Raw genomic sequence first — 57671 nt, 5'->3', positions numbered from 1 at the left:
CAACTTAAAGCCTTAGCCGCGATTGTAGTATGCGGTAGCAAAGCGGTGGTGCAAAAAGATAGCCCGCTTGCCCAATATGGACGGCTGCTCACCGATTACCTTGAGGTCAGCGAAGATTTGAACCAACTCACACAACTGAGTGTAATGATTGTGCTTGACCAGATCGACGAGGCACAAAAACAGCATTATGCCGAACGTTCAGGTGCGATTTTGACCTATATCGACAGTCTCGATCTGGCTCTCTCACTGTTCCCATTGGTACACGAAAAAGCTATCAGTATCAATACCGCAGCCGCCGGCGGTAACGCCAGCTTAATGAGTGAAATGGATTAATCCTAAAAAACAAGCGGTGCGATTTGCCCCATTTTTTGCAAATCGCACCGCTTTTTTTAAGCTCTGATTGATCGTGTCAAATTAGAATAACTTTCTCGACACTTCAAACAATTCCTCTTTGAATGGACGGCGCATTGTATTGATCGCTTCAATAATATCGTGATGCACCAATTTTTCGTTTTGAATACCCACACAGCGACCGGCGTGCCCGGCTAATAATAGTTCTACCGCATAAACCCCCATACGAGAGGCTAAAATACGGTCGAATGCACAAGGCGCACCGCCACGTTGCGTATGCCCTAGTACGCACGCACGGGTTTCGTGTCCGAAGGCTTCCTCAATTTCTTTCGCTAGTGCGTAAACGTCCGTCATCATCTCGGTAATCGCAATAATGGCGTGGCGCTTGCCTTTTTTGAAGCCCTCTCCAATGTTACGCATCAAGGATGCCTTATCAAAGCCTTTTTCCGGCACAATGATATATTCGCACCCGCCTGCTAATGCCGCATTGATGGTCAAATCACCGCAATGACGCCCCATAATTTCAACAATAGAGATCCGTTTATGTGAAGTAGAGGTATCACGCAAGCGGTCAATTGCCTCAAGCGCCGTTTCTAATGCCGTTTGGTAGCCGATCGTATAATCCGTGCCTGCCACATCATTATCAATCGTTCCTGGCAGTCCGATACAGGCAATACCGTGTTCTTCGGTTAATAATTTTGCGCCCATAAACGAGCCGTCCCCGCCAATCACCACTAACGCGTCAATCTCATATTTCTTCAACGTTTCTACGCACTGTTTACGCACTTCCGGATCTTTAAACTCTGGGAAACGTGCCGAACCTAAAAAAGTACCACCACGGTTAATCACTTCAGAGACAGAACGGCGTTCAAGTTTTACGATTTTATCGTGGTACAAACCGTAGTACCCGTCTAAAATCCCATACACTTCCAAGCCTTCCGTCAGCCCCGCACGCACAACCCCGCGGATTGCCGCATTCATACCCGGTGCATCACCACCACTTGTTAAAACAGCGATTTTTTTGATCATAAAAACACCTATCTTGAAATAATTAAAATTTTAAAATAAATCGAAAAACTCTGCGAAGATTACCCTATAACGTAGCCGTGTTCTAGTGGAAAATGGAGAAATTTACGATTTTTTGATCTAATTCTGAAAAGTGGTTAAGGGGATAATATATTCGGCTTAATAGCTTCAAGGCTATTACAGCGCTCTTCAATGGGTAACTGAAGTAACAAGAAAAATAGGGCGAAATCGCCCTATCCGTTTTATACTTAAATTTTGCTGAGATCAACCAGCGCTTCTCGAGTGATGTCGCTGATTTTTTGATTACTGGTGAGAGTCATCGCTACCCGCATTTCTTTTTTGAAAAGCTCGAGCATATTTTCTACACCGGTTTGACCCGCAGCCCCAAGGGCATAGACAAAAGATCGACCGAGCATACACGCATCAGCGCCTAAGGCGATCATTCTGACAATATCCAAACCGTTGCGGATACCGGAATCGGCGAGAATTTTAATATCCCCTTTCACCGCATCAGCAATTGCCGGTAAGGCTTTAGCACTGGACAATACCCCGTCTAATTGGCGACCGCCGTGGTTGGACACCACAATACCGTCCGCCCCAAATTTCACCGCATCTTTGGCATCTTCAGGATCTAAAATGCCTTTAATGACCATCGGGCCGTCCCAAAACTCACGAATCCATTCCAAATCTTTCCACGAAATAGAAGGGTCAAAATTCTCTGTCAGCCAGCCGATATAATCGTCCAACCCAATCTGCTTGCCCATATAGTGAGACACATTACCAAGGGTGTGTGGCTTGCCCTTGATGCCGACATCCCACGCCCAAAACGGGTGAAGTGCCCCTTGGATTACACGGCGGATCTCTTTATAAGGTCCGCTCATACCGGAATGCATATCACGGTAGCGAGCCCCCGGTGTCGGCATATCGACGGTAAAGACCAGGGTTGAGCAACCGGCTACCTTAGCGCGTTCAAGCGCATTTTTCATAAAACCGCGATCTTTTAAAACGTAAAGTTGAAACCACATCGGGCGTTTAATGGCAGGCGCAACTTCTTCAATCGGGCAAATAGACACGGTCGAAAGGGTGAAAGGAATGCCTTTGTTATCCGCCGCTTTCGCCGCTTGCACTTCACCGCGGCGAGCGTACATTCCGCACGCTCCAACGGGGGCAAGAATAGCCGGCATCGACAACGTTTCACCGAACAGTTCAATATCGGTACTCAACTGCGACATATCTTTTAACACACGTTGGCGTAACGCAATATTTTCCAAATCGCTGACATTACGTCTTAATGTTTGCTCCGAGTACGAACCGCCGTCCGCATAATGAAACATAAAAGGGGGCACACGACGGCGTGCCGCTTTCTGATAATCGTTGGCAGATGAAATAATCATTAAAAAACACCTCGTTAAATCTGCTTTTTATAAAATGAGCAGGTGGAATGAAAGGTTTTAAATTTAATGCAAACTATTTCCATTTGCAAATTTAATTGGTTTGAATAAGAAGATTTTGTTGAAAATGTGAGAAGGATCACATTATAAAAAGGTATATTTGCATTGTAAGCGGTGAGTTGCTTAGGTTTTTTTCCAAAAAAGATAGGGACACGGTTTCCCCTGTCCCTGTTCTTTGCAGCTCGATTTTGTGAAAAATTAATCCACCACTTTAGTGCCGTAGAAATAGGAATAGCCGAACGGGCTTTGCTTGTAATCTTGCACCCGTTTGCTCATTGGAGCAAAGCTGATTGAGTGAGCCACATTGATCCAAGGGGCTTGCTCTTTTAGTAACACTTGGGCTTGTTCGTACAATTTGCTACGTTCGGTTTTATCCGATAAAGCAACCGCCTTACTGAGTAATCCGTCTAATTCGGCATTCTTGAAGCGGGCATAGTTACTGTTACCGACATTTTCGCTCCCAAATAACGGAGAGAGGAAATTATCCGGATCGCCGTTGTCGCCCGACCAACCGTATGTGCCGGCGGTCAATTCACCCGCTTTGGTGCGTTTGATATAATCGCCCCACTCATAGCTCACCAATTTTGATTTAACGCCGACTTTTTCCCAGTCGCTTTGGATTAACTCTGCCATACGGCGTGGGTTGGGATTAGAGGCTCTCACCACCGGCTGAACCCAAATTTCCGTTTCAAAACCGTTTTCAAAGCCGGCTTCTTTCAAAAGTGCTTTCGCTTTTTCCGGATTATATTCATAGCCCTCTATAGCATTGTTATAGCCCCAAATGGTAGGCGGCAGCGGGTTTTTAGCTGCCACGCCCGCCCCACGATAGACAGCATCAATAATCGCATTTTTATCCACCGCATAATTGAGTGCTTGACGGACTTTTAGATTATCAAACGGTGCTTTTTCGGTGTTAAATGCAATATAGGCAATATTTAAACCGGCTTGGGATAACAACTGAATTTTCGGATCGGTTTTCATTTTTTCCAAATCGGCAGGATTTGGGAAATCCATCATATCGCAAGCCCCCGCTTGCAATTTGGCATAACGCGCGGTGGCATCCGGCACAATATCGAAGATCAAGCGGTCAATATCCGCTTTGCCTTTCCAATAGTCTTTGTTTGCTAAAAAGCGAATGCGTTGATCAAGCTGATAACCGGCAAATACAAACGGCCCTGTGCCGATTGGCGTAGTATCTAGCACTTCCGGCGTGCCGGCTTTCATTAAAGCGTCCGCATATTCAGCGGAATAAATGGAGATAAAATCCATTCCCAAGCTGGCAAGGAAAGTGGCATCTTGGTGATTTAAGGTGATTTTCACCGTGTGATCGTCCACTTTCTCGACCGATTTCAGCAATTTCGGGAATTTCATTGCATTGAAATACGGATAGGTCGCTTTAGACACATTGTGATACGGGTGTGCTTTGTCTAGCTGACGTTGGAATGAGAAGATCACATCATCGGCATTAAAATCACGACTTGGGGTAAATTGTTTGTTGGAGTGGAATTTCACCCCTTTGCGTAGTTGAAAGGTATAGGTTAGCCCGTCATCACTGACCGTCCAACTTTCCGCCAATGCCGGTTCAATATCCGTTGAACCGCGTACAAACTCAACCAAACGGTTATAGACCTGTTGGGAGCTGGCATTATAGGAAATCCCGTCCATCACTAAAGCAGGGCTGAAACCGGTCGGTGAACGGCTGACACAGTTCACAAAGGTTTTATCCGCCGCCTGTGCGACACTTGAAACAAACAGTGTGGCTGCGATTAACGAAAGTTTGGTAGTCAATTTCATAGAGAACCTCCGATTAGGATTCGGGCTAAAAAGAAAAATATCGGCGAAAGATACCGATTATTCCACTTAAGGTAAAGAACAAAAGGTAGGCTATTATGCTAAAAAGCTATAAGACCGCCAACGCAAGCGGTCTGTTTTGCCTCACTTTTTGCTATTAGCGAAAGGCAGCCATTAACTCGCCGGCTTTTTGCACCATTGCACTTGATCCGACGAAAAACGGCACACGCTGGTGTAGCTCGGTCGGCTTTATATCCAAAATCGGATTAAAGCCATCCGTTGCCATTCCGCCCGCCTGTTCGGCTAAAAACGCCATTGGATTGCCCTCGTAAAGCAGACGGAGCTTGCCTTTCGGGTAGCTGGTGGAAGTCGGGTAAATATAAATGCCGCCTTTGAGTAAATTACGGTGAAAATCCGACACTAATGAGCCGATATAGCGTGAAGAATAAGGGCGTTTCGTGGCTTTATCTTCCTCTTGGCAGAACTTGATGAACCGTTTCACGCCTTCAGGGAAGGTAACATATTGCCCCTCGTTAATGGAATAATATTTGCCTTCAAACGGCATTTTCATATTCGGGTGGGAGAGAATAAACAAACCTAACGACGGATCATAGGTAAAACCGTTTACCCCATTTCCGGTGGTATAGACCAGCATTGTTGATGAGCCGTAGGTAACATAACCCGCAGCCACCTGTTTACGCCCCTCTTGCAAGAAATCCTCAAGGGTAACGGGTGTGCCGATCGGCGAGACCCGTTTATAAATGGAAAAAATCGTACCGACCGACACATTCACATCAATATTAGACGAACCGTCAAGCGGATCGGTCATTAAAATATATTTGGCATTGCGTCCCCGTTCCGTATCAAAGGCAACAAACGTATCGTCCTCCTCCGAGGCAAAACCAGCAACATCGCCACGGGCGATCAACGCTTTTTTCATCGTTTCATTGGCAAAGACGTCCAATTTCATTTGCGCTTCGCCTTGAATATTTTCATCGCCGGATACGCCCAAAATATCCTGCGTCAGCCCCGCCCGATTGATATCACGGTGAATAATTTTGGCGGATAAGCGGATTGAGGACAAAATACCGCTTAATTCACCCGTTGCACCGGGGTACTCTGCTTGTCGGTCTATAATAAACTCGCCCAATGTTTTCATTTTTTTGCTCCTTATTAGCTATTCGGCAGGCTTTGTTTTATTATACCCGCCAATTTGAAAACACTTTGTCGGCAAAGTGTTATTTTGTGAAAGAGATCACATTTTTCATTGAGGTCATAATGAAACAGCAACATATTCATATTCTCGGCATTTGCGGCACATTTATGGGCGGGGTGGCAATCATTGCCCGAGAGCTTGGCTATAAAGTTACCGGCTCGGACACCAACGTGTACCCGCCGATGAGTACGTTTTTGGAAAAAAGCGGGATTGAGATTATCCCGAACTACGATATTGAGCAGCTCCAACCTGCGCCGGATATGGTCATCATCGGCAATGCAATGCGGCGGGGTAATCCCTGTGTCGAGTACGTCCTTGATAACCAACTGAATTTTTCCTCCGGCCCGCAATGGCTACACGATCATCTCCTCAAAGATCGCTGGGTCCTCGCCGTGTCCGGCACACACGGCAAAACCACCACAACGGGAATGTTAGCGTGGATTTTTGAACAAAGCGGGATCGATGCCGGCTTTTTAATCGGTGGCGTGGCGGGGAATTTCGGCATTTCTGCCCGTGCCGGTTCTGCACCGTTTTTTGTGATTGAGGCAGATGAATACGACAGTGCCTTTTTCGACAAACGCTCTAAATTCATTCATTACTCCCCAAAAACCTTGATTATCAATAACATTGATTTTGACCACGCCGATATTTTTGACGATTTGAAAGCCATTCAACGTCAATTCCATCACCTTGTCCGCACAATGCCGCAAACGGGGCTAATCCTGTCCGCCAGTGCCGATCAAAATGTACAAGATACACTTGCAATGGGCAGTTACAGCCAACAACAGTTGATCGGCAAACAAAATGAATGGTATGCCGAACCGCTGAAAGCCGATTGCTCTGCATTCACGGTTTATCATCAACAACAAAAAGCGGGGGAAGTCGATTGGCAATTAGTGGGTGAACACAATATGCACAACGGCTTAATGGCGATTGCCGCCGCCCATCACGCCGGCATAGACATCGCAAAAGCGTGCCAAGGGCTGAATAGTTTTATCAACGCAAATCGGCGTTTGGAAGTCAAAGGCGAAGTCGGCGGCATCACCGTATATGATGATTTTGCTCACCACCCGACCGCAATTCGTGCCACACTTGCCGCCCTACGGGGTAAAGTCGGCAAACAGCGGATTCTTGCCGTGTTAGAACCTCGCTCCAATACAATGAAAATGGGCGTTCACAAAGCAGAAATTGCCCCCTCTCTCACGGAAGCCGATATGGTCTTTGTCTTCCAACCGGACACTATTCCGTGGCAGGTGAGCGATATTACCGAAGCATTACCCCAGCCTTCGTACAGCAGCGACAATCTCGAACAATTTATTGAACTGATTGTGCAACACGCACAGCCAACAGATCACATTTTAATAATGAGTAACGGCGCTTTCGGCGGCATTCACGCCAAATTGTTACAAAAGTTGGCAAAATAGGAACTGCAAGCGGTGAGATGTTGGCAGAAATAGACAAATTTTGCCAACATTACAAAAAAGAATTATTCTCAATAACAAAAGTGCGTTATAATTTGGTATCTTTTGTTTTGAATAGGAAAACAGTGATGTCTAAATTATGTCAATCTCTTTTCGCTGTCTCTGCACTGATATTCAGCGGTTTTGCCTCCGCCGTAACGGTTAAAGATCAAAAGGGCGAATTCAGCTTAGCGCAAGTGCCACAGCGCGTAGTGGCATTGGAGTATTCTTATGTCGATGCGTTAGCACAAATCGGCGTTAGCCCTGTCGGTGTGGCAGACGACAACGACAAAACCCGTATCTTGCAGCAGGTACGGGATAAAATTCAGCCGTGGCAATCGGTCGGTACACGTTCCCAACCAAGCCTCGAGGCGATTTCAGCACTCAAGCCGGATTTAATCATTGCCGATGAAAACCGCCATAGTGGGGTGTATGAAGAACTGAAGAAGATCGCCCCGACAGTTGTATTTAATTCCCGCAATGAAAATTACCGTGAAAACCTTGAAACCGCCCAAAAAATTGGTGATTTACTCGGTAAATCCGAGCAAATGCAAGCACGCATTGCGCAGCATCAACAGCGGATAAGCGATATCGCTAAGCAATTATCAAAAGGATACAAAACAATCATCGGCATTTCTCGTGAAACGGAATTTCGTTTATACAATAATGAATCCTATGCCGGCGGTTTAGTCGAAGCCTTAGGGCTTACAATGCCGAAAGCCCCTGCCGATAACAAGCCAAGTGCGTTGGTCGGTTTAGAGCAAGTCGTGGCGGAAAAACCAGAGCTAATGATTATTACCCACTACCGTGATGAAAGTATTGCGAAAAAATGGCAAAACGAAGCGCTGTGGAAATTGATTCCGGCGGTAAAACAGCAACGGATTTTAACCGTGGATAGCAACCTTTGGGCAAGAGCAAGGGGGATTGAAGCAGCGGAACTAATGGCACAGCAGCTCCAAACTTTTTTGACAGACACAAAATAGATGACGTTTTTGCTACGTTGGGCTTTCCCGATTATCGTCTTACTGTTGCTGATATGGGGAAGCCTGTTTCTCTATTATCCCACCCCGATTTCAGCTTTGGAAAGCCTCAGTATTTTTGGACAGGAAGCGGATGAAATCGTCCAAATCACCGTCTTTGATCTCCGTTTACCCCGTGCATTAACAGCGGCAGTAATGGGGGCAAATTTAGCCGTTGCCGGCGCACTGTTGCAAACTATCACCCGCAACCCGCTTGCATCTCCCTCGCTATTAAGCGTCAATGCCGGCGCCAGTTTGGCAATGGTTATTGCTACCGCTGTGTTGCCGGCAAGTTTTCGCCATTACAGTATTGCCTTGATCGCCAGCCTTGGCGGCGGTCTGAGCTGGTTACTGGTAATGATGATTAGCGGTGGCTGGCGGTTGAATGCAAATCGTCAGCGGGTTATTCTAGCGGGCATTGCGGTATCACTATTCTGTACTGCATTAACCAAATTAGTCATCATCATTGCCGAAGATCACGCCGCCAATATTATGAATTGGCTGGCAGGCGGTTTAGCACACGTTCGTTGGGGTGAATGGCAAGTGGCATTCCCTTTCTTTTTACTCACGGCACTCTTTAGCCTGCTATTTGCGAGCCGATTAAACTTACTCCATTTAAGCGATGAATCGGCACAAACACTTGGGGTAAATTTATCCCTAATCCGTTGGTTGAGTAATATCGTCGCATTGCTGATTGTCGGGTCAAGCGTTAGCATTGCCGGCCCGATTGCTTTTATCGGCTTATTGATTCCCCATCTTGCACGTTATTGGATAGGTTATGATCTACGCAAAGCATTACCGATCACAATGTTGTTCGGCGCAAGTTTGATGCTGTTTGCCGATATTGTGGCACGCGCGGTCAATTTTCCGAGTGAGATCCCCGCCGGCGCCATTTTAGCTCTGCTCGGAGCGCCGATTTTTATCCTATTTGCACGAGGAAAACAGATATAATGGCAAACACGCGGTCAGTTCGGCGTACTTTTTTGCAAAAAAGCCTCTACCTTATCTGCCTGCCGATATTATTCGGGCTGATAATCGCAAGCCTTCAATTCGGCACGGTGAGCCTATCTTGGCGAACCCTTTTTGACATTGTACAAAACCCCGATCACCCTTACGCTTTCACCTTAATGGAATACCGTCTTCCCCGCACGTTACTGGCCGTTGTGATTGGTGGTGCATTAGCAGTTTCAGGGGTTCTCATTCAAAGTATCGTCAGAAATCCGCTCGCCTCACCGGATATTTTAGGCATTAACAGTGCTGCAGGGCTAGTTGCCGTGGCGTGCTTACTGTTCTTCCCTTCACTTGATTTCTACTGGCTACCAATATTCGCCTTTATCGGCGGCTTAAGTGCTTTTTTATTACTTTGGTGGCTATGCGGACGCCATTTTCGTTCCATAAAAATGGCGATTGTCGGCGTGGCACTGGCGAGTTTATGGGTCGCCCTCAGCCACTATCTGATGCTCTCGTACCCAATGGATATTAACGCCGCAATGTTATGGCTGACCGGCAGTTTGTGGGGGCGAAGTTGGAACTATGTCTCGGTTGCCGTACCGCTCCTCTGCCTATTATTGCCACTGAGTGTAGTATTTTGTCGAGATTTGGATACCTTATCCTTAGGCGAACAGAAAGCCGCCAGCCTCGGCGTATCATTGCAGACAACGCAAATAGCCGTTTTGCTCTTGGCGGTTGCCCTCGCAACTACGGCGGTTGCTGTCTGTGGTCCAATCAGCTTTCTCGGTTTAGCCGCTCCGCATTTGGCACGTTATCTTGTGGGCGGACGACATAGCCGCTTACTTCCGACCGCCTTTTTATTGGGGGCGATATTACTACTGTTGGCGGACATTTTAGCCCGTGTCATTGCTCCGCCTATTGAGCTTCCCGCCGGTATTCTTACCGCTATTTTGGGTGCGCCCTACTTTTTCTATTTACTGATGAGAATAAAATAATGCTTGCCGTTACCGATCTTCAACTTGCCTATCAAGAGACCACTATCGTCCCTAACTTGAGCATTACCTTTCCGAAAAATCAAATTATTGCGCTACTAGGGCCGAACGGCTGTGGAAAATCCACACTATTAAAAGCCCTCGCACGTTTACTCAAGCCAAAATCAGGGCATATTCGCTATCAAGCGGTCGATATTTGGCAAAAATCTGCAAAAGCCTATGCGAAAACCCTTGCCTTTCTACCACAACGGCACATCGTACCGGAAGGGATAAGCGTCAAAGAGCTGGTTTCTTTCGGACGTTCGCCCTATCTTAATATGTGGGGACGGCTCAGCCTGCAAGATGAGGAGTTAGTTGAACAGGCTTTGGCTGCGACCCAAATGGCGCAATTTGCCGATTATCCGGTGATAAGCCTTTCCGGCGGTCAGCAGCAACGAGCCTTTTTGGCAATGGTGCTGGCACAAAATACCGAGATTATTTTGCTGGACGAGCCGACCACCTATTTGGATCTCAGCCATCAAGCCGAGCTAATGGCAATGATGCGTACCTTACAGCAACAGGGCAAAACGGTCATTACCGTGCTGCACGACCTCAATCAAGCCTGCCGTTATTGCGATCATTTGGTTGTGCTGAAACAGGGGGAATTGATTAAGCAAGGCATGCCGCAGCAAGTGATGAGCGAACAGCTACTGAAACAGGTATTCGATCTGGATGTCGAAATTCACGCCGATCCCGTCAGCCACACACCGATGTTTGTGTTTAAATCATAGGCTTGTCGGCATTACTTAATTAAAATAATGAGAATTGTTATCAATAACATTGAGTTTTATATTTATTCCTCTATAATCCACGCAATATTCTTCATATTTAGGATCACCGATGAAATTATCTAAAATTTACAGTGCCGTGTTTATTGCGCTTTCCCCACTAGCCTTGGCAGAAACCGCTCAACAAGCGGTTCAATTGGATGAAGTTCACGTCATTGCAGGGCGAGATCCGAGCCAATGGGCAGAGTATGCCAATCCCAGTGAAAGCATCAGTAAAAATGCCTTACTTGCCCGCCAGCCGACCAGCGTTGCCGATGCGTTGAAATATTTGAATAACCTTGACATTCAGGGCGGTGCAAGACCTCTCGCCCAAAAGCCGACCATTCGCGGTATCGGCGGTAATCGGGTTGTACAGGTGATCGACGGCGTACGCCAAAATTTTGACTTGGAACATCGGGGATCTTATTTCCTACCACTCTCACTGGTGCAAGAGCTTGAGGTAATCAAAGGGCCGGCAAGCAGCCTATGGGGATCCGGTGCGCTGGGCGGCGTGGTGGCAATGCGTACGCCGACTGCCTTGGATCTGCTCAAAGCCAACCAAACCGTTGGGGCAAATCTGCGTCAGGGCTATCAATCCGCCAACCGCCTCAGCGAAACGGAAGGTTCGGTATTTATGGCAAATGATCGCTTTGATGCCTTACTCGCCGGCTTTTATCACGATGCGGACAATCTGCGCCTCGGTAAAGGAGAGAAACAACCAAATTCCGCCTACCGCCAAACGGGCGGATTAGCCAAACTCGGTTGGCAAATTGACGATAGCAATCGGCTGGAATTATCCCACCGTTTGAGCAAAGCAAACCAAGTTGCCCCAAGTAACAACGAATTAGCTTCGGAATTTACCTTTGAAGCGCTCACGCAGATTATCCGAAACTGCCATACCAACCCCGCAGCCAGTTGTGATATGACGAAAATTTACGGCGAACTCGGCAGTATCTCCTATTTGACCCGTCAGCAAATCACGGATCAAAGCAGCGTGCTGAATTACTATTTTAATCCGAAAGATAATCCGTATTTCAACACCCAATTCACTTTATACCGTAACAGTACCCTTGAAAAAGAGGCTCGTCTTAACAGCGATATTCGAGACCAAACCAAACTCACAACCAAAGGCTTTAACCTGCGTAATACGTCCGACTTAAACGGCGCTATCTTCACTTACGGGGTGGATTACTATCAAGATCACGCCAGAACCGAGCGTGGCAAAAATGCAACAGATGCGTACCGAGCAGATCCTTACAATGTCAAATCCACCGTTACCGATGCTTATTTGCTTGCCCATTTTCCGTTGTTTGAGCAACGCCTTATCCTCTCGCCAAGCGTACGCTACGACCGCTACAAAACGACTAATCGGCAAGGCGAATACGCCAATACACAGGACGACCGCTGGTCTCCGGCAGTGGCATTAACGTGGAAAACAACGCCTTGGTTAGATCTCAGTGCGCGTTATACGGAGGCGTTCCGTGCACCGTCCATTCAAGAACGCTACTCAAGCGGGGCGCATTTCGGCACGGCAATGCGTAATCGCAGTGCAATCAATCACTTCCTTGAAAACCCGAATTTACAGCCGGAAACGGCTAAAAATAAAGAGCTTAATGCCAACTTGCATTTTGAGAATGTCTTCCGTGAGCAGGATAAATTGAGCTTAGAGGCAACCTATTTCCAAAACGATGTAAAAAATCTCATCAATCTGGAGGTATATAGTAGTAACCCCCGCTCACCGTTCCCGAACATTTCCCAATACCAAAATGTGGCGAATGTCCGTCTGCAAGGGGTCGAATTAGCCGCAAACTATGCAACCGAGCGTGTTAGCCTACTTGCTCACTATGCCCAAACCCACGGCAAAAACCGCTCCAACCACGAAGCACTTGCCAATGTACCGGCAGCCAAATTCGGTGTTGCTGTGAATTATGCCGTCCTTACGGATAAGCTCGATCTCGGCGCTCGCATTACCCGCTACCAAGCCCAAAAACGCGTACCGAGCCAGTATGCCACCCATTACCGTGGCTATACGCTTACCGATCTACAAGTCGGCTATACGCCAATGGGGAAAAACGGGGCATTACGTTTTGATGTTGCGGTGGAAAACCTGTTTGATAAACAATATCAACCCGCGTTCAGCCTAATGGAAGGCACAGGGCGGAATATCAAAGCCAGCGTCAATTACAGCTTCTAATATCACTCATAAGGCACGCAATGCGTGCCTTATTCAACTGTTTTGCAAGGTATCAAAAATCACCTCTGCCAAGGCGTTAGAAATGCCCGGGACGGATTGAATTTCCGCCAATGTTGCCGCCTTAACCCCCTGCATTCCGCCAAGGTATTTCAGCAGCGCTTGGCGACGTTTTGCGCCCACGCCGGCGATCGACTCCAACCCGCTTTCCGTAAAGGCCTTCTGCCGTTTTTTACGGTGTCCGCTGATGGCGTGATTGTGGGATTCGTCCCGAATATGCTGAATTAAATGTAACGCAAGGCTGTCGGGCGGTAGGTGGATTTCTTTGTCCCATTTGCTGATGAGCAAGGTTTCCAAGCCGGCTTTACGTTCCACGCCTTTCGCCACACCAATCAAGAGCGGCTTGGTTTTATCCCACGCCACATTTAAGTTGGCAAAGGTCTCCAATGCTCGATTGAGCTGCCCTTTGCCACCGTCAATAAAAATAATATCGGGAATTTTTTCCGGCGGTAACGGCTTGTTGTAACGTTTGAGCAGTGCCTGTTCCATTGCGGCATAGTCATCGCCTCCCGTAATGCCTTCAATATTGAAGCGGCGATAATCGGATTTTAACGGGCCGTTTTCATCAAATACCACGCAAGAAGCGACCGTTTGCGCACCCATTGTATGGCTAATATCAAAGCACTCCATTCTGGTAATTTTGGGCAGACAAAGCACCGCTTGTAAGTCTTGATAGCGAGCCTGAATCCGACTGTCTTGCTTGAGCTGCAAGGTTAATGCCGCCATTGCATTGGTTTTGGCAAGCGCAAGGTAACGGCTTTTTTCGCCCCGCACTTTGACTAAAATACTCACTTTATGACCCGCTTGATCGCTCAATACCTGCTCAAGTGCCACCGCTTCGCTGACAGGGTGATCGATCACAATTTGATGCGGAATGGTGCGGTGTTGGTTCATCTGCAAATAGAATTGCCCGATAAAAGTATCGCTCAACTCGGCAAGCTCCGTATGGCTCGGTACTTTGGGGAAATAACTGCGATTACCCAGCACTTTACCCTGACGAACAAACAAAATATGCACGCACGCAATGCCGTGTTGATAAGCGATCGAGATAATATCCAGATCGTCTAGCCGCTCGTTAGAGACAAACTGCTTCTCCGTTACTGCTCGTACTTGCTGAATTTGATCACGGAAACATGCCGCCGCTTCAAAATCCAGATCCGCCGCTGCCTGTTCCATTTTGGCGATCAAATGTTCGATCACCTGCTGATCTTTCCCCTGTAAAAACAGCCGCACAAATTGCACCTGCTGCGCATATTCCGCCTCGTTCACATATCCCTCAACGCAGGGAGCAAGACAACGCCCGATTTGGTATTGCAGACAGGGGCGAGAACGGTTTTTATAGTAGCTGTCTTCGCATTGGCGTATCGGGAAGAGTTTTTGCAGTAAATTGAGGGTTTCCCGCACAGCAGAGGCATTCGGATAAGGCCCGAAATACTCGCCCGCCACCTTTTTACTGCCTCGAAAACTGCTCAAACGAGGGTGGGTATGACGTGTCAGCAAAATATAGGGGTAGGATTTATCGTCTCGCAGCAACACATTGTAGCGGGGCTGATTTTCCTTGATGTAGTTATGTTCCAGCAGTAAGGCTTCCGTTTCGGAATGGGTCAGCGTGGTGTCAATATGGGCAATATGCGCCACTAACGCTTCTGTTTTACGGCTGGCTAAATTCGCCCGAAAATAGCTTGCCAGCCGTTTTTTCAGATCTTTTGCTTTGCCGACATAAATGATCGTGCCTTTGTCATCATACATTCGGTACACGCCCGGGCTGTGCGGTACATCGGCAAGGAATTGTTTGGCATTAAACTTGGACATTGTTTATGTTTGAACGGAAAAGACCGCTTGCAAGCGGTCTGAAAATAGGGATTTTTGGCAAAATTTAGGATTTCAATAAACTGCCTTTGGACGCTTTAAGGTATTGCAACATTGACCAAATGGTCAGAAACACCGCCACATAAAGCAGGATAAAAGCTAAAATTTCCATTAGATGACTTTGCCGCCACAGTAAACCGCCGAGCGCCAGCATTTGCGCCATTGTTTTGACTTTCCCCCAAATGGAAACGGCAACATTTGCCCGCTCGCCCAGCTCCGCCATCCACTCCCGCAAAGCAGAAATAATTATTTCACGGGCAATCATAATGCCGGCTGGAATGGTGATCCACCAAGTATGGTAAAACTCCACCACCGACACCAACGCAATAGCAACCAACACTTTATCCGCCACCGGATCTAAAAATGCCCCCAAGCGGGTGGCTTGGTTCCATTTTCTCGCTAAATAACCGTCAAACCAATCGGTAATAGAGGCAATAAAGAAAATCAGCGTGGTGATTTCCGGTGCGTAGGACAACGGCAGATAAAACGCCACAATAAACAGCGGAATTAACGCTACCCGAAAGAGAGTGAGATAAGTCGGAATATTCAGTTTCATTAGCGCAGTCGGCTCGGCGGTCGAAAAATCGTGCCGCCATTCTATTAAATGCGGCGAAAATAAGAAAGAGCAAGCGGGGAGATTTTGCAGATTTTTTGCAAATCTCCCCGCTTGTCGATCGGCGTATTAACGTGCTTTTTTCGATTTTTGTTTTTGCTGGTCGGCTTCCACCTGTTCTACGCAAAGGTGCAACACCTGATCCGCGCCCTCTTGGATATATTTATCGTTGCGTACCTGATTTTTTTGGATATCCACTAACGCATCATAAATCCCTTGCGTTAAGCTAGGCGACTGCACAAAGCCCCAACAGGTCGGGCTTAAATAGTTAAATTTCGCCTGAAAATCCGCTGCGTGCAACACGCCACTGTAATAGGCATAAACATTGTGATCGAGCATACGGTTCAGCAGACTTGCCCGAATTTGTTCAATCGGCAAGCTCACTTTTTGGTTAAACCAATCGTCCACGCCCCGTACAAAAGCGTCAATATCATAGCTGCCGTTTACCCGATCGGCATAAGTTTGTGCCGTTGCACCGTAAGCTATCGCATAGGATTTCTGATCGACTTCCGTTTCCGCCAGTCGCTTCCAGCCCGCCGAATTTGAGCCGCTACACGCCGCAAGGGCGAAAAGTGTCGAAATAACAAACAAAGATTTTAACGATTTCATATGCTATACTCCTTCCATTTTAATTGGACAGCTAGCCCATTCTACCGAATAACTAGCGAAATTTCTTGATTTTTTTGAGCATTTAAAATGAAGCAGTATTTAGCACTTTGCCAACGCATTGTCGAACGGGGCAAATGGGTCGAAAATGAACGTACCGGCAAGCGGTGTTTAACCGTGATTAACGCCGATTTAACCTATGATGTCGCCAGTGGCGAATTTCCGTTAGTTACCACTCGCAAGAGCTTTTGGAAAGCCGCTATCGCCGAATTACTCGGCTATATCCGTGGTTACGATAACGCCGCCGATTTTCGCCGGCTCGGTACAAAATCGTGGGATGCCAATGCGAATGAAAATGCTGCGTGGCGAGCCAATCCTTACCGCAAAGGTGAAGATGATATGGGGCTGGTATATGGCGCAGTCGGACGCAGTTTCCCAAAAGCTGACGGCACGGGTACTATTGATTTACTGCGTCAAATTGTCGATGATCTCAAACGTGGTGTGGACAATCGAGGCGAAATTTACACCTTTTACCACCCCGGTGCATTTCATATGGGTTGCCTCCGTCCGTGCCTGCACAGCCACCATTTTTCGCTGCTTGACGGCGTGCTTTACCTGAACAGCACCCAGCGTTCTGCGGACGTTCCGCTTGGGCTAAATTGGAATATGATCCAGTGCTACACTTTCTTGGCATTGATGTCGCAAATTACCGGACATCAAGCGGGACAGGCTTTCCATAAAATCGTCAATGCGCATATTTACGAGGATCAGCTCGCACTAATGCGTGATGTACAACTGAAGCGAACCCCGTTCCACGCCCCGAAACTGATCATCAATCCGGAGATTAAGTCCCTTGACGATCTCGAAACGTGGGTCAGCCTAGATGATTTTCAGGTGGAAAATTACCAATACCACCCAAGTATCCAATACCCGTTTTCCGTCTAATCACAACAAGCGGTCGGTTTTGACCGCTTTTTTGCAATGGGGAACTTTCGCCGAGAAATTTGAAGCGATGCTTTCATAGCACGGCGGATATTTTATACAAGATACTCGTCTCCACTATTCACACAACTTATTTCAAGCCACCATAGTGCAAAAAACAAGTCGAAACCGCCAGCTTGTATTATCAACTTAGATTTTTTCCAATTTCGCCACTTTGGCGATTAACCACTTGATCCCTTGTTGAACGAAAGCAATTTGCAAGCGGGTCTGTTCGCCGCCGCCTTCGACATTGATGATCGTGCCTTGCCCAAATTTTTCGTGGCGAACTTTCTGCCCCATTTGCCATTTGGCTTTATTTTCTACGATGCCGTCAGCATTCTGTCTTACTCGAGAGTTGGCAAAATTCGCCGGTCGGTTGATATTCCCCCGCAGGCGTACTTCTCGGATATGTGCCTCCGGCAGCTCGGCGATAAAGCGTGAAGGCAGATGACGCTCTTCTTTGCCGTACAGACGACGGTTTTCGGCATAGCTGATCGTTAATTTTCGTTTGGCGCGGGTAATGCCGACATAAGCAAGACGGCGTTCTTCCTGTAAACGTCCTTCATCGTGGCTCATTCCGCTTGGGAAAATGCCTTCTTCCACGCCAACCATAAATACACGAGGGAACTCCAAGCCTTTAGCAGAGTGGAGCGTCATCATTTCCACATAGTCTTGGTTTGGCGCGGCTTGGGTTTCGCCCGCTTCCAACGACGCGTGGGTAAGGAACGCAGTCAGATCGCTCATTTCATCGGCTTCGTCCGGTTTGACAAATTGACGGGTGGCGGTTACCAGTTCTGCCAAGTTTTCAATCCGCACTTCGCCTTTGTCCCCTTTTTCCTGCTGATACATTTCATATAAGCCCGATTTTTTGATCACAAAATCCGTCTGCTCAAACAGGGGCATTTGCTCGGTTTCTTGATCAAGGGCGTTAATCAGCTCCACAAACCGTAACAATGCCGCAGCAGCCCTGCCGGATAAATGCTCCTCTTGGATTGCCACTTGAATTGCTTGCCACAGAGTGATCTGGCGACTGCGAGTGAGCTGACGCAACGCATCGAGGGTACGATCGCCGATACTACGTGGCGGCGTATTCACAATGCGTTCAAAGGCGGCATCGTCTTGACGGTTGGCAATCAGGCGTAAATAGGCAAGTGCATCTTTGATCTCCTGGCGCTCAAAGAAACGCATTCCGCCGTAAATTCGGTAAGGAATATTCGCTTGAATAAAGGCTTCCTCAATCACACGGGATTGGCTGTTGCTACGGTATAGAACGGCACATTCATTTAGCTCACCTTCGTCTTCTGTCCAGCGTTTAATTTGCGAGGCAACAAAACGGGCTTCATCTAACTCATTGAATGCACAGTAAATTTCCACAGGTTCGCCATCACCGCTGTCTGTCCACAAATTTTTACCGAGACGGCTGTTATTATTGGCAATTAAGGCGTTTGCCGAGTTGAGAATATGACCGGTCGAGCGATAGTTCTGCTCAAGGCGGATCGTCTGTACTTGAGCATAATCGTCCAAGAAGCGTTGGATATTCTCAACTTGTGCCCCCCGCCAGCCGTAAATCGACTGATCATCATCGCCGACAATCATCACCTTACCGCTTTCACCGGCAAGCAGATGAATTAACTTATATTGAATATGGTTGGTATCCTGAAACTCATCAATCAAAATATGCTGAAAACGTTGCTGATAACGCTTTAAAATCAATGGGTTAAATTTGAAAAGCTCGTAAGCTCTAATCAGCAACTCGGCAAAATCCAGCAAGCCGGCGCGGTCGCACGCCTCTTGGTAAATTTGGTAGATTTGCACCAACACTTTACCGTGCTCATCATCTTGAGCCAAAATATCCTTCGCCCGTAAGCCCTGATCTTTTTGTGCATTGATAAACCACGCCACTTGCTTCGGCGGATAGTGTTTTTCATCAATATTGTGTAGCTTCAACAAACGTTTTATCAAGCGTTGCTGATCTTCCGTATCCATAATCTGAAAATCTTGGGGCAACTGCACATCAAGATAGTGGGCTCGCAACAAGCGGTTCGCTACACTATGAAATGTGCCGACCCACATTCCAAACAGGCGGTGATCGCTGGATTGGGAAAGGGTATATTCAATCCGATGACGCATCTCTGCGGCGGCTTTATTGGTAAAAGTTACCGCCAAAATATTGGATTCCGGCACGTTTTCCACCCCAATCAGCCACGCAATGCGGTGGGTCAGCACACGGGTTTTACCGCTGCCCGCACCTGCAAGGACTAAATAATTGCCGATCGGAGCGGCAACCGCCTCTCGCTGTTTATCGTTCAGCCCGTCCAATAATAAAGAGAAATCCGTCATATCGCCTCTTAATGTGCTTTTATACAGTAAATTTAGGCTATTATAGCCCAGTCGCTCATCATTTGGAAAAGGCTTTTGCACAAAACTCTCGGGTAAATCGCTTATTTCTTGTTTTTCTATGCAGAAAAATTTAGTATAGTGATGCTTTTTTGAGTTTTGCAAAAACTTATTACATATCTTTCCCTATGTCATTCATTCTAAGGAATTTAAAATGATTAAAAATGCAATGAAATTAACGGCTGTGTCTGCCGCAACATTACTTTTAGCGGGTTGTTTTAGTGCATCGAGCATTAACCGTGATGCGCCTGCACCGGTTCAACCTACTCCGGCTCCCGTACAACAACCGGCACCTGCACCGGCAAAAGAGTACGTATTAAGCGGCGATTTCCTCTTTGATTTCGACAAATCAAACCTCAGTGCAAAAGGTAAATCAACCTTAAACAACATTGCTAAAGATCTGAAAGCAGCCGGTATGACCAAAGTTACTATCACCGGTTATACCGATCGTTTAGGTTCAGCGGCTTATAACCTGAAATTGTCCCAAGCTCGTGCGAATACGGCCAAAGCTTACTTACAAGCACAAGGCGTGAAAGCAAACATCAAAGCAATCGGTCGTGGTAAAGCAAATCAAGTGAAAGCGTGTAAACACGAAAGCGGTCAAGCGTTAAAAGGTTGCTTAAAACCAAACCGTCGTGTTGTGATCCGTGCACAATAATTCTCGGTTTAACTAAAAAATGGGCATTATGCCCATTTTTTTATGGCAAAGATCATCAACAAGCGGTGAGATCCCCCCTATTTTGACAAAAATACCTTAAAACCGACCGCTTGTATCGTTTAAACAGCAAAAATTATGTTAGATATTGTGTTATATGAACCAGAAATTCCGCAAAATAGCGGGAATATTATCCGATTATGTGCGAACTGCGGTTTTCGGCTCCATCTTATTGAACCCCTCGGCTTTGCGTGGGACGACAAAAAACTACGCCGTTCCGGTTTGGATTATCACGAGTTTGTCGATATTCAAAAATACCGCAATTTTAACGATTTCTTAGCGAAAGCCAAACCTAAACGCCTGTTTGCCTTAACCACCAAAGGTGAACCAAACCACAGCGATGCCCGTTATGAATTGGGCGATTTTTTGATGTTTGGCCCCGAAAGCCGTGGTATTCCCCAAGCGATTTTAGATAGCTTGCCAATGGCACAGAAAATTCGGATTCCAATGTGTAAAGACAGCCGCAGTATGAATTTATCCAATGCGGTAGCCGTGGTTGTATATGAAGCGTGGAGACAATTCGGCTATCCAAACGCTGTGCCCAAACAGCCGATTTAATCGAAAACGCCCCTGATATCAGAGGCATTATATTATTGAACGGAGAATTTAATCGGCACGGTAAATGAACGAGGGAAATTTGGCGGTGGCGGGCTACTCATTCGGGTTGTTTGTGTCGCTCTTACCGCTGCATTGTCTAAATTACTGTTGCCGGAGGAATTAACCACGCTCACTTGGCTAATTTCACCTGCCGATGAAAAGTGGAAGCTCACCGTAACAATCCCGCCTTTACGCATCATTCTTTCACGCTGCGGATACATATTATTCGCCCGCTGTTGCAATGTCCGTTTTAATAATGCTTTATAAGCGTTAATCTCATCACTGCCTGCGACACTCTTTTGCACACCGGCGGCAGCTTGTCCCGTTGTAGTGGCATTGGCAACACCAGCCTGTGTCTTCGTACTCGGCGTTGCATTCGGCACGGCTTTTGCCACAATGCCCTGCTTGCTCTCTTTGCCCCTTTCAAGTGCTTTAACCGGCTTCTCGGTTTTCTCCTGTTTAGGTTTCTTTTCTTGAACCTGTACTTTTTTCGGTGAGTCCGGTTTTGGCTTCACCTTTGGTTTTTCGGGCGGTTTAGGCTTAGGTTTTTCAATAGGTTTTGGCTTAATCAGTTGCGGTTCGGGTACGATTGGTTCAGGTTCTGGGTGATGTGGAGGCTCGGGTTGTTCAACTTCTTCAGGCTCAGATTCCGGCTCAACCTCTGCGGCAACCGCAACTTGTGGCTGCTCAAGGCGGGCAGCCAACATTTCCATTGAAATACTAGACACTTCGTCCCGTGCAATTTTAGGCTCGGAGTGTGCGGCAATCGCCCATATACCACCGAAAGCGATGGTATGGATAAGTACAGAGAGGGTAAGACCGATTCGAGAATGTGTTTTCATAGCACTACTTTGCGTCTTTTTTGGTAACGATCGCGACATTCTTAATGCCATTTGCCGCCAATAAATCGGTGAGTTCGACAAATTTTTCAAATGCGACCGCCGCATCAACTTTAAGGGTAACTTTTTGATTTTTATCCCACCCTGCAATTTCAAGGCTTAAAACCTCTTTGCTGATTGGTCGATCATTGTAGAAATAGTCGTTATTTTCCGTGATCGTCAATAACTTCGCCAATTCATCTGCCTTCATCGCTTGGGTTGTGCTGGCTTTCGGGATATTCACTTGGATTTTACCTTGCGAGATAAACGAAGCGGTAACCAGCACAATCGCCAACAGCACCAACATAATGTCGATAAAGGGAATAATATTAATTTCGTCAAATTTTTTCACTCTGCACCCCGTGATATTGCAAATTTTTATCGAAAACCGACCGCTTGTTACTGCACACGAGAGGCATTTGCCTGCCATTTGAGTTTGTTTTCTTCCACTTTGCGTCCAAAGCCGTTGTAGAACATCATTGCCGGAATGGCGACCAAAATCCCGACCGCCGTTGCTTTGAGCGCTAAGGATAAATGCACCATAATCGAGGCGGCATCAATTTCACCGCCGGAATGCCCCAATTCGTAGAATGTTAATAAAATCCCAATGACCGTACCAAGTAAGCCGATATAAGGGGCATTAGAACCGATGGTGGAAATCGTGGTTAAATTGTGGGTGAGATCGATTTCCAATTCTTCCAGTGTCTGATAATGTTCAATCTTGATCTTCTTATAGAACAAAATCCGTTCGATCACCTTCGCAAATAAGACAATGCTCATCAGCGCCAATAATCCCAAAATAATGTAATCAATGTAGGCTTGTAAGAATTGAAAAAGTTGATCCATAAACTGCTTGTCCTTGAAAGAATAAAGCGTACCGATTGTACGCATTTGATAATAGTTCGTATTATATCCTCTTGGGGCAAAAATTCAATCTGTCTAATAGGTTTACAATTTTTTGTTTAATGCTATATTCGCCGATTTAACATTGAAATAGGCAATGCTATGCAAGACACTTTTACGGAGATCACCCCACAGCAAGCGTGGGAGATGATGCAAAACGAAAATGCCGTGCTGGTGGATATTCGTGATGCGGTACGGTTTAGTTATAGCCGCCCGCAAGGCGCATTCCACCTTACCAACCAAAGCTACGGCACGTTCTTAGATGAATATGATTATGACGAGCCGATTATCGTCAGCTGCTACCACGGAGTGAGCAGCCGCAATACCGCCCAATTTCTAGTCGAGCAAGGCTTTGAGCGGGTGTATAGTGTTAAAGGCGGTTTTGAAGGTTGGGTCAGAGCCGCATTACCGGTTGAACAAGGCTATTAAAGGAGAGAAAAATGTGGCAAGACATATTGCTGAGTTATGGGATCTTTTTACTGGAATTACTGACGGTATTCGGTGTCATCGCCTTTATCGTAATGATGATATTGGAGGCAAGAAAGCAGCCGGATAACGGCACAATTCAGATGACCGACTTAACCGAAAAGTACGAAGAACAGCAAAAAGCATTAAACGGTTTCTTTTTAAGCGAGCAAGAGCTCAAACAGCAAGCGAAACAGGAAAAGAAAATACAGAAAGAAAAAGCGAAAGCCGAAAAGAAACGCTTAAAAGAAAATGGCGAACAGACGGAACAGGATAAAGCCCGCCTGTTTGTGTTGGATTTTCAAGGCGATATTCACGCCAGCGGTGTAAACGGATTACGCAAAGAGATTGATTCGGTGCTTGCGCTTGCCAATCCCGAAAAAGATGAAATCTTACTGAAATTGGAAAGTCCCGGCGGTGTGGTACACGGCTACGGTTTAGCGGCGTCTCAACTACAAAGGTTAAAAAATGCCAAGTTACGTCTCCATATTGCCGTTGATAAAGTCGCCGCCAGTGGTGGTTATATGATGGCGTGCGTAGCGGATAAAATCACGGCAGCCCCTTTCGCTGTGATCGGATCAGTGGGCGTGGTTGCGCAAGTACCGAATATTCACCGCCTACTGAAAAAGCACGATATTGATGTCGATGTAATGACCGCCGGCGAATACAAACGCACCGTTACCTTAGTCGGTGAAAATACCGAGAAAGGCAAACAAAAATTTCAGCAAGAATTGGACGAAACGCACCGCTTGTTCAAACAATTTGTGGCAACACACCGCCCACAGTTAGAGATGGATAAAATTGCCACCGGTGAACATTGGTTCGGGCAACAAGCGCTTGGACTGCAATTGATTGATGATATTGCTACCAGTGATGATTTAATTCTCGCCGCCGTAAAAGATAAACAGGTTATCGAGCTAAAATATCAGCAAAAGAAAAAATTATCACAACGCGTTGGCGAGCAAATGGAAAGCAGCCTAGAAAACTTGGTGGCAAAACTGCTAAACAAAACCCGTAGCACAATCCTGTAATATGATGAAAGTATAAAAAAGTTGAAAAATTTTGTCTTTATATCAAGATTGTCTAATAAATAGACTTCCCAAACGCATAAAAAATGCGTATTATATACACCCTTAAATCAGAAAATTTTCATCGAAATTTTTTGGCAAGGGAAAGAAAAGTACGGTTTTTTTACCGTACTTTCTTATTTGGAAATCATTTTGATCGGCGTTAGCTTTCACCAATGGATAAAACGATGCGGATAGGACAATATGAAATCAAAAATCGTATTTTCCTCGCACCGATGGCAGGGATAACCGACCAACCGTTTAGACGGCTGTGTAGTCAATTAGGTGCAGGTTTAACCTTCTCGGAAATGATGTCCACTAACCCTGATGTATGGCATACCGAAAAATCGAAACTGCGTCTTGCGCATCATCGAGAAATCGGCATCAATGCTGTACAAATAGCGGGATCGGATCCCACCGAAATGGCAAAAGCGGCGCAAATTAATGTTGAGTACGGTGCTCAAATGATTGATATCAATATGGGCTGCCCGGCAAAAAAGGTAAACAAAAAAATGGCTGGATCAGCTCTTTTACGTGAACCCGATTTAGTCGCTCAAATATTAGAGGCGGTTGTCAATGCCGTAGATGTCCCAGTGACACTAAAAATAAGAACCGGTTGGGATACCGAAAACCGAAACTGCCTTGAGATCGCACAGATTGCTGAACAAGCTGGTATTAGCGCCCTCACCATTCACGGACGCACACGAAGTTGTCTCTTTGAAGGCGAAGCGGAATATGACAGCATCAAAGCGGTAAAGCAGACAGTTTCGATTCCCATTATTGCAAATGGCGATATCACCTCCGCCGAAAAAGCAAAACAAGTGCTTGATTACACACAAGCCGATGCGGTAATGATCGGCAGGGGCAGTTTAGGTCGTCCTTGGCTATTTTCGGAAATAGGACGTTTTTTAGAGAAAGGAGATCTCGGTTCGGCATTATCATTGGATAATAAATGCCAACTGATGTTAAAGCATATCCAAGACCTTCACCAATTCTACGGTGAACAAAAAGGTTATCGGATAGCTCGAAAACACGTTGGTTGGTATCTCGAACAGCTAAAACCCAATGCAAATTTTAGACGTACTTTTAATGCATTAGATTCAACCAAAGAACAGATCATTGCATTAGAAGATTTTGTGAAATCGATTCATCAAGAATCTTAACGAAAGTTGGATAGAGAACAATGTTAGAACAACCATCTACACAAAACCCATTAACAGTATCAATGCTTAACGCTCAAGCACAACAAGTTAATAAACCATTGCGTGAAAACGTAAAACAAGCGGTAAGAAATTATTTGGCGCAATTAAATGGCGAAGATCCAACAGAATTATACGAATTAGTATTATCTGAAATCGAATACCCAATGCTTGATATGGTAATGCAATACACCCGTGGCAACCAAACCCGTGCTGCGACAATGTTAGGCATCAATCGCGGCACACTCCGCAAAAAATTAAAAAAATACGGTATGGGCTAATTGATAATAAAATAGCACGGCTACACTAAAAAAGCGCTTTCCGAAAAGAAGCGCTTTTTTATTTATTTGAGTTGCGTTACACCTTCTTCTTCATCACACCGCTGGGTTTGCGCCAGACTGTACCGTGTTTGGCGATGAGTTTATCGGCTTCGCTAGGCCCCCAGCTGCCGGCTTCGTATTCGTAAACGCGTCCACGAGCCTCTTTGTAGTCGATAATCGGCTGCACAAATTTCCAGCAGGCGTGTACTGCATCGGTGCGGGCAAATAGGGTGGCATCGCCTTTCATTGCGTCTAGCAATAAGCGTTCGTAGGCGGTCAGTAAACTTGGCGAGGCGAGATCGGCATAGCGGAAGTCCATCGAGACTTCTTTCGCCTCAAAACCGGCACCCGGTTTTTTCAAGCCGAACCGCATTGAAATGCCTTCGTCCGGTTGAATGCGGATAATCAATTTATTATCCGGCGCATTTTGGCTGAAGACAGGGTGTGGGGTGGTTTTAAAGTGAATGACCACTTCAGTTACCCTTGTGGCTAACCGCTTGCCGGTACGCACATAAAACGGCACGCCCGCCCAACGCCAGTTGTCGATTTGGCAACGCAACGCCATATAGGTTTCGGTGTTGGAATCTTCCGGCACGCCTTTTTCTTGGGTGTAAGCCGGCACGTCTTTTCCGTTGATTTCACCGGCACAGTATTGCCCTAATACGAGGTTATGCTGAATATCATCTTGGCTGAGCGGATGCAAGCAATGTAGCACTTTTGCCACTTCGTCCCGCATTGAATCGGCATTGATAATCGCCGGAGGCTCCATTGCCACCATTGCTAAAACTTGCAATAAATGGTTTTGGAACATATCCCGCATTGCACCCGAGCCGTCATAATAGCCGCCCCGCTCCTCAACGCCGAGAGACTCTGCACCGGTAATTTCCACATAGTCGATAAAATTACGATTCCAAAGCGGTTCAAATAAGCCGTTGGAAAAGCGCAACACGAGCAGGTTTTGCACCGTTTCTTTGCCTAAATAGTGGTCGATACGGTAAATTTGTTTCTCTTCAAAAAAGCGGTGAATATGCACGTCTAACGCTTTGGCGGTCTCAATATCGTAACCGAACGGCTTTTCAATGATGATCCGCTTCCAGCCAAACTCTTCGGTGGTTAAGCCGTGTGCAGCTAAACATTCCGGAATGATGCCGTATAAACTCGGCGGGGTTGAAAGGTAGTAAAGGGTATTGCCGCCCGTGCCGTATTTATCGTGCAGTTCATCTAAGCGGGGCAGGAGTTTGGCGTAATCGACCGCATTACTGGTATTCACGGCTTGGTAGTAGAGATGTTCGCAAAATTTATCGAGGATCTCACCGCTTGCGCCTTCTAATTCTACCAAGGCTTGACGCATTTTTTGGCGGAAACTGTCATCGCTTAACTCGGTGCGGGCAACGCCTAACACGGAAAAATGGTCGGCAAGGCGACCGATTTTGTAGAGATGATACAGGGCGGGAATCAATTTGCGGTAGGTCAGATCGCCGGACGCACCGAAGATGACGATGCAGCTATTATCGACTTTCATTGGGGTGTTATTTCCTAAAATGTAATGTTAAAAATGTGTATGGCTTGGGGTATTTTAATGAAATTCATCAGCAATTACCAATCAATTAAACCGGATAATCCGCTGCCAATCCCACTGCACATTTGCCACCATCATAAAATGCGGGTTCACAAAGCTCTCCCGTTGATTGTAGGATAGCGGCTGAAAATACAGATCGAAAATCGCACCACCGCACTCCCGCAAAATGACCTCCGCCGCCCCCGTATCCCATTCGCCCGTATCGCCTAAGCGGATATAGCAATCGGCTTTGCCTTCCGCCACTAAACCGGCTTTCAAACTACTCGAACCGTACTTGAAAAAATCGGCTTGGTAGGGCGGTTGTACGGCTTGGAGGACTTTTTCACTGTTTGCTGATCCCATTGTGATCAGCAAGCGGTCGGTTGGGTGAGATTTTTTGCAAAGGGGCAGTGCAACGACCTGACGGCTTTCCCGCAGAAAAGCACCGTTGCCCACGCAGGCATAATAGGTCTTGTTGAGCAGCGGGGCGTGAATGACCCCCAGTACCGGACGATTTTGTTGCACAAGGCAGATGACTACCGCAAATTGATCCGTGCGATCAATAAATTGTTGCGTGCCGTCTAGTGGGTCGATCAGCCAATATTGTTGCCAGTCGGCACGTTCGCAGAGCGGGATTTTGCACTGTTCTTCCGACAACACCGGAATATGCGGGGTGAGCGCAGTCAGTTGCTCGCTGACGAAACGGCTGAGAAATAAATCCGCTTCGGTTACAGGGGTATGATCAGGCTTGATCTCAACTCGAACGGATTGGGCGTAAAAGCGGCGTAAATGCTCGCCTGCCTGTGTCGCAATGGCAAGCACCTGATCAAGTAACTGCGGGGTCAAGGGTTGCATAATCTCTCCAAGCCGTGTGAATGTCATCATCTATTTTTGCAAAAAATTACCAAGAAATCACCGCCTGTTATGGTATCCTTGTCGCCATTTTTTAGCAACGAGAGAAACACTTTGAGCAAACGCCGTTTAACCCAAAATCAGCAACGCCGTATTCAATCCAACCACCACAAAAAAATCAGCCGCCCTACGATTGAGTGGCAAGATGAAATGCTGGGCGATCTTCAGCACGGGCTGGTGGTAACCCGCCACGCCAAGCACGCCGATGTCGAAACGGCAAGCGGTGAGATCTTCCGCTGTAATCTCCGCCGTACCTTAAAAAATGTGGTGGTGGGCGATCGTGTATCGTGGCGGTTGGGTAGCGAGCGGTTACAGGGGATTAGTGGCGTGATTGAGGCGGTTCACCCCCGCCAAAATGAACTGACCCGCCCCGATTATTACGACGGCATCAAGGTAATGGCAGCCAATATCGACCAAATTATCATTGTGTCGTCGGTTTTGCCGACCTTGTCTCTCAATATTATCGATCGCTACCTAGTGATCTGCGAAGCGGCACAGATTCCGGCGTTGATTGTGCTGAATAAAGTGGATTTGTTGAGCGAGGACGAACGCCAAGCGGTGCAGCAGCAACTTGCCATTTATAAACAGATCGGCTACCAAACCCTCTGTCTTTCCGCAGAAACCGGCGAGAATATGGCGACCTTAGATCGCTATTTGGCGCAAGGCACGTCTATTTTTGTCGGGCAATCGGGCGTGGGTAAATCCAGTTTGCTCAACCGATTATTGCCACAAGTCAATGCCCAAACGGGGGCGGTAAGCGAAATATCGGGCTTGGGTCAGCACACCACTACCGCCTCCCGCCTTTACCATTTGTCTCAAGGGGGCAATCTGATTGACTCACCGGGTATTCGAGAGTTTGGGTTATGGCATTTGGATGCCGAGCAAATTACCGCCGGTTACAGAGAGTTTCAAGGCTTGTTAGGCGGGTGTAAATTTCGGGATTGCAAGCATAAGCAAGACCCCGGTTGCCGGCTGCTAGAGGCGGTAGAGCAGGGGAAAATCAGTGCCGTTCGGTTTGAAAATTACCACCGCTTGATCGAAAGTCGGGAAGAAACGAAAAGCCAACGCCATTTTCGCCTTGAATCATAATTTACAATTTTAGCAATCATTATCATTTGAGTTAGGCAGATAAGTTATATAGAATGGCGAGTGCGAAAGACCATTCATTTTTTAAGGAGAACTAATATGAAAAAAATAGTCGCGCTCATCAGCTTACTCTTTGTATTGGTGCAACCTGCGGTTGCGAAGACGTTTAAGGTGGTAACCACCTTTACCGTTATCCAAGATATTGCCCAGAATGTTGCCGGTGATGCGGCGGTGGTGGAATCGATCACCAAACCGGGTGCCGAAATTCACGATTATCAGCCTACCCCGCAAGATATTGTGAAAGCACAATCCGCCGACTTGGTATTATGGAACGGAATGAACCTCGAACGTTGGTTTGAACGCTTCTTTACACAACTGAAAGATGTGCCAGCAGCCGTCGTTACCGAGGGAGTTGATCCGATCTCAATCTACGAAGGTCCTTACAAAGACAAACCGAACCCACACGCTTGGATGTCCACCCGTAATGCTTTAATCTACATCGAAAATATCCGCAAAGCCTTGGTAAAATACGATCCAAGCAATGCTGAAAAATATAATGCCAATGCCAAAGCCTACGGCGAAAAAATTCTTGCCCTTGACGAGCCTTTGCGTCAGCGCCTTGCCAACGTGCCGGAAGCACAACGTTGGTTAGTCACCAGTGAAGGGGCATTCAGCTACCTTGCCCGTGATTACGGCTTTAAAGAGCTTTACCTATGGGCGATTAACCAAGACGAACAAGGCACGCCGAAGCAGATCCGCAAAGTGATTGATGCGGTGCGTAAACACCAAATTCCGGTCGTATTCAGTGAAAGTACCATTTCCGATAAACCGGCAAAACAAGTGGCGAAAGAAACCAACGCTCACTACGGCGGTGTGTTATATGTCGATTCCCTTTCCACCCAAGACGGTCCGGTACCAACCTACATTGATCTACTCAAAGTTACCGTTGGTACAATTGTGGAAGGATTTAGACAATAATGACACACTATTCAAACGCTTTAGCGGTAAAAGATGTTACCGTTCGCTACAATAACGGGCATACCGCCATTTATGATGTTTCCTTTGAACTGGGCAGCGGCACGATCTGTGCGTTGCTTGGAGTAAATGGAAGCGGCAAATCCACACTGTTCAAATCAATTATGGGGCTGGTTCAGCCCCAACAAGGCAGCATTCAACTCTGTAACCTCCCCGTTAATCAAGCGCTCAAACAAAATTTGGTAGCCTATGTGCCGCAAAGTGAAGAGGTGGACTGGCAATTCCCCGTTTCCGTATATGATGTGGTAATGATGGGACGTTACGGCTATATGAACCTGCTGCGTATGCCGAAAGCGGTGGACAAACAAAAAGTGCAAGAGGCAATGGAAAGAGTAAACATCAGCCACTTGCAACACCGCCAAATCGGTGAGTTATCCGGCGGTCAGAAAAAACGGGTTTTCTTAGCCCGTTCTCTCGCCCAAGAAAGCCGCATTATCCTGCTGGACGAACCGTTCACCGGCGTGGACGTAACCACCGAAAATGCGATCATTGATCTGCTCAAACAACTAAGAGCAGAAGGTCATCTGATCCTCGTATCTACCCACAATCTCGGTACAGTCCCCAGCTTCTGCGATCAAGCGGTGATGATTAACCGCACCGTCTTGTCTGCCGGCTCTATCGAACAAACGTTCACCGAAGACAATCTGGAGCGGGTATTCGGCGGGGTGCTACGTTATAAACAATTTCTCGGCTCTGAGTCCGCTCAGTAGGGGGAAATATGTTAGACGTCTTACTTGAGCCTTTCGCCTATGATTATATGACGAAAGCGATTATCGTTAGTGGCTTAATCGGCGCAGTTTGTGCATTCCTTTCCGCATACCTGATGCTGAAAGGTTGGTCGCTGATCGGCGATGCCCTTTCTCACGCCGTTGTACCGGGCGTGGCGATTGCCTACGCTTTATCGCTCCCTTATGCTATCGGCGCATTTTTCTCCGGATTTTTGGCGACTATTGCGATCTTGGCGATCAAATCCGTTACTAAACTGCGGGAAGATGCGGTAATCGGCTTTATTTTTACCACCTTTTTCGCCCTCGGTTTACTGATCATTTCGGTCAATCCGACTTCAGTGAACGTACAAACCATCATTCTCGGCAATATTCTCGGCATTGCTGATGATGATGTTGTGCAGGTGTACATTATCTTGGCGGTCTCTTTCTTCTTTTTAGTGATTTACTGGAAAGATTTGCTACTGATGTTTTTTGACGAAATTCAGGCAAAATCGGTCGGTATTTCGCCGCTGAAACTGAAAATCCTGTTCTTTTCTCTGTTGAGCGCCTGTATTGTTACCGCATTACAAAGTGTCGGCGCAATCTTAGTCATCGCAATGGTCGTTACCCCAGGGGCAACCGCTTACCTACTGACCGATCGCTTCGGCAAATTGTTAATTATTTCGATTGCTATCGGCGGTATCACCAGCCTATTGGGTGCTTACTTGAGCTACTTTGCAGACGGGGCGACAGGCGGCTTTATCGTAACCTTACAAACCCTCGTCTTTTTGGTGGCTTTCTTCTGTGCACCAAAATACGGGGTGCTTGCACGCAAATTTGCGAAAAATCGGCATCATCCGACCGCTTGTCAAGAAGGAGGTGAATAATGGAGGCGATTTACCAATGGTTTGCCGAACCGTTAAGCTACCCCTTTATGCAATATGCGCTTGCGATTGCGTTGGTGGTCGGCACGGTCTGCGCCATTTTATCTTGCTATTTGGTGCTAAAAAGCTGGTCGCTAATGGGCGATGCCATTTCCCACGCCGTCCTGCCGGGGATTGTGATTGCCTATTTGTTGGCAATTCCCCTTGCGATAGGTGCTTTTGTATCGGGTATTTTCTGTGCGGTGGCAGTCGGCTATCTCAAAGAAAACAGTCGCATTAAAGAAGATACCGTAATGGGTATCGTCTTTTCGGGAATGTTTGCAATCGGCTTAGTGATGTTCGCCAAAGTCGAAACAGATCAACACTTAATGCACGTGTTATTTGGTAATTTACTCGGCATTACCCTCGATGAATTTTACCAAACTCTCGGCATAGCGTTAGTCGCTCTGGTGTTTATCCTAATCAAACGGCGGGATTTCCTGCTCTTTTGCTTCGATGCCAGCCACGCTCGTACGGTCGGGCTAAACATTAAGGTGCTGCATTACAGTTTGCTAATTTTACTGGCATTAGTCATTATCAGTGCAATGCAGGTTGTCGGGGTGATTTTGGTGGTAGCAATGCTGATTACACCGGGAATTACCGGCTATATTTTGGCGAAACGTTTTGAGTATATGATGATGATTGCCGTCATTACCGCCTTGCTCAGTGCGTTTTGGGGCGTATTCCTCAGCTTCCACTTTAACGTGGCAACCGGCCCTTGTATTGTGGTATTGCAAGCGGTCTGTTTCTTGCTCGCCTTTGCAATCAATTACCTGAAAACCCATAAGTAAAACATACCGTTATTCGTCAGGCTACGGCGTTATCCGTAGCCTATTTTGTCGATCTCTGTCAGAATTTTAACCGACCTATTTTCACCACATTCTTGTAACATTTTTTTACATAAAATTTTTTCCCTTTAAAATCAATCAATCGCAACGAACCAATCACAAGCCCCTGTTTGTCAAGGGCTTGCCCGTAAAAAAAATATGGCTAGAATAGCCCTCACTCCTAACCAAACGACCTTGGAGAATTATGTCTCGCAATATTTTTGAAAAGCGCATTCACATCAAGCCGTATGAATACCCTGAACTGCTTGAGTTTAAAGATGCGATCCGCCACTCTTATTGGCTACATACCGAATTTAATTTTACCGGCGATATTCAAGATTACCGCACGAATATTAACGATCACGAACGCCACGTGCTAACCCGTGCGATGTTGGCAATTTCCCAAGTGGAAGTGAACGTGAAACGTTTTTGGGGCGAGCTTTACCGCTATTTCCCGAAACCGGAAATGGACGATGTGGGCGGCACATTTGCCGAAAGCGAAGTGCGTCATAAAGACGCCTACTCGTTCCTGCTGGAAAAACTCGGCTTAAACGAAATGTTCAGCCAAATCACCGACATTAAACCGCTAATGAACCGCATTCGTTATATGGAAGACTTTATGCGGGAAAAAGACACGGGCAAAGGGCAATTTGTGCTTTCTCTGGTGTTATTCTCGCTGTTTGTCGAACATATCTCGTTATTCGGGCAGTTTTTGATTATGATGTCTTTCAACAAATATAAAAACTTGTTCAAAGGTATTTCTAATGCGGTGGAAGCCACCTCAAAAGAAGAAGAAATTCACGGTCGTTTCGGCATCGCGCTCTACGAAATCCTGCGTGACGAACACAACGAATTATTCACCCCAGAATTTTTTGACGAGCTAAAAACCCTCTCTGCCCAAGCGTTTGAGGCGGAAAGAGGCATTTTAGATTGGATTTTCGAGGAAGGCGATTTGAGCTTTATCAGCCGTAAAACCGTTGAAAATTACATTATGAACCGTTACAACAATTCATTGATGATTTTAGGCTTAGAACCGCCTTATAACGTTGATCCCGCGTTATTAAAGGAAACAGAATGGTTTGATATTGAAATTCTCTCCACCAAAGAGACCGATTTCTTTAACAAACGTAGTACCGATTACAGCAAAAAGATGAAACAAATTACCGCCGATGACTTATTCTAACCCTAACCGCCCCGATTTTGCGTGGCTTAACGAAGACAGCCGTTTATTCTTACAACGTGGTTATCTGCTGGAAGGCACAACGGCATTAGATCGCATTCGCTTTATCGCCGAACACGCCGAGCGTAAACTCGGTATTGAAGGCTATGCGGATAAATTTTATCACTATATGGCACGAGGCTATTTCTCGTTATCCTCACCAATTTGGTCAAACTTCGGGCTTGATCGTGGCTTGCCGATCTCCTGCTTTGGCAGCTATATCGGTGATTCTATCCACGAAATTATGGTAACCACCGCCGAAGTGGGAATGATGAGTAAAATCGGCGGCGGCACGTCCGCTTATTTTGGCGATATCCGACCGCGTGGTAGTGCGATCAAAAATAACGGTAAATCGGACGGCTCGTTTAACTTCAGCAAATTATTTGATACCGTGATTGATGTCATCTCCCAAGGTACCTCACGCAAAGGGCAATTTGCCGGCTATATCGACATTGAACACGGCGATATTGATGAATGGTTGGATATTCACACTGAAGGTAACCCAATTCAGCTAATGTACTACGGCGTGTGTGTCGGGCACGACTGGCTGGAATCAATGAAAGCGGGCGACCCTTACAAGCGGCAGCTTTGGGCGAAACTTTTGCAACGCAAAACCGAAACGGGTATTCCGTATTTATTCTTCAAAGATAACGCCAACGCCGGTCGTCCGGACGTGTACAAAGACAAAAATATGACGGTACACGCCTCCAACCTTTGTACCGAAATTATGTTGCCGTCCAGCAATGACGAAAGTTTCGTCTGTTGTTTATCCTCAATGAATTTACTCTATTTTGATGAGTGGAAAGAGACCGATGCGCCGGAAGTGCTGACCTACTTCTTAGACGTGGTAATGAGTGAATTTATCGAGAAAAGCGCAGATATGCCGTTTTTAGATCGGGCAAACCGCTTTGCCAAACGCCACCGTGCTTTAGGTTTGGGTGTTTTGGGCTGGCACAGTTATTTGCAAGCGAACAACATCGCCTTTGACAGCTTTGAAGCGATGCAAAAAAACCGCTTAATTTTCCAGACCTTGCAACAGAAAACCCTCAAAACCTCTAAAGAGTTGGCACAACGCTTCGGCGAGCCGGATATTCTCAAAGGCTACGGTCGCCGTAACACTACCTTAATGAGCATTGCCCCGACCAAATCGAGCAGCTTTATTTTGGGCAGTGTCTCGCCGTCTGTCGAACCGTTTAAATCCAACTACTATGTGAAAGATTTAGCCAAAATCAAAACGGTCTATAAAAATCCGTTCTTGGAAAAATTGCTACAAGAAAAAGGGTTGGATAAAGACGAGATTTGGGACAGCATTTTGCTCAATGACGGTTCAGTGCAGCATTTAGATGCTCTATCGGATCACGAAAAAGAGGTGTTTAAAACCTTCTCGGAAATCAGCCAATTAAGCGTAATTCAACAAGCGGCACAGCGTCAGCAGTACATTGACCAAGGGCAGAGTATCAACATTATGGTGCACCCCGCCACACCGGCACGGGATCTCAACCAGCTCTACCTCACCGCAGAAGAATTGGGATTAAAATCCATTTATTACCAATACTCAATGAGTGCCGCCCAAGTTTTTAACCGCAATCTCTTAAGCTGCTCAAGCTGCGAAGGTTAAACCGAAACAAACCGCTTACTTGCCAAGCGGTTTTTAGTATCTAAGCCCGCCACAGCGGGTTTTGACTTTTGAATCAATAACGTATAAATTGAGTGTTTTTACGCCGATATTTTGGAGAAGATAATGCCTTTATTAGACAGTTTTAAAGTGGATCACACAAAAATGACCGCCCCTGCTGTGCGGGTCGCCAAGACAATGACTACCCCGAAAGGCGATACCATTACCGTATTCGACCTACGCTTTTGCCGCCCGAACATTGAAATTTTACTGCCGCGCGGCATTCACACAATGGAGCATCTATTCGCCGGTTTTATGCGGGATCACCTCAACAGCGATAGCGTTGAAATCATTGATATTTCACCAATGGGCTGCCGCACCGGGTTTTATATGTCGTTAATCGGTACACCGAGCGAACAAGCGGTCGCTTCAGCGTGGAAAAAGGCAATGGAAGATGCCCTCAATAAAGTGCCGGACGAAGCGAGCATTCCGGAATTAAATGTCTTTCAATGCGGCTCATACAAGGAACATTCCTTAGCCGAAGCCCACGACATTGCCCGCAATGTGTTAAAACAGCCGATCGGTATTAACCGCAACGAAGATCTCGCATTAGACGAGGCATTACTCAACCCTTAAATTAAAAAGCAGATATTCTAGAGAGAATATCTGCTTTAAATTTCCTAGGTATTATTTATAATTCTTTCTTCCTTTTGCTATGGTAGGAATATCAGGAAATTCCTCAAATAAAACCTCTCTAATAAATAAATTTCTTTCCTTTCTCCATTCTAGATATTCATCTAATGTTTTATTAGTCTTTTCCATATTACACTTGTAACAGGATAAAGTTAAATTATTTTTATTGCTTGAACCACCTCTTGATACAGGGGTTAAATGTTCTATGTGTAAACTATTATCCAAATCAACCCCACAAAATCTACACTGATTATTAAGTTTTCTCTTAATTTCTAAAATATCACTATTTGTATAATGACCTCCTGTCTTTTGAATAGCTTTCTCTCTTCTCATTCTTCTTTCCAAAGCATTATCTGGGTTAGCGCGATCATACTTTCTTGTATTTGCAGCCATACAGGCTCGGCAAGAATTTCTAAAATTAATATAAACCGAACCGTCTGCTCTTTTATTTTTATACTGCCCAAAATATTCTCTAGTAACCGGATATGTTTTACCACAATCTTTACAGGCTTTGTATTCCATTATTACTCCTTAAAATAGCCATTCTTTCTGTCTTAAATTTGATGTACAATACACTATCTCATTCTAGAATAATTTTTATGAGAGTATCTATAAAGTAAAAGTAGTATTTACTTTCCTAAAAGTTTTCCCTTACATCAAAAAAAGAGTTTTTTATGAAAATCAATGAAAAAATCAGAATGTTAAGAGAAGAAAATGCCTTATCTCAGGAACAAATGGCAGAAAAAATGAACATTTCTACTAATAGCTATGGAAAAATTGAGAGAGGGGAAACAAAATTAACATTAAATAAATTAGAACAAATAGCTAATATTTTTAACTTAGATATTGTAGAGTTAATCAGTACAGATAAAAACTCTTATCAAATAACTCATTACGGAACTGGTGCAAATGCATTTAATTTTATTTCTGATAATAAAGATATTATTGTGGAAAATGAAAAATTACAGCTTATTATAGCTCATAAAAACGAAACGATAGAGCATCAAAAAGAAGAGATAATTTTATTACGTCAAATGCTAGAACTATTGAAAGCAAATTAATTTTTATTTAGAAAATATTCTTATATCTTGGAAAGTAAAAAATGTTAAAATTTTCATTTGAATGGTTTGAAAACCGCATCAATCCTTACCCGAACGAAGCCCCCTATACGCCGAAAGCCGGCGTCGTGCCGTTTATTGTCGATGCGACCCAAGGAATGCGTTGGTATCTCTTTTTACTGGTTGTGATGGTTGCTGGGATTGGGATTGTCGAAGCGGTGATGTTTCAGTTTATCGGCGAGCTGGTCGATTGGGTCAATCGCTTTTCACCGGCAGAATTGTGGCAACAAAAAAGCACGCACCTATTGCTAATGCTCGGTGTAGCATTGTTGGGCGGCGTGTTTGTCTATCTCGGTTGCATTATCCGTTTCCAAAGTTTGCAGGGCGTATTCCCGATGCGGCTACGTTGGAACTTCCACCGTCTGATGCTTGGGCAAAGTATGAGCTTCTACCAAGACGAATTTGCCGGACGGGTTTCAGCAAAGGTAATGCAAACGGCACTGGCAGTGCGTGATGTGGTGATGACCTGTGCCGATATGCTAGTCTATGTGCTGGTTTATTTGGTTACTTCCAGTGTGATTTTATTCCAATTTGACGGCTGGCTGTTTGCCCCCTTTATTGTATGGGCGCTACTGTTTGGGGTAATGATCCGCTTGTTCGTGCCAAAACTGGCGCAAGCCTCCCAAGAGCAGTCCGATGCTCGCAGTTTGATGACCGGACGCATCACCGATGCCTATTCCAATATCGCCACCGTTAAGCTGTTTTCGCACGGCAATCGGGAGTCCGGCTATGCCAAAGAGTCAATGCAAGAGTTTATGGGCACGGTGCATAAGCAGATGCGTTTGGTTACGCTGATTGAAACCTGCACCAATTTAAACAGTATTTTGTTGATCATCAGTACCGCAGGAATAGGGCTGTGGTTATGGTCAAACGAGTGGGTTACTGCCGGCGCAATTGCTACCTCACTGGCGCTGACGTTGCGTATTAAGGGGCTATCCCAATGGATTATGTGGGAATTTGCCAGTCTGTTTGAGAATTTAGGCACGGTGCAAGACGGAATGGTAACCCTCTCCAAACCGCATACGGTGTTGGATAAAGCGGATGCCAAGCCTCTCGCCGTCAGCCAAGGCGAAATCCGCTTTCATAACGTGGATTTCGCTTATGACGAGAAAAAACCATTGCTCAAACAGTTTAATTTAACCATTAAAGCGGGCGAAAAAGTCGGCTTGGTCGGTCGCAGCGGGGCGGGCAAATCCACCCTCACCAACCTGCTGCTACGTTTTTATGATGTGCAGAACGGACAAATCGAAATTGACGGGCAGAACGTGCGGGACATCACCCAAGAGAGTTTACGCGCGCAAATCGGCTTAGTTACACAGGACACCTCATTATTACACCGTTCCGTGCGTGAGAATTTACTCTACGGTCGCCCAACGGCAACCGAGCAGGAAATGCGTAATGCGGTCGAGCGTGCGGCGGCGGCAGAGTTTATTCCAAACCTGCGAGATGCTAAAGGTCGCACCGGCTTTGATGCACACGTTGGCGAGCGGGGTGTCAAACTCTCCGGCGGGCAACGTCAGCGGATTGCTATTGCACGAGTAATGCTCAAAGACGCGCCGATTTTACTCCTTGATGAAGCCACCAGTGCATTGGATTCCGAAGTGGAAACGGCAATTCAAGAAAATCTCACCGAGTTGATGAACGGTAAAACAGTGCTGGCAATCGCTCACCGCCTTTCCACCATTATGGCAATGGATCGCCTGATTGTGTTAGACCAAGGCGAAATTGTCGAACAAGGCACGCACGATGAGCTGCTCGCCCGAAACGGCGTGTACGCAAAATTGTGGGCACACCAAAGCGGCGGCTTTTTAGCGGAATAACCTTCAACAAGCGGTCGGTTTCCGTCATTTTTACGACATTATGCCGTAAACGCCTAAAATCGTGAGGCTGAGACTGCCGCTCAATCGCATTTTTTCGCGCAAATCACCGGTATTATGTAGCAAATGCACAAAAATAGACATTTTAACAGAATGTAGGGACACACTGCGTGTGTCCTTTATAAAAATCAAATTATTTCAATAGGTTAAAATCCGGACATACGCAGTGTGTCCCTACAAGTGAATAAAAAACAACTTTGTACAACTGCTACATAATATTGTAAATTACCTAAAGGGACGCACGTTGCGTCCCTTCATCGTTTATAATAGCAATCAAAATAAACTGTTCGTTGCAAGTCGAAGGAGGAGAGCGTGCTAACCGACCAAGATATACTTCACCGCTACCAAGCCAAACAAGCAGAATTTACCAAACAGGCGGACATCAGCCTCATCGGGCATTCCCTCTTTGATATGTGGGGAGATCTGCCAAGCGGTACGCCGCATTTAGCGGGTAAAACGGTTGCAAATCTAGGCATTTCCGGCGTCAGCGCCCGCCAATATTTAGAGGTTATCGCACGCGAAGGGCGGATTACGCAGCTCGGTAGCGATGTTTTTCTGTTCCTAGGGGTCAATGATATTGCTAAAGAGCCGGATTACTCACCGCAACAGGCGTTGGACTGGATTTTGCAAATTATCCGCCACTGCCGCCATATCGCCCCGCACGCCCGTTATTATTTGCTCGAAGCCACGCCTGTCAATCAGATTAACACGGTGGAAAACGCACAAATTTTAGCGATGAATGCCTATTTCAAACAGCATTGTCCGGCGGATATTGTGTTTATTCCAACGTGGGATCAATTCAAAAATGCCCAAAACGAGTTAGATCTCGCCTTGTGCCACGATGGTTTACATTTCACGCCGGCAGGCTATGAGGTGTTGCGTGGCATTTTAGAGGCGCATTTGTAAATCCAATGCCGCATTTTGATCAATACCGCGCCCTGCTCGCCCAACCCGATTGGCACAGAACCTCTGCGCAGCTACCGTCCGCAGTGGCACAATGGTTGCGACACAATGGTTCACTGACGGAAAAAATGCAGCAGTGTTGGCAAGATTTTCGGGTCAATCTCGTTCAGCAGGGCTGGCAAGCGGTTGATTCGACTTCACTTTTTGCAAAAACGCCATCACATCACACTGCTTGTACGTGGTTAAGGGAAGTGTTAATTGAAAGTGAAGGGCAGCCGAGAATTTTTGCTCAAACCCTAATTCCGCAGGCAACGGTTGAGAAAGTCGCACAGGCGGTATTGACACTCGGCGAGCAGCCTATCGGTCTATGGTTATTCCCACAGCAGCCGCAACGGTTGAGCTTAGATTGGCGGCACGATCGGCACACCGAGTGCTATGCCCGCCGTTCAACACTATCGCTTAAAGGTTATCCACTCGAAATCCGAGAATTATTCCTGCCGACATTTCCATTTGAAGCCGTGCCGAGAAAAGCGTAGGATCTCGCCAATGCGTTTAACGGTATGACTATGAAACCTACGATTCTGCTTTATGATTCCGGAATGGGCGGCTTAACCATTTATGATGCGATTCGAGCCTGCCTGCCCGATGCCCACTATCTCTACTGCTTCGACAATGCCTGCTTTCCCTATTCGGAAAAAAGCGAGGCATTATTGATTGAGCGAGCCTGCCAAATTGTGCAAACGATTTCGGCAATCTCACCGCTTGATCTGGTGGTGGTTGCGTGCAATACCGCCAGTACGGTAGTGCTGCCGGCATTGCGTGAGCGGTTTACTGTGCCGATTGTCGGCACTGTACCGGCAATTAAGCCCGCCGCCCGCCTTTCTCATACCAAAACCATTGGGCTGCTTGCCACCAAAGGCACGGTAAACCGCCCTTATGTCGATCAACTGATTGCACAATACGCCCACGATTGCCGTGTCGAGAAGCTCGGCACAACCGATCTGGTCGAAATTGTCGAACAAAAATTACAAGCGGGCGAGGTAGACTGGCAGCGGCTGCGAAAGGTGGTGGAAACGTGGCAAGACAAACCGGCACTAGATACGGTGATTTTAGGCTGCACCCATTTCCCGTTTGTGAAAGCGGAATTACAGCAACTTTTACCGCACGTCCGTTTTTTTGTCGATCCGAGCAACGGCATTGCTAATCGTGTATTGGCATTATTAACACCGAATGGTGCAACCGCAGATGCTGCCCGTCCTAATCTTGCCTTTTGCACACAAGAAACCGCGCACTTTTCAGCCCAACAACAGATAATGCAACAATGGGGCTTTGAGAGCCTGACCGTATTGGCACTGAAAACGGAGGACAAATGGCAACGATGAAAGACATTGCACGGATTGCCGGCGTGTCCACCTCAACGGTTTCCCACGTTATCAACAATTCCCGTTTTGTCAGCGAAGCAATGCGGGAAAAGATCGAAAAAGTCATCAATGAGCTGAATTATACCCCCTCTGCATTAGGGCGTAGCCTGAAAATGAAAGAGACGAACACGCTCGGAATGTTAGTAACCGCCAGCAGTAACCCCTTTTTTGCCGAAGTGGTACGGCACGTTGAACGCTACTGCGAACACCATAATTATCACTTAATTTTAGTCAATACGGACGGCAATCCCGACAGTTTAAAAAAGCATCTGATCCGCCTGCTGCGAAAGCAGGTGGACGGCTTACTGCTGATGTGTGCCGAACCGCAAGATTTTGCACCGGAAGTAATGGCAAATATTCAACTGCCGATGGTGGTGATCGACTGGTGGCAACAACCGCTAAATGCCGATATTATTCACGAAAATTCAGAATTAGGCGGCTATCTGGCAACAAAAGCGTTGCTTGATGCCGGCTATCGAGAGATTGCGATTATCACCGGCGAGCTTAGTAAACCCTTGGCGGAAAACCGCCTCGCCGGCTACAAGCGGGCATTTGCGGAGCAACATTTGCCAATCCGCTCGGAATGGATTGTCGAAAGCCACTTTCACTATCAAGGCGGCATTGAAGCCGCCCAAGCCCTATTAGCGTTGGCACAACCGCCGCGCGCTATTTTTGCGATGAGCGACAGCATTGCGATCGGCGTTTACCACGCATTGTGGCAAGCCGGCAAACGCATTCCGCAGGATATGGCGGTTATCGGCTACGATAACATTGAAATCGCCCAATATCTCGCCCCACCACTCTCCAGCGTACATCAACCTAAAGCCCGTTTGGCAAAAGCCGCGGTACAACAACTGATTGCACGGATCAAAACGCCCGAACAAGCCGGGCAAGATATTCTACTCACCCCTGAATTAGTGGTGAGAGAGTCGTTTTAACCGGAGGCTTGTTTCATTCTTTCCAGCCGCACTACGCCCAAGTGGGTCATATAGCAGCAGAAAATATAACCGACTACCGCAAACAACAATAAGTATAAACCGGCGTCCCAACCGAAGCGTTCGGCTAAAATGCCGAACAGAGCCGTACCGGAAAAACTGCCGAGAATGTAGCTGAGTAACCCTCGCAAACCGGTGGCGGAGCCGGCGGCAAAAGCAGGCACAAGCTCGATAGTTTGCAGGGAAGACAGAAACATCGGCACATAAATCAGGCAGCCGATCACTCCTGCGCCAATAGTTACAGTGATTAAATCTTGTCCGCCCCAATAAGCAAACATTGCCAAGCCGACACCCAATAGCGTCATTATTGCCAGCGGCATTCTTTTGCCTTTGAAATAGGTATCGGTTATCCAGCCCGCCAACAGTGTGGAGGGAATTGCCGCCCATTCAAAAATCGCAAAAGCGGCGGACATTTGCCCTTTGGAAAATCCTTTGGTTTCAAGCAGATAGAGCGGCAACCACGTCAGAACACCAAAGCGGATCATATAGGTAAACACATCAATAAAAGAGACGAACCAGACGTTAATATCTTTGAGGATATATTGGGAAAAAATCTGCCAAGTCGTTAAATCAACATTCTCCGTTTTGGTAACAACCAATTCTTCCGCTTCATTTTGCAAAATATGGCTCATCGGCGGCAGCCCTTCATTATAGGTACGACCCGCACCAAACAGATAAAAAACGATCGCCACGATTGCGGCAATAGCGGTCGGCACAATAAAATGCGCAGCCTGACAATGAGTCTGCCCTAACCACGCGATACTCGCGCCGGCAATCGGGGCAACCAGTCCGCCGCCGACATTATGGGAGATATTAAACGCCGCCGTTGTTACCCCGCGGGATTTGCGTGGAAACCAGCTGGCTAACACCACATACGCCGGCCCTGCGCCCATTCCCTGAAAAATGCCGTTCATCACGCAAAGAAACAGAAAAATCCAAAATGACGTGCTAAAGCCCATCATCAAATTCACCAAAGCGGACATCGCTAAGCCAAAAATCATAAAATGCTTCGGGTTGGCTTTATCCGCAAGGGCAGACATTACCCCTTTGCTGATGCCATAAACAATCAGCATTGTGCCGGAAATAAAGCCGATGTCCTTCTTAGTAAAATTCACTGATTAACTCCGGCGAAGAGAGCAGAAAATTATTGCGTAAAATATAGTAGGCGGCATAACCGATAAAAATGCCGAAAAGTGCGTGCCAACGCAAGCGGTTATAGGTTGCCAGCACCTCGTGTTCCGGAACAGTATCGCCCCACTTAGATTGAAGAAACGATAACATTGTAACTCTCCTTTGTGAAAATGGGTGCCGATTATCAAATCACAATTTGCCGAGAAAAGCACAACACAACCTCGTATTCTGTGAAACGCTTCACAAAATAAGTGTGCAAGCGGTAGGTTATCGGGCTATTTTTGCAATATTATGTCGTCCATTCGCAAAATGGCGCGTTTGTGAGGAGATACTACACTGATGTCCTTTCAAGTACATTAGAGAGCTTAATTACCGACATAACGCCGCCAATCCGTAAAATTCAGCTTTTCCCCTATCAAATTTTGCACAAATTTGCGGGTAAATGACCGCTTGCGGAGGCTTAAGCACTGTCTCTTTCAATCAATTTAATCGGGCAATCAACCCTTTTCTCGATTGGCGAAATCGTTTCACCTTTAATAATACGGCTGAGAAGTTGCCCGGCAATCCGCCCCATTTCCTCGTAGGGAATGGAAATTGTCGTCAGCTTGGGGTAAGAAACCGAACCAATATCCAGCCCTCCAAGACTTACGATAGCAATATCGTTAGGAATAGAAATATGGCGGCGATGTGCCTCATACAACGCCCCGCAAGCCAGTTCATCGGAGAGAAAAACCAACGCATCAATTTTTCCCCAAATCAACATTGCTTCACTAAATAATTTTGTCCCCGCCGAATAGGTAATGTCCTCTGCGCAATGGTAAATCAGATGCGGATTCATATGCTTTGCCAACAACGTTGTATGCCAACTTTCCATATATTTTTGAAAAATAGAAATATCTTGATTGGCACAGAGCAAACCGATTTCCTGATAACCTTTTTCAAGCAGAAAATGAATCATTACACTCATTGCCTCTTTACTGTCGATACCGACATTCATATCTATCGGATAATTTTGTTTTGCGCCAATTTCAATCGTTGGGATTCCACTGGTTTTAATCCAGCTTGCCGCATTATCCGGACAATCAAAATTCAGCAAGATAATGGCTTGCGGTGCGTGGTTAATCAATTCCTGTAACCAATATTTCTCATTTGCAATCAAAATCACCATTTGTAATGCGAGATCTGCGGTGGCGTTGCGAAGTGCGGACAAAATTAACGCATTTTCCCTTGAAGTAATCGAGGAAGTAACAATCACTAAATTTTGAGAGGTTGCCGAAGCGAGCTGACGCGCCGAAAAATTCGGGACATAGCCTAATTGGGCGACAACACGTTGAATTTTTTCCCTTAAATGTTCTGAAACAACTTCCGGCGTGCGCAATGCCCGAGAAACAGTCATTGTGCCAACCCCGACTTTTTTAGCCACATCGGCAAGGGTTACACGTCCCGATGTTTTGCGTGTGCGATTTGATTCGTTCGTCATACTCTTTTTTTCCTTTGAAGCACTATTTTAATGCTTACCGGCACTATCACAAAAAATTTTTTAATTAAAAATGTTACCGCTATCACATTTTTGAACTTTGCTGATTGATAGCGGTAACATTTCTCTCTACACTTCAAATTGACTTCGAAATTAAGCGAAGTTTTACCCCCTCATTCTCAACTCAAGGAGATTTCAAATGAAAATTATGGCAGTGTGCGGCTCCGGTTTAGGGAGCAGTTTTATGATGGAACTCAACATTAAAAAAGCGTTAGCTAAACTCAATATTGAAGCGGAAGTAAATCATACCGATCTTGCCTCTGTTATGCCTGAAGACGCCGATTTATTCGTGATGGCAAAAGACATTGCAGCCAGTAGCAGTGTGCCGCCGGAGAAAATCGTGGTGGTTAAAAATATTGTCAGTGTTGCAGAATTTGAAGAAAAACTGACCGCTTACTTTAATCGTTAGGAGATGATATATGGACGGCTTACTCTTTTTTATTTTAGATATTTTAAAAGTCCCTGCGGTATTAGTCGGATTGATTGCATTAGTCGGCTTACTGGCTCAGAAAAAAGCCTTACCAGATATTATTAAAGGTACTGTAAAAACCATTTTAGGCTTTATCGTGCTGGGCGGCGGTGCGAGTGTCTTGGTCGGGTCGCTTAATCCGCTTGGCGAAATGTTTGAACACGCCTTTAATGTGCAAGGGATTATCCCTAATAATGAGGCAATTGTCTCAATGGCAATCGAAAAATATGGCACGGCAACAGCCTTAATTATGGCATTCGGTATGGTGGCAAACATTCTGGTTGCCCGCTTTACCCGACTGAAATACATCTTCTTAACCGGTCATCATACTTTTTATATGGCGTGTATGATCGGCATTATTCTGACCGTGGTGGGCTTTGAGGGCATTCAACTTATTTTAGTCGGTTCACTTTCGCTAGGGCTGGTAATGGCGTTTTTCCCTGCCATCATTCACCGCTATATGCGTAAAGTAACAGGCAGTAATGATGTCGGATTCGGGCATTTTGGTACGCTGGGCTATTTCTTATCTGCGGTTATCGGACAAGCGGTCGGCAAAGGCTCAAAATCAACCGAAGAGATGAATTTGCCGAAAAATTTGAGCTTTTTACGGGACAGCTCTATCTCAATCTCTCTGACAATGATGATCATTTATTTTATTCTCGCCATCGCTTCAGGCAAAGAATATGCGGAGCAATTGAGCCACGGGCAACATTATTTGGTCTATGCCTTGATTCAAGCCATTACCTTTGCTGCCGGCGTGTATATTATTTTGCAAGGCGTGCGGCTAATCTTAGCGGAAATTGTGCCTGCCTTTACCGGATTTTCCGAAAAATTAGTGCCGGACGCTAAACCCGCATTGGATTGCCCGATCGTTTTCCCTTATGCGCCTAATGCCGTTTTAATCGGTTTTTTATCAAGCTTTATCGGTGGCATTGTCGGCTTGGCAATCTTAGGACAGTTAAATTGGGTATTGATTTTACCCGGTGTCGTACCACACTTTTTCTGCGGAGCAACGGCAGGGGTATTCGGTAATGCGACAGGCGGACGGCGTGGCGCGATGTGCGGTGCATTTGCCCAAGGGTTGTTAATTACGTTCCTTCCGGTGTTTCTATTACCAGTGCTAGGTTCTCTCGGCTTTGCAAATACCACTTTTTCGGACGCCGATTTTGGCGGGGTGGGAATCCTGTTAGGTTATATGGCACAGTATCTGTCTAAAGAGATTATCACCGGTATTATCGTTGGGATTTTTGTGTTATTAGTCGGCTATAACTATGCGGTGAAAAAACCGATAAAAGAGGTTTAGTTCAATGGATAAAAATACGACCTTATCACGCTTTGCCAATCAAATTCGCATTGAAACGTTAAAATCCCTACTGCATTTAGGATTTGGGCATTTTGGCGGCAGTCTATCTATTGTCGAAGTATTAGCGGTGCTTTACGGCGGCGTTATGAAAATTGATCCGCAAAATCCAACTTGGCAAGCACGTGATTTCTTTGTGCTATCTAAGGGGCACGCCGGTCCGGCACTTTATGCTACGCTTGCATTAAAAGGCTATTTCCCCCTTGAACAGTTACTCACGCTAAACCAAAACGGTACAAATCTGCCGAGCCACCCCGATAGATTAAAAACCTTAGGGGTTGATGCCACCACCGGATCATTAGGGCAAGGGATCTCAATTGCAACAGGTATTGCCCTTTCCCATCACTTACGCCAATTACCCAACCGTACATTCTGTATCGTGGGAGACGGCGAATTGAACGAAGGACAATGCTGGGAAGCCTTTCAATTTATCGCCCATCATCAATTACGCAATCTTTGTGTAATTGTCGATTTCAATCAGCAGCAGCTTGACGGCTATTTAGCGGATATTATCAATCCGTTGGATTTACGCGCTAAATTCTCCGCCTTCGGCTTTGCAGTTGAAACCATACAAGGGGACGATATACCTAATCTCTACCGCACACTCTCCAATATCCACACATACGATAAACCGGTTATCGTTATCTTAGAGAGTAAAAAAGGTCAAGGCGTCCCTTATTTAGAAAACTTGGCAAATTGCCATCATTTACGTCTCACGTCAGAGCATCGACAAGAGATCCATTCAGCCATTCAAACCTTGGAGGCAAAAAATGCAGCACTATGATGAAAAGGAAATGCGGCAAATTTACGCTGAAACATTGCAAAAACGAATGGAAAACCAACCGCTTGTTATCCAATTAGATGCCGATCTAATGAGCTGTTTAACAATGGACAAAGTGCAGAAAGTATTGCCTCATCAAGTTATCAACTGCGGGATTATGGAAGCCAATATGGTTGGGATCGCAGCCGGATTATCCTTAGCAGGGCATATTCCTTTTGTCCATAGTTTCACCGCCTTTGCCAGCCGCCGTTGTTTTGATCAACTCTTTATGTCGTTAGATTACCAGCAAGCAAATGTTAAAGTCATTGCCTCCGATGCCGGTATTACCGCCTTGTATAACGGCGGTACGCATATGTCTTTTGAAGATATGGGCATTGTAAGAGGGCTTGCGAATGCAACCGTCTTAGAAATCACCGATGGCACGATGATGGCTAATATCATCAATCAACTTATCGATCTCAACGGGTTCTACTGGGTACGTACAAGCCGTAAAAAAGCGGTAACCATTTATCCCGAGAATGAATCTTTTCACATTGGTCAAGCGAAAGTGCTACGGCAAGGTAATGATGTTACACTGATTGCTAACGGCATAATGGTTGCAGAAGCACTACAAGCTGCCGATTTGCTGACACAACACGGCATTCAGGCAACGGTTATTGATATGTTTACCCTTAAACCTATTGATGAAGACACAATCCTTCACTATGCCAAACTCACCAGAAAAATCGTAACCTGTGAAAATCACAGTATCCAAAACGGTTTAGGCTCGGCAGTGGCAGAAGTTTTAAGCGAACACTACCCAACCCCGTTGCGCCGAATTGGTATCCGCCAACGTTATGGGCAAGTCGGTACACAAGCGTTCCTGATGCAAGAATACGGATTGACCGCTCAAGACATCGTAAATCAAGTTCTCTCTTTTTAAAAAAAGAGAAACAAGCATATTTATCGCAAAAATTTTTTGAACTACCTCACATTTTCAACAAAATCCGTTTGTCTTTTTAAACGGATTTTTTTAATCTTTTGCTATCGAAACGTTTCGATAAGATCGAAAATTATCATAAGGACAATGGAGATGAAAAAAACTGCGCTTTTAAATTCCTCGCTTTCGGCAGTGATCGCAAAAATGGGGCATACCGACAGTTTGGTTATTTGCGATGCGGGTTTACCGATCGCCGTTGGGCAACAAACCATTGATTTGGCATTAACCCAAGGCATTCCCGATTTTTTATCCACTGTAAAGGCGGTGTTATCGGAATTGTTTGTGGAGAAAATCCAACTTGCCGACGAAATTAAGCAGGCAAATCCGCACATTGAAGCCGAACTGCTCCAACTTATTGAGCAAACAGGGCGTGCGCAAGGCAACGCGATTGCCGTGGAATACCTGCCCCATAGCCAATTTAAGCAAAACAGCCGCCAAGCGAGAGCGGTGGTGCGCACGGGGGAATGCTCGCCTTATGCCAATGTGGTGTTGTATTCGGGTGTGCCGTTTTAGAGGGTTAAAATGAAAACCTTATTACAAATCAAGGGGATAGATAAAGCCTTCCCCGGTGTACAAGCCTTGAAAAATGCCTGCTTGAATGTCTATGCCGGACAAGTAATGGCGTTGATGGGGGAAAATGGTGCGGGTAAATCGACCTTAATGAAAATCCTCACCGGCATTTACAGCCGTGATGCCGGCACAATCCATTACTTAGGGCAAGCGGTGAATTTTGCCAACCCTAAAGCCTCTCAGGAAGCCGGTTTGAGCATTATTCACCAAGAGTTGAATATTTTGGGTAATCTCTCCATTGCCGAAAATATTTTCTTAGGGCGGGAATTTACGCACCGATGGGGCGGTATTGATTGGGGCAAAATGTATGCGGAATCCGACCGCTTGTTAGCCCGCTTGGGCGTTACCCGCTCCAGCCGCACCCTTGCAAGCGAACTCTCCATTGGCGAGCAGCAAATGGTGGAAATTGCCAAGGCGTTAAGTTTTGAATCCCACGTCATCATTATGGACGAGCCGACCGATGCCTTAACCGATACCGAAACCGAAGCGCTGTTCAGCGTTATTCAGGAACTGAAATCGGAAGGGCGTGGTATTGTCTATATTTCGCACCGCCTTCAAGAAATTTTCCACATCTGCGATGCCGTAACCGTGCTGCGAGACGGGCAATTTATCGGCGAAAAAGCGGTGGCGGATCTCACCGAAGATGAACTCATCGAGATGATGGTCGGGCGTAAACTGGAGGAACAGTACCTCTATTTGCCGCAGCCGAAAGGCAAGGTGCGGCTTCAGGTTAATCACCTCAGCGGTGCGGGGGTTGAAAACGCAAGCTTTACTCTGCACGCCGGCGAAATTTTAGGGATTTCGGGGCTGATGGGGGCAGGGCGAACCGAGCTGATGAAGCTGATTTACGGTGCATTACCCCGTACGAGAGGCACGCTCTGCTTAGACGGGCAACCTCTGCATCATCACAGCGCACAAGGCGGGCTGCAAAACGGCATTGTCTATATTTCCGAAGATCGCAAGGGCGACGGGCTTATTTTAGGAATGTCGGTGAAAGAGAATATGTCTTTGACCGCCCTAACGGCATTGTCGCACTGGGGGCGTATCAATCAGCCGCAAGAACAGAGCAAAGTCGCAGAATTTATCCGTTTATTCAATATTAAAACCCCAAATGCCGACAAGCAAATCGGCGAATTATCCGGCGGTAATCAACAAAAAGTGGCGATTGCGAAAGGTCTAATGACGCAACCCGCCGTCCTGATTTTAGACGAGCCGACCCGTGGCGTAGATGTCGGGGCAAAAAAAGAGATTTACCAACTCATCAACCAATTTAAAACACAAGGGTTGAGCATTATTTTAGTCTCTTCGGATATGCCGGAGGTACTGGGAATGTCCGACCGAATTTTAGTGATGCACGAGGGGCGAATTTGTGCAGAATTTGACCGCAAGCAAGCCAGCCAAGAATGTCTATTGGCAGCGGCAATCGGCAAACAAGCGGTCTGTTAAAGGGAGATTTTTACAAATGAATACATTAAAACAGCGATTGATCGCACAACGCTCGGTGATTGCGTTAATCCTGCTGATTGCGGTTGTGTCAAGCCTCAACCCGAATTTTTTCAGCCTTGATAATCTACTCAACATTTTACGCCAAACCTCCGTCAATGCCATTATTGCGATTGGAATGACCTTTGTCATTTTGGTTGCCGGCATTGATTTATCGGTCGGCTCGGTATTGGCATTAACCGGCGCGGTGGCGGCAACGCTTATCGGGTTCGATCTGCCCGTTTGGTTGGTTGTGCCGTTAGTGCTCTGCTTCGGGGCGGCAATCGGGGCAATAAACGGCGTATTGGTTGCGTTCGGTAAAGTACAAGCCTTTATGGCAACCTTAATCACAATGCTGCTTCTGCGCGGGATCACGATGATCTATATGGGCGGCCGCCCGATCAGTACCGGTTTTTCCGACACCGCCGACCGCTTTGCCGAAATCGGTTCGGGCGTTTGGCTAGGTGTGCCTGTGCCGGTCTGGCTGATGTTCATCCTATTCGCCCTCGGCGGATTTATTTTAAGCCAAACCCGCATCGGGCGTTATATCTATGCGCTAGGCGGTAACGAAGCGGCAACCGCACTCTCCGGCATTAACATCCATCGGGTAAAACTGTTTGTGTTTGCGGTGAGCGGAATGCTGGCTGCTTTGGCTGGGCTAATCGTTACCTCTCGGCTCGGTTCTGCCCAACCAACCGCCGGCACGGGCTACGAGCTTGACGCTATCGCCGCTGTCGTGGTCGGCGGCACCAGTTTAATGGGCGGTAAAGGGCGAATTTTCGGCACGTTAATCGGTGCGCTGATTATCGGCTTCTTGAGTAACGCCTTGAATTTACTGGATATTGACTCTTACTATCAATTAGTCGCAAAAGCCTTGGTTATTCTGGCAGCCGTTATTTTAGATAACTATATCGGTCGTCAAACCTCCCGTTAGCCTACAATGCGGCTAACTTTTCTTAACCCACAGGAGATTTCTATGAAAAAATTAACAACGCTCGCTCTCTCACTAGGCTTGGCATTGAGCAGTTCGGTAATGGCTAAAGACACGATCGCCCTTGCGATTTCAACACTGGATAACCCGTTTTTTGTTACCTTGAAAGAGGGGGCGGAGCAAAAAGCTAATGAACTGGGCTATCACTTGATTGTCTTGGATTCCCAAAATAATCCCGCAAAAGAGCTGGCAAATGTGGAAGATGTCAGTGTACGGGGCGCAAAAGTGCTGCTGATTAACCCGACTGACTCCGAAGCAGTCGGCAACGCTGTCGCTGTGGCAAACCGCAATCATATTCCGGTGATTACCCTAGACAGAGGGGCAAATAAAGGCACTGTCGTCAGCCATATTGCTTCAGATAACGTGGCGGGCGGCAAAATGGCGGGGGATTTCATCGCCGAGAAAGTCGGCAAAAATGCCGATGTGATCCAACTGGAAGGAATTGCCGGCACATCCGCCGCCCGCGAGCGTGGCGAGGGCTTTCAACAAGCGGTTGCCGCTCACCAATTTAAACTGCTTGCCAGCCAACCTGCCGATTTCGATCGCACCAAAGGATTAAATGTAATGGAAAACCTACTCGCCAGCCACGGTAGTGCCAAAGCGGTCTTTGCGCAAAATGATGAAATGGCACTCGGTGCATTGCGGGCAATTAAAAGTGCGGGCAAATCAATGATCGTGGTCGGTTTTGACGGCTCGGACGATGCCGTCCAAGCGGCAAAAAGCGGACATTTAGCCGCGACTATCGCCCAGCAACCTGAAAAAATCGGGACACTAGGGGTCGAAATCGCCGATAAAATCATCAAAGGCGAAGCGGTTGAAAGCCATATTCCTGTGCCGTTAAAAATCATCACCCAGTAAATTAACGCAAGCGGTCGGTTTGAGCCGATTTTTCGACATTATGTCGCACACAAAAGCGGATAGTTTAACCGCAATCTAGGATACCTCGCCGGTATTCGTGATACATTTCAAGGTGTTATGAAACAGGTACTGGTGAGGTGCACCAATCTTGTGCAACAGCGACATAAGAGCGGAATTTTGACGCAACGACCGTGTTTTGAGGTTGTTATGAATAAAAAAACACTCTGCGTGATCGGCAGCATCAATGTCGATTATGTGATTCAAGTCTCCTACTTTGCCGGTGCAGGCGAAACGTTGCAGGGCAGAAATTTCCACCTTGCCTACGGCGGCAAAGGCGCAAATCAGGCGGTCGCAGCGGCACGCTTAGGGGCAGAAGTGCAGTTTATCGGGGCGATTGGCGATGATGCCATCGGGCAAACAATGAAACAAGCCTTTGCCGATGACGGCATTCGCACCGACACGATTACGACCGTGCCGAACCAAAGCACCGGGCTGGCGATGATCCAAGTTGCCGATTCCGGCGAAAACAGCATTGTGATTGCCGCGGGTGCAAACGCCGATCTGACAGAGGAGAAAATCCGTGCCTATCAAACGCAGATTGCGACATCAGCAATATTATTAACCCAGCTTGAAACCCCGTTGCAAGCGGTTGAATCCGCCGCACAATTTGCAAAACAGGCAGGTACAACCGTAGTACTCAACCCTGCGCCTGCCCGTCCGTTGCCAGACAGTTTGCTCGCACAAATCGACATTATCACGCCAAACGAAACGGAAACCGAAATCCTGACCGGTGTAAAAATTGTCGATGAACTGACCGCTTGCCAAGCCGCTCACGTTTTTCACCAAAAAGGGATCGCTACCGTCATCATCACATTAGGGGCAAAAGGCGTCTATTTAAGCGAAAAAGGGCAAGGGCAGCACATTGCCGGCTTTAAAGTGAATGCGATTGACACCACTGCTGCCGGCGACACCTTCAACGGCGGGTTAGTTACAGCACTGCTGGAAGGCAAATCAATGATCGAAGCGGTAAAATTTGCTCAAAAAGCCGCCGCCCTTTCTGTTACTCGGCGGGGGGCGCAAAGCAGTATTCCGTACCGCCGAGAAGTTGATGAGTCGTGAATATGACTTAGACTACGGGGCTATTGAGCAGTTTGACGCTCTTCAACCATTAGCCAAACTTCAAAATAATCCCGTAAGCCGCTTTCCTGATTATTGGCAAACGCTAAAAACTGGCTGATCACCTGTTCCACTTGGTAGCCCATTGCCACAGCGGTATGGCATAATTCAGCCAAATTATGCTCGCCCGTCAGATTATCTCGATACATCAGCCCCGTTAAACAGAGGCGGGGTTGGTTATCTGCCTCCCGCAAAATGATTTTCGAGCGGCTTGGGCAAAACATTCCTGCGATTTCGTGATCCAAATTGCTCGGATAATAAATATCTGCCGACTGAAAGGGGGATAAATAGCCCTGAATATCGAAAGCGTAATCTAAATCCGCCTGATAAATCGTACCTAATTGTTTATATTCGCTAATGAGCGAGTGATTTTTTAACGCCATTACACGATTTAATGCCCGCTGTTTTAATTCTATTTTATGAATGATCTGCTTTATGGCTTTAATCTTCTGTGTTAATTTGGTTTTATTTTCCGCTAATAGTGCAAGAAGTGCCGTTTCGTCCATTAGCGGCGTTTGTTTTACTTGTTCAATCGAAATATCCATCTCTCGAAATTGCATCACATCAATAATATTAACTAAATTATGCAGTGATATTTGCCGATAATGATTTGCACCACGGCTTAATTGAATTAAGCCTTGTTTATCCCAATAACGCAATGTCGATGGCGGAATAGCCAATAATTCGGCGACTTGGTGTAATGTCATCAATTTAGTCATTATGTCTCCCCCTAATGAAAAAAGCATTTGACCTTAAAGTTGGTTTAACCTTTACACTCTAGCAGTTTTTTACCTCTTCACCAAACGGGAGTTCAAATGTGGTGTGTATTAAAGCAGATTGCGGCAACCTATCATAAAAAATTAGCAATGACCTTTTCCTTAGTTGCTATTGAAAATCTATTATTGCTGACCTATCCGATTTTTGCGGGCTTTTCAATCAACGCCATTATACAAGGCGAGCAGCTTAAAGCCTTGAGCTATGCCTTTGTGGTATTGATGATTTGGGTTATCGGCGCATCTCGGCGTAAAGTCGATACCCAAACATTCGCCAAAATTTACTCGGAACTCGCCGTGCCGATCATTTTAAATCAACGCACACAGGGCAAAAGCCATTCTGCCGTTACCGCACGGGTTACTCTATCCAGAGAATTTGTTGATTTTTTTGAAAACCATTTACCGACTTTTATTACCTCTATCGTCTCTATTTTCGGGGCTGTAATGATGTTATTACTGATTGAATTTTGGGTCGGCATTGCCAGTTTGATTATTTTAATCATCTTTGCTTTATTTATTCCAAAATGGGTTCAAAAAATTGATCGCCTTTATTTCAAATTAAATAATCGCCTTGAAAAAGAAGTCGGATTGATTGATAAAGCCAGCGAAGTGCGTTTAAATAAACATTATCAACTAATGGCAAAATTAAGAATTTTAATTTCTAACCGAGAAGCCTTAAACTTTTTATACATTGGATTTTCTGTGGCACTATTATTTGCCATCGCAATAACGTTAATGGTTAATACAGCAAATATCAATGCAGGACATATTTATTCGGTAATGACTTATTTATGGACATTTGCCATTAGCCTAGACGACAGCCCTCGTCTAATCGAACAATATGCAAAATTAAAAGATATTGGGAATAGGGTCGAGTTGTAGTAGAAACTAGCTTTTATAAAATAGCTAAGTGATAGAGGAAGATTAAAATATTTTAAATAAATCTAAGATAAAATTGCCTAATAATTTCCTATCCTAAAAATTTAGGAATATTATTTCCTATTCGAAAATATTGTTTAGCAGAATTTACTTTTCTCTGCAAGAGAAAAGCGAAACTATTGTACAATAGTTAGTTTTTGCAAAATTATGCCTAAAATCAACCGATTGTGGTGGATTGGATATGGGAATTTAAAGAGAGAATGAGCTAAAAGAGGAGAAGTAAAATGCGGTAAATAATCGTGAATGCGGTGAGATAGTGATGACTAAACTCAGCTTAAAATAAAGACTGACAATAAAATCCGTAGCAACTGTATCCCCCAAACTCTTGGAAAGAGACATATTCGTTAATTAAACAGCCAGAGGCTGCCACTGTGAGCCATCACGGATGATGGCGTTAATCACGGTCAAAAGTTTACGCATACAGGCATTAAGCGCCACTTTAAAGGGCTTGCCTTTTGCCCGTAGGCGTTCATAAAATGCGTTGAATTTGGGTTCGTGTTGTCGGGCGACATTGGCTGCGTGATATAACACGTTGCGAACCGCTTTGCGACCGCCTGAGCAACGGCTTTTCCACTTGGTGTTCCACTCTCTTTCGGGTGCGGCGCGACACCCACCAGCGAAGCGATTTGCTTGTACTTAAGCTGCCCCAGTTCGGGTAACATTGACACCAAAGTCGCCGTCGTTATCGGTCCGATGCCTTTGATGTCTTTAAACTTTTTTGCCTTGTCGTCAAAGGCTAAGGTGACTTGTGCAATAGCGTTTTTCAACTCGGCAATGAGGCGGTTAAAATGGGCGATGAGCTGTTCGACACTCGCCTTTCGGCTGTTGTGGATAATCGCCAAGCGCGGTTTTTCTCCGCTACCCGCATTGCCACAAGCTGCGTACGGCGTAGCACAAGGGCTCCCAACTGCACCTGATCAGGTGTTGGAGGTGTATAAAAGTGTGTTTCAACCTCGCTGCATAACACCCACATTTGAGCGTATGATGCCGGCATTTTGGCGTCTTTGGCATCGGTTTTCGCCAAGGATTTAGAGAGGGAAAACAGATGCGTTTGGCGAGGATTTACAATCACCACGCGAAAGTCCGCACGATAAAGGGCTTTGGCAAGCGGGATTTCCAGCCCGCCTGTGCTTTCAAGGACGATTAAGTCCACATTTGCGGATTTTTGCAGGTATTCGACCGCCTGTTGAATCCCTTTGGGATGGTGAGTAAAGGTTTTGGTCTGCTTGCGACCGCTTAATCCCACAACAAAATGGCGTTTGGCAACATCTATACCACAGTAAATTTGTTCGTTCATCGTAACCTGCCTTGTATTCGGGTGCTATGCGTGCAACTGTACGGTTTTTGTGATGAATGTTATCGGCTCTCTAAGCTACGGGACGAAGTGCTTTCGAGGGACACAACGAGATGCCGATAACGGGTTATGTTGCTGAGTATAACTTAATTTAGATATACAAGGGACGCTATACCGGCGTCCCCTTTCTAATTCTCTTGCAAATTATTATTGTTTTATCGAATTGACATTAACGGACGCCAGCGTGGCACGCCCGACACATTTCTCTATTTTTTATTATGTTTGCCTAAACGCAAAACCCCCAAGCTCTTCAGCTCGGGGGTCTCTACTCTGTTTTTGCTTTCTTGCTTTAATTAATACCCTGATGGTGCCCTACTCTCACATGGGGAAGCCCCACACTACCATCGGCATCTCTGCGTTTCACTTCTGAGTTCGGAATGGAATCAGGTGGGTCCACAGCATTATGACCATCAGGAAAATCGGTGATGATGTTTGTTGTCTTTTCTCTTTATTTTATG

The 57671-nt window shown here is 46.2% G+C and carries 54 protein-coding genes, 1 rRNA gene and 2 pseudogenes (1 of these 57 running past the window's edge); 38 read left to right on the top strand and 19 right to left on the bottom strand.

Annotation, left to right across the window (positions count from 1 at the left end):
* Window positions 1-333: the 3' end of a bifunctional proline dehydrogenase/L-glutamate gamma-semialdehyde dehydrogenase PutA gene (gene putA, locus E4T80_RS01100; RefSeq protein ID WP_135054183.1), read on the top strand. Its footprint begins 3270 nt before the window's first position; 333 of the gene's 3603 nt are visible here — the last part of the coding sequence; its start codon lies beyond the left edge, outside the window; it ends in the stop codon at window positions 331-333.
* A gap of 81 nt (window positions 334-414) precedes the next feature.
* Here putA and pfkA read toward each other — a convergent pair whose 3' ends face one another.
* From pfkA to fbp, 4 genes are all read right to left on the bottom strand, one after another.
* Complete coding sequence (pfkA, locus tag E4T80_RS01095; RefSeq protein ID WP_135054181.1) at window positions 415-1380, bottom strand: 6-phosphofructokinase; 966 nt, start codon at window positions 1378-1380, stop codon at window positions 415-417.
* A 245-nt stretch (window positions 1381-1625) separates the two neighbouring features.
* Window positions 1626-2771, bottom strand: coding sequence for an FMN-dependent L-lactate dehydrogenase LldD (gene lldD / locus E4T80_RS01090; RefSeq protein WP_135054179.1), 1146 nt, complete (start codon window positions 2769-2771; stop codon window positions 1626-1628).
* Window positions 2772-3026: 255 nt separating this feature from the next.
* A complete protein-coding gene (locus E4T80_RS01085) occupies window positions 3027-4622 on the bottom strand; it encodes an ABC transporter substrate-binding protein (RefSeq protein ID WP_135054177.1) in 1596 nt (531 codons plus the stop codon).
* Window positions 4623-4776: 154 nt separating this feature from the next.
* A complete protein-coding gene (gene fbp, locus E4T80_RS01080; protein WP_135054175.1) occupies window positions 4777-5778 on the bottom strand; it encodes a class 1 fructose-bisphosphatase in 1002 nt (333 codons plus the stop codon).
* Window positions 5779-5897: 119 nt separating this feature from the next.
* On the opposite strand from fbp, the gene mpl reads away from it, so the two are divergent.
* From mpl to E4T80_RS01050, 6 genes are all read left to right on the top strand, one after another.
* The gene (mpl, locus tag E4T80_RS01075) at window positions 5898-7259 is read left to right on the top strand and encodes a UDP-N-acetylmuramate:L-alanyl-gamma-D-glutamyl-meso-diaminopimelate ligase (protein ID WP_135054173.1); all 1362 of its coding nucleotides are present in this window, start codon (window positions 5898-5900) and stop codon (window positions 7257-7259) included.
* A 125-nt stretch (window positions 7260-7384) separates the two neighbouring features.
* A complete protein-coding gene (locus E4T80_RS01070) occupies window positions 7385-8278 on the top strand; it encodes a Fe(3+) dicitrate ABC transporter substrate-binding protein (RefSeq protein ID WP_135054171.1) in 894 nt (297 codons plus the stop codon).
* A complete protein-coding gene (gene fecC, locus E4T80_RS01065) occupies window positions 8279-9265 on the top strand; it encodes an iron-dicitrate ABC transporter permease FecC (RefSeq protein WP_135054169.1) in 987 nt (328 codons plus the stop codon).
* Complete coding sequence (fecD, locus tag E4T80_RS01060) at window positions 9265-10260, top strand: Fe(3+) dicitrate ABC transporter permease subunit FecD (RefSeq protein ID WP_135054166.1); 996 nt, start codon at window positions 9265-9267, stop codon at window positions 10258-10260. The genes fecC and fecD overlap by 1 nt, the downstream gene beginning before the upstream one ends.
* Complete coding sequence (gene fecE, locus E4T80_RS01055) at window positions 10257-11027, top strand: Fe(3+) dicitrate ABC transporter ATP-binding protein FecE (RefSeq protein ID WP_167740679.1); 771 nt, start codon at window positions 10257-10259, stop codon at window positions 11025-11027. The genes fecD and fecE overlap by 4 nt, the downstream gene beginning before the upstream one ends.
* 109 nt (window positions 11028-11136) lie before the next feature.
* Window positions 11137-13257: a TonB-dependent hemoglobin/transferrin/lactoferrin family receptor gene (locus tag E4T80_RS01050; RefSeq protein WP_135054162.1), complete on the top strand. Its 2121-nt coding sequence runs from the start codon at window positions 11137-11139 to the stop codon at window positions 13255-13257.
* 33 nt (window positions 13258-13290) lie between these two features.
* Here E4T80_RS01050 and uvrC read toward each other — a convergent pair whose 3' ends face one another.
* The 3 genes from uvrC to E4T80_RS01035 all read right to left on the bottom strand — a co-directional run bounded on the left by uvrC (window position 13291) and on the right by E4T80_RS01035 (window position 16405).
* On the bottom strand, window positions 13291-15126 hold the full coding sequence (gene uvrC / locus E4T80_RS01045; protein ID WP_135054160.1) for an excinuclease ABC subunit UvrC: 1836 nt from the start codon (window positions 15124-15126) through the stop codon (window positions 13291-13293).
* A 64-nt stretch (window positions 15127-15190) separates the two neighbouring features.
* Complete coding sequence (gene pgsA, locus E4T80_RS01040) at window positions 15191-15739, bottom strand: CDP-diacylglycerol--glycerol-3-phosphate 3-phosphatidyltransferase (protein WP_135054158.1); 549 nt, start codon at window positions 15737-15739, stop codon at window positions 15191-15193.
* 126 nt (window positions 15740-15865) lie between these two features.
* Entirely contained in the window at window positions 15866-16405 is a 540-nt protein-coding gene (locus E4T80_RS01035) for a hypothetical protein (RefSeq protein WP_135054156.1), read from the bottom strand.
* An 87-nt stretch (window positions 16406-16492) separates the two neighbouring features.
* Between E4T80_RS01035 and E4T80_RS01030 the strand changes: the two genes are divergently transcribed.
* Window positions 16493-17347 carry a thymidylate synthase gene (locus E4T80_RS01030; protein WP_135054154.1) on the top strand — a complete coding sequence of 285 codons (855 nt, stop codon included), beginning with the start codon at window positions 16493-16495 and terminating at the stop codon, window positions 17345-17347.
* A gap of 186 nt (window positions 17348-17533) precedes the next feature.
* Here E4T80_RS01030 and uvrD read toward each other — a convergent pair whose 3' ends face one another.
* A complete protein-coding gene (gene uvrD / locus E4T80_RS01025) occupies window positions 17534-19723 on the bottom strand; it encodes a DNA helicase II (protein WP_135054370.1) in 2190 nt (729 codons plus the stop codon).
* Between the two features lie 211 nt (window positions 19724-19934).
* On the opposite strand from uvrD, the gene E4T80_RS01020 reads away from it, so the two are divergent.
* The gene (locus E4T80_RS01020; protein WP_135054152.1) at window positions 19935-20438 is read left to right on the top strand and encodes an OmpA family protein; all 504 of its coding nucleotides are present in this window, start codon (window positions 19935-19937) and stop codon (window positions 20436-20438) included.
* 135 nt (window positions 20439-20573) lie between these two features.
* Entirely contained in the window at window positions 20574-21053 is a 480-nt protein-coding gene (gene trmL, locus E4T80_RS01015; RefSeq protein WP_135054150.1) for a tRNA (uridine(34)/cytosine(34)/5-carboxymethylaminomethyluridine(34)-2'-O)-methyltransferase TrmL, read from the top strand.
* Window positions 21054-21085: 32 nt separating this feature from the next.
* Here trmL and E4T80_RS01010 read toward each other — a convergent pair whose 3' ends face one another.
* From E4T80_RS01010 to exbB, 3 genes are read right to left on the bottom strand one after another with little or no spacing between them, the layout of a single operon-like run.
* Window positions 21086-21934, bottom strand: a complete 849-nt coding sequence (locus E4T80_RS01010) for an energy transducer TonB family protein (RefSeq protein ID WP_135054148.1) — start codon at window positions 21932-21934, stop codon at window positions 21086-21088.
* A 4-nt stretch (window positions 21935-21938) separates the two neighbouring features.
* Entirely contained in the window at window positions 21939-22322 is a 384-nt protein-coding gene (exbD, locus tag E4T80_RS01005; protein WP_047976302.1) for a TonB system transport protein ExbD, read from the bottom strand.
* A 47-nt stretch (window positions 22323-22369) separates the two neighbouring features.
* Complete coding sequence (gene exbB, locus E4T80_RS01000) at window positions 22370-22816, bottom strand: TonB-system energizer ExbB (protein ID WP_047976301.1); 447 nt, start codon at window positions 22814-22816, stop codon at window positions 22370-22372.
* 159 nt (window positions 22817-22975) lie between these two features.
* Here exbB and glpE point away from each other — a divergent pair, with 159 nt between their 5' ends.
* The 4 genes from glpE to fis all read left to right on the top strand — a co-directional run bounded on the left by glpE (window position 22976) and on the right by fis (window position 25885).
* Entirely contained in the window at window positions 22976-23302 is a 327-nt protein-coding gene (glpE, locus tag E4T80_RS00995; protein ID WP_135054146.1) for a thiosulfate sulfurtransferase GlpE, read from the top strand.
* Between the two features lie 11 nt (window positions 23303-23313).
* Entirely contained in the window at window positions 23314-24369 is a 1056-nt protein-coding gene (gene sohB / locus E4T80_RS00990; protein ID WP_135054144.1) for a protease SohB, read from the top strand.
* 224 nt (window positions 24370-24593) lie between these two features.
* The gene (gene dusB / locus E4T80_RS00985; RefSeq protein WP_135054368.1) at window positions 24594-25568 is read left to right on the top strand and encodes a tRNA dihydrouridine synthase DusB; all 975 of its coding nucleotides are present in this window, start codon (window positions 24594-24596) and stop codon (window positions 25566-25568) included.
* Between the two features lie 20 nt (window positions 25569-25588).
* The gene (fis, locus tag E4T80_RS00980) at window positions 25589-25885 is read left to right on the top strand and encodes a DNA-binding transcriptional regulator Fis (protein WP_047976297.1); all 297 of its coding nucleotides are present in this window, start codon (window positions 25589-25591) and stop codon (window positions 25883-25885) included.
* Between the two features lie 76 nt (window positions 25886-25961).
* Here fis and zwf read toward each other — a convergent pair whose 3' ends face one another.
* Together zwf and cysQ are read right to left on the bottom strand one after the other, a co-directional pair.
* On the bottom strand, window positions 25962-27446 hold the full coding sequence (gene zwf, locus E4T80_RS00975; protein WP_047977372.1) for a glucose-6-phosphate dehydrogenase: 1485 nt from the start codon (window positions 27444-27446) through the stop codon (window positions 25962-25964).
* 81 nt (window positions 27447-27527) lie between these two features.
* Complete coding sequence (cysQ, locus tag E4T80_RS00970) at window positions 27528-28337, bottom strand: 3'(2'),5'-bisphosphate nucleotidase CysQ (RefSeq protein WP_135054366.1); 810 nt, start codon at window positions 28335-28337, stop codon at window positions 27528-27530.
* A gap of 111 nt (window positions 28338-28448) precedes the next feature.
* On the opposite strand from cysQ, the gene rsgA reads away from it, so the two are divergent.
* The 8 genes from rsgA to luxS all read left to right on the top strand — a co-directional run bounded on the left by rsgA (window position 28449) and on the right by luxS (window position 36442).
* Window positions 28449-29483, top strand: a complete 1035-nt coding sequence (gene rsgA / locus E4T80_RS00965) for a small ribosomal subunit biogenesis GTPase RsgA (protein WP_135054142.1) — start codon at window positions 28449-28451, stop codon at window positions 29481-29483.
* Between the two features lie 96 nt (window positions 29484-29579).
* Complete coding sequence (locus tag E4T80_RS00960; RefSeq protein WP_047977369.1) at window positions 29580-30458, top strand: metal ABC transporter substrate-binding protein; 879 nt, start codon at window positions 29580-29582, stop codon at window positions 30456-30458.
* Window positions 30458-31225 (top strand): ATP-binding cassette domain-containing protein, encoded by a 768-nt coding sequence (locus E4T80_RS00955; protein WP_135054140.1) that lies wholly within the window; start codon window positions 30458-30460, stop codon window positions 31223-31225. Before E4T80_RS00960 ends, E4T80_RS00955 begins: the two co-directional genes overlap by 1 nt.
* A gap of 8 nt (window positions 31226-31233) precedes the next feature.
* Entirely contained in the window at window positions 31234-32109 is an 876-nt protein-coding gene (locus E4T80_RS00950) for a metal ABC transporter permease (RefSeq protein ID WP_135054138.1), read from the top strand.
* Window positions 32109-32936 (top strand): metal ABC transporter permease, encoded by an 828-nt coding sequence (locus tag E4T80_RS00945; RefSeq protein ID WP_135054136.1) that lies wholly within the window; start codon window positions 32109-32111, stop codon window positions 32934-32936. The genes E4T80_RS00950 and E4T80_RS00945 overlap by 1 nt, the downstream gene beginning before the upstream one ends.
* A 241-nt stretch (window positions 32937-33177) precedes the next feature.
* Complete coding sequence (locus E4T80_RS00940; RefSeq protein WP_135054134.1) at window positions 33178-34155, top strand: ribonucleotide-diphosphate reductase subunit beta; 978 nt, start codon at window positions 33178-33180, stop codon at window positions 34153-34155.
* Window positions 34142-35809 carry a ribonucleoside-diphosphate reductase subunit alpha gene (locus E4T80_RS00935; protein ID WP_135054131.1) on the top strand — a complete coding sequence of 556 codons (1668 nt, stop codon included), beginning with the start codon at window positions 34142-34144 and terminating at the stop codon, window positions 35807-35809. The genes E4T80_RS00940 and E4T80_RS00935 overlap by 14 nt, the downstream gene beginning before the upstream one ends.
* Before the next feature lie 123 nt (window positions 35810-35932).
* Window positions 35933-36442 carry an S-ribosylhomocysteine lyase gene (gene luxS / locus E4T80_RS00930; RefSeq protein WP_135054129.1) on the top strand — a complete coding sequence of 170 codons (510 nt, stop codon included), beginning with the start codon at window positions 35933-35935 and terminating at the stop codon, window positions 36440-36442.
* Between the two features lie 51 nt (window positions 36443-36493).
* Here the strand turns inward: luxS and E4T80_RS00925 are convergent, their stop codons facing one another.
* Window positions 36494-37021 (bottom strand): HNH endonuclease, encoded by a 528-nt coding sequence (locus tag E4T80_RS00925; protein ID WP_135054127.1) that lies wholly within the window; start codon window positions 37019-37021, stop codon window positions 36494-36496.
* Between the two features lie 152 nt (window positions 37022-37173).
* Here E4T80_RS00925 and E4T80_RS00920 point away from each other — a divergent pair, with 152 nt between their 5' ends.
* From E4T80_RS00920 to E4T80_RS00895, 6 genes are all read left to right on the top strand, one after another.
* Window positions 37174-37560 (top strand): helix-turn-helix domain-containing protein, encoded by a 387-nt coding sequence (locus tag E4T80_RS00920; RefSeq protein ID WP_135054125.1) that lies wholly within the window; start codon window positions 37174-37176, stop codon window positions 37558-37560.
* A gap of 41 nt (window positions 37561-37601) precedes the next feature.
* Window positions 37602-39437, top strand: coding sequence for an ABC transporter ATP-binding protein (locus E4T80_RS00915; RefSeq protein ID WP_135054123.1), 1836 nt, complete (start codon window positions 37602-37604; stop codon window positions 39435-39437).
* A gap of 369 nt (window positions 39438-39806) precedes the next feature.
* The gene (locus tag E4T80_RS00910) at window positions 39807-40400 is read left to right on the top strand and encodes an SGNH/GDSL hydrolase family protein (protein ID WP_135054121.1); all 594 of its coding nucleotides are present in this window, start codon (window positions 39807-39809) and stop codon (window positions 40398-40400) included.
* A gap of 5 nt (window positions 40401-40405) precedes the next feature.
* Entirely contained in the window at window positions 40406-40933 is a 528-nt protein-coding gene (locus tag E4T80_RS00905; protein ID WP_135054119.1) for a chorismate--pyruvate lyase family protein, read from the top strand.
* A 30-nt stretch (window positions 40934-40963) separates the two neighbouring features.
* On the top strand, window positions 40964-41779 hold the full coding sequence (gene murI / locus E4T80_RS00900) for a glutamate racemase (RefSeq protein WP_135054117.1): 816 nt from the start codon (window positions 40964-40966) through the stop codon (window positions 41777-41779).
* Window positions 41767-42756 (top strand): substrate-binding domain-containing protein, encoded by a 990-nt coding sequence (locus tag E4T80_RS00895; RefSeq protein WP_135054115.1) that lies wholly within the window; start codon window positions 41767-41769, stop codon window positions 42754-42756. Before murI ends, E4T80_RS00895 begins: the two co-directional genes overlap by 13 nt.
* On the opposite strand, the pseudogene E4T80_RS00890 reads toward E4T80_RS00895, so the two are convergent.
* Window positions 42753-44094 (bottom strand): annotated as a pseudogene (locus tag E4T80_RS00890) (MFS transporter). The gene E4T80_RS00895 and the pseudogene E4T80_RS00890 sit on opposite strands and share 4 nt — an antisense overlap.
* Window positions 44095-44404: 310 nt before the next feature.
* On the bottom strand, window positions 44405-45424 hold the full coding sequence (locus E4T80_RS00885) for a LacI family DNA-binding transcriptional regulator (RefSeq protein WP_135054113.1): 1020 nt from the start codon (window positions 45422-45424) through the stop codon (window positions 44405-44407).
* Window positions 45425-45620: 196 nt separating this feature from the next.
* Between E4T80_RS00885 and E4T80_RS00880 the strand changes: the two genes are divergently transcribed.
* The 9 genes from E4T80_RS00880 to rbsK all read left to right on the top strand — a co-directional run bounded on the left by E4T80_RS00880 (window position 45621) and on the right by rbsK (window position 54090).
* The gene (locus tag E4T80_RS00880; protein ID WP_135054111.1) at window positions 45621-45890 is read left to right on the top strand and encodes a PTS sugar transporter subunit IIB; all 270 of its coding nucleotides are present in this window, start codon (window positions 45621-45623) and stop codon (window positions 45888-45890) included.
* Window positions 45891-45900: 10 nt separating this feature from the next.
* The gene (locus E4T80_RS00875; protein ID WP_135054109.1) at window positions 45901-47253 is read left to right on the top strand and encodes a PTS ascorbate transporter subunit IIC; all 1353 of its coding nucleotides are present in this window, start codon (window positions 45901-45903) and stop codon (window positions 47251-47253) included.
* Window positions 47254-47257: 4 nt separating this feature from the next.
* Window positions 47258-48094, top strand: a complete 837-nt coding sequence (locus E4T80_RS00870; protein WP_135054107.1) for a transketolase — start codon at window positions 47258-47260, stop codon at window positions 48092-48094.
* Window positions 48081-49013: a transketolase family protein gene (locus tag E4T80_RS00865; RefSeq protein ID WP_135054105.1), complete on the top strand. Its 933-nt coding sequence runs from the start codon at window positions 48081-48083 to the stop codon at window positions 49011-49013. Before E4T80_RS00870 ends, E4T80_RS00865 begins: the two co-directional genes overlap by 14 nt.
* 150 nt (window positions 49014-49163) lie before the next feature.
* Entirely contained in the window at window positions 49164-49583 is a 420-nt protein-coding gene (gene rbsD / locus E4T80_RS00860; protein ID WP_135054103.1) for a D-ribose pyranase, read from the top strand.
* Between the two features lie 9 nt (window positions 49584-49592).
* Entirely contained in the window at window positions 49593-51086 is a 1494-nt protein-coding gene (gene rbsA, locus E4T80_RS00855) for a ribose ABC transporter ATP-binding protein RbsA (RefSeq protein WP_135054101.1), read from the top strand.
* 16 nt (window positions 51087-51102) lie between these two features.
* Window positions 51103-52056 (top strand): ribose ABC transporter permease, encoded by a 954-nt coding sequence (gene rbsC / locus E4T80_RS00850; protein ID WP_135054099.1) that lies wholly within the window; start codon window positions 51103-51105, stop codon window positions 52054-52056.
* Between the two features lie 42 nt (window positions 52057-52098).
* The gene (gene rbsB / locus E4T80_RS00845; RefSeq protein WP_135054097.1) at window positions 52099-52971 is read left to right on the top strand and encodes a ribose ABC transporter substrate-binding protein RbsB; all 873 of its coding nucleotides are present in this window, start codon (window positions 52099-52101) and stop codon (window positions 52969-52971) included.
* Window positions 52972-53178: 207 nt separating this feature from the next.
* A complete protein-coding gene (rbsK, locus tag E4T80_RS00840) occupies window positions 53179-54090 on the top strand; it encodes a ribokinase (RefSeq protein WP_135054095.1) in 912 nt (303 codons plus the stop codon).
* 20 nt (window positions 54091-54110) lie between these two features.
* Here the strand turns inward: rbsK and E4T80_RS00835 are convergent, their stop codons facing one another.
* Complete coding sequence (locus E4T80_RS00835) at window positions 54111-54866, bottom strand: MerR family transcriptional regulator (protein ID WP_167740677.1); 756 nt, start codon at window positions 54864-54866, stop codon at window positions 54111-54113.
* A gap of 96 nt (window positions 54867-54962) precedes the next feature.
* Here E4T80_RS00835 and E4T80_RS00830 point away from each other — a divergent pair, with 96 nt between their 5' ends.
* A complete protein-coding gene (locus tag E4T80_RS00830; RefSeq protein ID WP_135054091.1) occupies window positions 54963-55802 on the top strand; it encodes an ABC transporter six-transmembrane domain-containing protein in 840 nt (279 codons plus the stop codon).
* A 405-nt stretch (window positions 55803-56207) separates the two neighbouring features.
* On the opposite strand, the pseudogene E4T80_RS00825 reads toward E4T80_RS00830, so the two are convergent.
* A pseudogene (locus tag E4T80_RS00825) lies at window positions 56208-57156 on the bottom strand (IS110 family RNA-guided transposase).
* Window positions 57157-57512: 356 nt separating this feature from the next.
* Window positions 57513-57628, bottom strand: a 5S ribosomal RNA gene (rrf, locus tag E4T80_RS00820).
* Between the last annotated feature and the right edge of the window lie 43 nt (window positions 57629-57671).

It is taken from the genome of Muribacter muris (genome assembly GCF_004569585.1).
Taxonomy (GTDB): Bacteria; Pseudomonadota; Gammaproteobacteria; order Enterobacterales; family Pasteurellaceae; genus Muribacter; species Muribacter muris.
Note: the sequence above shows the minus strand (reverse complement) of the source record. Positions and strands in the feature narration are given on the sequence as shown.

Excerpts from the sequence above, each read along its gene's own strand:
- exbB (WP_047976301.1), bottom strand. The coding sequence starts at position 22,816 with ATGGATCAACTTTTTCAATTCTTACAAGCCTACATTGATTACATTATT.
- rbsK (WP_135054095.1), top strand. The coding sequence starts at position 53,179 with ATGAATAAAAAAACACTCTGCGTGATCGGCAGCATCAATGTCGATTAT.
- E4T80_RS00830 (WP_135054091.1), top strand. The coding sequence starts at position 54,963 with ATGTGGTGTGTATTAAAGCAGATTGCGGCAACCTATCATAAAAAATTA.
- cysQ (WP_135054366.1), bottom strand. The coding sequence starts at position 28,337 with ATGCAACCCTTGACCCCGCAGTTACTTGATCAGGTGCTTGCCATTGCG.
- luxS (WP_135054129.1), top strand. The coding sequence starts at position 35,933 with ATGCCTTTATTAGACAGTTTTAAAGTGGATCACACAAAAATGACCGCC.
- E4T80_RS00960 (WP_047977369.1), top strand. The coding sequence starts at position 29,580 with ATGAAAAAAATAGTCGCGCTCATCAGCTTACTCTTTGTATTGGTGCAA.
- E4T80_RS00880 (WP_135054111.1), top strand. The coding sequence starts at position 45,621 with ATGAAAATTATGGCAGTGTGCGGCTCCGGTTTAGGGAGCAGTTTTATG.
- E4T80_RS00950 (WP_135054138.1), top strand. The coding sequence starts at position 31,234 with ATGTTAGACGTCTTACTTGAGCCTTTCGCCTATGATTATATGACGAAA.
- E4T80_RS00865 (WP_135054105.1), top strand. The coding sequence starts at position 48,081 with ATGCAGCACTATGATGAAAAGGAAATGCGGCAAATTTACGCTGAAACA.
- E4T80_RS01050 (WP_135054162.1), top strand. The coding sequence starts at position 11,137 with ATGAAATTATCTAAAATTTACAGTGCCGTGTTTATTGCGCTTTCCCCA.
- E4T80_RS00915 (WP_135054123.1), top strand. The coding sequence starts at position 37,602 with ATGTTAAAATTTTCATTTGAATGGTTTGAAAACCGCATCAATCCTTAC.
- sohB (WP_135054144.1), top strand. The coding sequence starts at position 23,314 with ATGTGGCAAGACATATTGCTGAGTTATGGGATCTTTTTACTGGAATTA.
- fis (WP_047976297.1), top strand. The coding sequence starts at position 25,589 with ATGTTAGAACAACCATCTACACAAAACCCATTAACAGTATCAATGCTT.
- E4T80_RS01085 (WP_135054177.1), bottom strand. The coding sequence starts at position 4,622 with ATGAAATTGACTACCAAACTTTCGTTAATCGCAGCCACACTGTTTGTT.
- E4T80_RS00940 (WP_135054134.1), top strand. The coding sequence starts at position 33,178 with ATGTCTCGCAATATTTTTGAAAAGCGCATTCACATCAAGCCGTATGAA.
- fecD (WP_135054166.1), top strand. The coding sequence starts at position 9,265 with ATGGCAAACACGCGGTCAGTTCGGCGTACTTTTTTGCAAAAAAGCCTC.
- E4T80_RS01010 (WP_135054148.1), bottom strand. The coding sequence starts at position 21,934 with ATGAAAACACATTCTCGAATCGGTCTTACCCTCTCTGTACTTATCCAT.
- rbsA (WP_135054101.1), top strand. The coding sequence starts at position 49,593 with ATGAAAACCTTATTACAAATCAAGGGGATAGATAAAGCCTTCCCCGGT.
- E4T80_RS01030 (WP_135054154.1), top strand. The coding sequence starts at position 16,493 with ATGAAGCAGTATTTAGCACTTTGCCAACGCATTGTCGAACGGGGCAAA.
- uvrC (WP_135054160.1), bottom strand. The coding sequence starts at position 15,126 with ATGTCCAAGTTTAATGCCAAACAATTCCTTGCCGATGTACCGCACAGC.
- E4T80_RS00870 (WP_135054107.1), top strand. The coding sequence starts at position 47,258 with ATGGATAAAAATACGACCTTATCACGCTTTGCCAATCAAATTCGCATT.
- fecC (WP_135054169.1), top strand. The coding sequence starts at position 8,279 with ATGACGTTTTTGCTACGTTGGGCTTTCCCGATTATCGTCTTACTGTTG.
- E4T80_RS00875 (WP_135054109.1), top strand. The coding sequence starts at position 45,901 with ATGGACGGCTTACTCTTTTTTATTTTAGATATTTTAAAAGTCCCTGCG.
- E4T80_RS00925 (WP_135054127.1), bottom strand. The coding sequence starts at position 37,021 with ATGGAATACAAAGCCTGTAAAGATTGTGGTAAAACATATCCGGTTACT.
- mpl (WP_135054173.1), top strand. The coding sequence starts at position 5,898 with ATGAAACAGCAACATATTCATATTCTCGGCATTTGCGGCACATTTATG.
- E4T80_RS00905 (WP_135054119.1), top strand. The coding sequence starts at position 40,406 with ATGCCGCATTTTGATCAATACCGCGCCCTGCTCGCCCAACCCGATTGG.
- lldD (WP_135054179.1), bottom strand. The coding sequence starts at position 2,771 with ATGATTATTTCATCTGCCAACGATTATCAGAAAGCGGCACGCCGTCGT.
- fbp (WP_135054175.1), bottom strand. The coding sequence starts at position 5,778 with ATGAAAACATTGGGCGAGTTTATTATAGACCGACAAGCAGAGTACCCC.
- E4T80_RS00885 (WP_135054113.1), bottom strand. The coding sequence starts at position 45,424 with ATGACGAACGAATCAAATCGCACACGCAAAACATCGGGACGTGTAACC.
- E4T80_RS00895 (WP_135054115.1), top strand. The coding sequence starts at position 41,767 with ATGGCAACGATGAAAGACATTGCACGGATTGCCGGCGTGTCCACCTCA.
- E4T80_RS01020 (WP_135054152.1), top strand. The coding sequence starts at position 19,935 with ATGATTAAAAATGCAATGAAATTAACGGCTGTGTCTGCCGCAACATTA.
- murI (WP_135054117.1), top strand. The coding sequence starts at position 40,964 with ATGAAACCTACGATTCTGCTTTATGATTCCGGAATGGGCGGCTTAACC.
- E4T80_RS00935 (WP_135054131.1), top strand. The coding sequence starts at position 34,142 with ATGACTTATTCTAACCCTAACCGCCCCGATTTTGCGTGGCTTAACGAA.
- E4T80_RS01070 (WP_135054171.1), top strand. The coding sequence starts at position 7,385 with ATGTCTAAATTATGTCAATCTCTTTTCGCTGTCTCTGCACTGATATTC.
- uvrD (WP_135054370.1), bottom strand. The coding sequence starts at position 19,723 with ATGACGGATTTCTCTTTATTATTGGACGGGCTGAACGATAAACAGCGA.
- E4T80_RS01035 (WP_135054156.1), bottom strand. The coding sequence starts at position 16,405 with ATGAAATCGTTAAAATCTTTGTTTGTTATTTCGACACTTTTCGCCCTT.
- E4T80_RS00955 (WP_135054140.1), top strand. The coding sequence starts at position 30,458 with ATGACACACTATTCAAACGCTTTAGCGGTAAAAGATGTTACCGTTCGC.
- pfkA (WP_135054181.1), bottom strand. The coding sequence starts at position 1,380 with ATGATCAAAAAAATCGCTGTTTTAACAAGTGGTGGTGATGCACCGGGT.
- rbsB (WP_135054097.1), top strand. The coding sequence starts at position 52,099 with ATGAAAAAATTAACAACGCTCGCTCTCTCACTAGGCTTGGCATTGAGC.
- zwf (WP_047977372.1), bottom strand. The coding sequence starts at position 27,446 with ATGAAAGTCGATAATAGCTGCATCGTCATCTTCGGTGCGTCCGGCGAT.
- trmL (WP_135054150.1), top strand. The coding sequence starts at position 20,574 with ATGTTAGATATTGTGTTATATGAACCAGAAATTCCGCAAAATAGCGGG.
- rbsC (WP_135054099.1), top strand. The coding sequence starts at position 51,103 with ATGAATACATTAAAACAGCGATTGATCGCACAACGCTCGGTGATTGCG.
- E4T80_RS00835 (WP_167740677.1), bottom strand. The coding sequence starts at position 54,866 with ATGACTAAATTGATGACATTACACCAAGTCGCCGAATTATTGGCTATT.
- E4T80_RS00945 (WP_135054136.1), top strand. The coding sequence starts at position 32,109 with ATGGAGGCGATTTACCAATGGTTTGCCGAACCGTTAAGCTACCCCTTT.
- rbsD (WP_135054103.1), top strand. The coding sequence starts at position 49,164 with ATGAAAAAAACTGCGCTTTTAAATTCCTCGCTTTCGGCAGTGATCGCA.
- pgsA (WP_135054158.1), bottom strand. The coding sequence starts at position 15,739 with ATGAAACTGAATATTCCGACTTATCTCACTCTCTTTCGGGTAGCGTTA.
- glpE (WP_135054146.1), top strand. The coding sequence starts at position 22,976 with ATGCAAGACACTTTTACGGAGATCACCCCACAGCAAGCGTGGGAGATG.
- dusB (WP_135054368.1), top strand. The coding sequence starts at position 24,594 with ATGCGGATAGGACAATATGAAATCAAAAATCGTATTTTCCTCGCACCG.
- E4T80_RS00920 (WP_135054125.1), top strand. The coding sequence starts at position 37,174 with ATGAAAATCAATGAAAAAATCAGAATGTTAAGAGAAGAAAATGCCTTA.